Source organism: Pseudomonas reidholzensis, from assembly GCF_900536025.1.
In the GTDB taxonomy this organism is placed as follows: domain Bacteria; phylum Pseudomonadota; class Gammaproteobacteria; order Pseudomonadales; family Pseudomonadaceae; genus Aquipseudomonas; species Aquipseudomonas reidholzensis.
In genome coordinates this window covers 1-57,671 of sequence record NZ_UNOZ01000033.1, presented here as the reverse complement: position 1 = coordinate 57,671, position 57,671 = coordinate 1, and the positions used below count along the sequence as shown (strand labels likewise).

Here is a 57,671-nt window from a genome sequence, read left to right as displayed (position 1 = left end):
GCAACATCGGCCGCGAAGACCGCGTGCGCGCGGTGGTCGATGCCGCCCGTGATCGGGGTATCCCGATCCGCATCGGGGTCAACGCCGGCTCGTTGGAAAAAGACCTGCAGAAGAAGTACGGCGAACCGACCCCAGCCGCGCTGGTCGAGTCGGCGATGCGCCATGTCGAGCACCTCGACCGCCTGGATTTCCAGGACTTCAAGGTCAGCGTCAAGGCCTCCGACGTGTTCATGGCCGTCGAAGCCTACCGCCTGCTGGCCAAGCAGATCGTCCAGCCGCTGCACCTGGGCATCACCGAAGCCGGTGGCCTGCGTTCAGGGACAGTGAAATCCGCCGTCGGCATCGGTATGCTGCTGGCCGAAGGGATTGGCGACACGATTCGTATTTCCCTGGCCGCTGACCCGGTCGAAGAAGTGCGCGTCGGTTACGACATCCTCAAGTCGCTGCGCCTGCGCTCGCGTGGGATCAACTTCATCGCCTGCCCGAGCTGCTCGCGGCAGAACTTCGATGTGGTCAAGACCATGAACGAGCTCGAAGGGCGCCTCGAAGACCTGCTGGTGCCGCTCGATGTCGCGGTCATCGGCTGTGTGGTCAACGGCCCCGGCGAGGCCAAGGAGGCGCATGTCGGCCTCACGGGCGGTACGCCGAACCTGATCTACATCGACGGCAAGCCGGCGCAGAAACTGAACAATGACAACCTGGTCGACGAGCTGGAACGGCTCATCCGCCAGAAAGCGGCCGAAAAGGTCGAGGCCGACGCGGCGCTCATCGCCCGCGGCTGAAACACAGATTCGTAAGGACTTTTCGTGAGCAAATCGCTGCAAGCCATCCGTGGCATGAACGACATCCTGCCTGAGCAGTCGCCGCTGTGGCGCTACTTCGAGGGCACCGTGGCCGGCCTGCTGGACGGCTATGGCTACAGCCAGATCCGCACGCCGATCGTCGAGTTCACCGAGCTGTTCAAGCGCTCGATCGGTGAAGTGACCGACATCGTCGAAAAAGAGATGTACACCTTCGAGGACCGCAACGGTGATTCGCTCACCCTGCGCCCCGAGGGCACTGCCGCCTGCGTGCGTGCCGTGCTCGAGCATGGCATCACCGGCAACGGCCAGGTGCAGAAGCTCTGGTACACCGGCCAGATGTTCCGCCACGAACGCCCGCAGAAAGGCCGCTACCGCCAGTTCCACCAGATCGGCGTCGAGGTGTTCAACCTCGATGGTCCGGACATCGACGCCGAGCTGATCATGCTCACCTGGCGCCTGTGGGGCCAGCTGGGCATCCAGGACGCGGTTAAGCTCGAGCTCAACAGCCTGGGCACCAGCGAAGCCCGTGCCCGCTACCGTGACGCGCTGGTCGAGTTTCTCTCGGCGCGCCTCGAGCAGCTCGACGAAGACAGCCAGCGTCGCCTCAAGAGCAACCCGCTGCGCATCCTCGACAGCAAGGACGCCGGTACCCAGGCGGTACTGGTCGGCGCACCGAAGCTGGAAGACTACCTCGACGAAGCATCGCGCGTGCACTTCGAAGGGCTCAAGGCCCGCCTCGATGCCGCCGGCATTCCGTTCGTGCTCAACACCAAGCTGGTGCGTGGCCTGGACTACTACAGCAAGACCGTCTTCGAATGGGTCACCGACAAGCTCGGCGCCCAGGGCACGGTCTGCGCCGGCGGTCGTTATGACGGCCTGGTCGAACAGATGGGCGGCAAGCCGACCCCGGGCGTGGGCTTTGCCATGGGCATCGAGCGCCTGATCCTGCTGCTGGAGACCCTGGGCAAGGTGCCAGAGTCGATCAGCCGGCAGATCGACGTCTACCTGTGCGCCTTTGGCGAGCAGGCCGAGCTGGCCGCACTGACCCTCTCCGAGCGCCTGCGTGACCAGTTGCCGGGCCTGCGCCTGGCGGTCAACGCCGGTGCTGGCAGCTTCAAGAGCCAGTTCAAGAAGGCCGACAAGAGCGGGGCGCTGTTCGCCCTGATCATGGGGGACGACGAACTGGCGCAACAAGTGGTAGGTTTCAAGCCCCTGCGTGGCCAGGGCGAACAACAGAACATTGCCTGGGATGCTCTGGCAGAGCATCTGCAAGCCGCTCTCGCACAGGCGTGAAGCGGTCAACCAGCCGAAATTGCTGAAATAGGAGTATTGGGGTGTCGAGTACCGATGATGATGGCCTGGTTGCGGCCAAGGACTGGTGGGACCGCAACGGCAAGCCGCTGCTGACCGGCGCCCTGCTGGCTGCGGCCCTGGTAATGGGCTGGCAGACTTGGCACAAGTACCAGAGCAACCAGTCGCAAGGCGCTTCTGTGCTGTACCAGAACCTGCTGGAAACGACCCTGACGCCGACCGGCGAGCCTGACGCAGGCAAGGTCGCGGAGTTGTCCGGCAAGCTCAAGAGCGAGTTCGGTGGCACCGCCTACGCCCAGTACGGCAGCCTGTTCGTGGCCAAGGTCGCGGTCGACAGCGGCAAGCTGGACGATGCCGCCGCCGAGCTCAAGAGCGTCATGGACAAGCCGGCCGATGTGACCCTGGGCGAAATCTCGCGCCAGCGTCTGGCCCGTGTCCTGGCTGCCCAGGACAAGGCCGACGAGGCCCTCAAGCTGCTTGCAGGCGACGCTGACAAGGCGTTCCAGGCCAGCCGTGAAGAGCTCAAGGGCGACCTGCTGGTACAGCTGGGTCGCGCCGCTGATGCACAGAGTGCATACGAAAAAGCCAAGGCCGCGCTGTCTGATGAAGCCGCGGTCGGTGGCCTGCAACTGAAGCTCGATGACCTGGCCAAAGGGGACGCTTGACGTGATCGGTTGGAAACAAGCAGCAGTGCTGACCCTGGCCGTACTGGCCGCGGGTTGCAGCAGCAACAGCAAGAAGGAACTGCCTCCGGCCGAGCTGACCAAGTTCACCGAAGAAGTGGTCTTGAAAAAGCAGTGGAGCCGTTCGATCGGTGACGGCCAGGGTGATTCGTACAATACCCTGGTACCGGCCATCGAAAACGACCGTATCTACGCCTCCGACGTCAATGGCGAAGTCTTTGCCCTGGACCGCATCACCGGTGACGTGGTGTGGAAGAAGGACCTCGACCTGCCGGTTTCCGGCGCGGTCGGCGTAGGCTATGGCCTGGTCATGCTCGGCACCCTCAAAGGTGAAGTGATCGCCCTGGACAGCAGCACCGGTGAGGAGCGCTGGCGCTCCCGCGTTACCAGTGAAGTGCTGGCGCCGCCTGCCAACAACGGTGACGTTGTGGTGGTGCAGACCCAGGACGACCGCCTGATCGGTCTCGATTCGGCGACGGGCGACCGTCGCTGGATCTACGAGAACACCCCGGCAGTACTGACCCTGCGTGGCACCGGTGCGCCGATCGTGACCAACCGCCTGGCCATTGCTGGCCTGTCGACTGGCAAGGTCATCGCCGTTGACATCCAGAACGGTATCCCGGTGTGGGAAAGCCGCGTGGCCATCCCGCAGGGCCGTTCGGAACTCGACCGCGTAGTGGATATCGACGGCGGCTTGCTGCTGTCTGGTGGTACCCTGTACGTCAGCACCTACCAGGGCCGCGTTGCGGGCCTGGACCTGGAAAGCGGCCGCGTGCTGTGGCAGCGTGATGCTTCCAGCTACGTGGGTGTCGCCCAAGGCTTTGGCAACGTCTACGTCAGCGAGGCCTCGGGTACCGTCGAGGGCGTCGACGAGCGTTCGTCCAGCGCCCTGTGGAGCAACGATTCCATGGCTCGCCGTCAGTTGTCGGCCCCGGAAGTGTTCTCCAGCTACGTGGCGGTCGGTGACTTCGAGGGTTACCTGCACCTGTTGAGCCAGGTCGATGGTCGCTTCGTCGGCCGTGAGCGTATCGACAGTGATGGCCTGCGCGCCCGCCCCCTGGTGGTCGGCGACACCATCTATGTCTTCGGCAACAGCGGCAAGCTCGAGGCACTGACCATCCGCTGAAGCTATGCTTGAGGCCTGCAGGCCTCGAGCTGCGGCGCACGATGCGCCGCGCGAACTCCGGCCGCTGCCCTGCAGCGGCCTTTGCATTTTCGAGAATTCAAGAGTGGAGAGCCGTATGGTTCCCGTAATCGCCCTGGTGGGGCGGCCGAACGTCGGCAAGTCCACCATGTTCAACCGTTTGACCAAAACCCGTGACGCCATCGTTGGCGACCTGTCGGGCCTGACCCGTGATCGCCAGTACGGCGATGCCACCTGGCAGGGGCGTTCGTTCATCCTGGTCGACACCGGTGGTATCACCGGTGACGAAGTCGGCATGGACGAGAAGATGGCCGAGCAGTCGCTGATGGCCATCGAGGAAGCCGACTACGTGTTGTTCCTGGTCGACGCCCGCGCCGGCATGACCGCCGCTGACCAGATGATCGCCGATCACCTGCGCAAGCGGAACAAGTCGGCCATCCTGGTCGCCAACAAGATCGACCACATCGACCCTGACCTGGCACGCGCCGAGTTCTCGCCGCTGGGCATGGGCAACGCGATTCCGGTGGCCGGCTCGCAGGGCCGTGGCATCAATGCGCTGATGGAAGAAGTGCTCGGTCACATCCCGCGCGACCAGGAAGAAGAAGCCCTGGACCAGGAAGTGGCCGAAGGCCAGGAAGCCTTACGGATTCCAGGCCCGAGCGAAAAAGATGGCATCAAGATCGCCATCATCGGTCGCCCCAACGTCGGCAAGTCGACCCTGGTCAACCGCATGCTCGGCGAAGAGCGCGTGGTGGTCTACGACGAGCCGGGCACCACCCGCGACAGTATCTACATCCCGTTCGAGCGTGATGGTGACAAGTACACCTTCATCGACACCGCCGGGGTGCGCAAGCGCGGCAAGATCCACGAGGAAGTCGAGAAGTTCTCGGTGGTCAAGACGCTGCAGGCGATCAAGGACGCCAACGTGGTGATCTTCGTCATGGACGCCCGCGAAGGCGTGGTCGACCATGACCTCAACCTGCTGGGCTTTGCCCTGGAAGCCGGCCGCGCCATCGTCATCGCCCTGAACAAGTGGGATGGCATGGAGTCGGGCGAGCGTGACTACGTCAAGACCGAGCTGGAGCGCCGGCTGTTCTTCGTCGACTTCGCCGACATCCACTTCATTTCCGCGCTGCATGGCACGGGCGTGGGCAACCTGTACAAGTCGGTGCAGGCCGCGTTCATGTCGGCGGTCACCCGCTGGCCGACCAGCCGCCTGACGCAGATCCTCGAAGACGCCATCAGCGAGCACCAGCCGCCGTTGGTCAACGGTCGCCGGATCAAGCTGCGCTATGCCCACCTGGGTGGCGCCAACCCGCCGCTGATCGTGATCCACGGCAACCAGACCGACAAGATCCCGCGGTCGTACTCGCGTTACCTCGAGAATACCTATCGCCGGGTACTGAAGCTGGTCGGTACGCCGATCCGCATCGAGTACAAGGGTGGCGAGAACCCTTACGAGGGTAACAAGAACACCCTGACCGACCGCCAGGTCAACAAGAAGCGCCGCTTGATGTCGCACCACAAGAAGGCCGAGAAGAAGCGCAAAGACAAGCGCTGATTCACTCAGGTGTTCACACAGGGGCCGCTTTGCGGCCCCTGTGCATTGGGCGATTGTTTCAACCTTTTTCCTGACTGCTCGATCCGCTATGCTCGGACACCATCCCGCGCCGGATACACCCCAGGAAAGAGGGCTCCATGATCCGCAGCAAACTGCCGAATGTCGGCACGACCATCTTTACCACCATGTCGCAGCTGGCTGTGCAGACCGGCGCGCTGAACCTTTCCCAAGGCTTCCCTGACTTCAACGGCCCGCAGGCACTGCTCGATGCGGTCGGCCGGCATGTGGCCGCCGGGCACAACCAATATGCGCCAATGACCGGCCTGCCAGCCCTGCGCCAGCAGGTCGCGGCCAAGGTTGCCCGCCTGTATGGCGTGCAGGTCGATGCCGATCACGAAGTGACCATTACCCCTGGCGCCACCGAGGCGATCTTCTGCGCGATCCAGGCGGTGATCCAGGCCGGGGACGAGGTCATCGTCTTCGACCCTTGCTACGACAGCTACGAACCTGCGGTGGAGCTGGCCGGCGGGCGCTGTGTGCATGTGCAGCTCAGCGACGGCGACTTTCGCATCGACTGGCAGGCGTTCAGCGACGCCCTCAGCCCGCGCACGCGCATGGTCATCCTCAACTCGCCGCACAACCCCAGCGGCGCGCTGATCACCCGCGAAGACCTCGACCAACTGGCCCAGCTGATCGCCGAGCGTGATATCTACCTGGTCAGCGACGAAGTCTACGAGCACCTGATCTATGACGGCGTGCGCCACGCCAGCGTGCTCGCCCACGAGCAGTTAGCTGCGCGGGCGTTCGTCATCAGCTCGTTTGGCAAGACCTACCACGTCACCGGCTGGAAAACCGGCTATGTGATCGCGCCCCCGGCGCTCAGCGCCGAGCTGCGCAAGGTCCATCAATACGTCAACTTCTGTGGGGTGACGCCGTTGCAGTGTGCGCTGGCCGACTTCATGGCCGAGCACCCCGAGCATGTCGAGCAGCTGCCGGGCTTCTACCAGGCCAAGCGCGACCTGTTCTGCGACTTGCTGCAGGGCTCGCGGTTCACCTTTACCCGCACCCCCGGCACGTATTTCCAGCTGGTCGATTACTCGCAGATCCGTACCGACCTGAACGACGTCGACATGGCCCTGTGGCTGACCCGCGAACACGGCGTGGCGAGCATTCCGGTGTCGGTGTTCTACCAGCGACCCATCCCCGAGCAACGCCTGCTGCGCCTGTGCTTTGCCAAACGTGAGGAGACGCTGCGACACGCAGCGGAAAAACTATGCGCGATCTGAGCCAACTGCCCAACCTGAGAATCGCCCTGGTGCAAAGCACCCTGGCCTGGCACGACCGCGAGGCCAACTATGCGCACTTCGAGGAGTTGCTCAAGCCGCTGGCCGAGCTCGACCTGGTGATCCTCCCGGAGATGTTCACCACCGGCTTCTCGATGGACTCCGAGGCCTTGGCCGAGCCGGAAAACGGCCCGACCTACAAATGGCTCAAGGCCCAGGCGAAAAAGCTCGATGCGGTGATCACCGGCAGCGTGATCGTCCAGGCCGCGGACGGCAGCCACCGCAACCGCCTGTTGTGGGCGCGGCCGGACGGCGAGGTGCTGTACTACGACAAGCGCCACCTGTTCCGCATGGCCGGTGAGCACAAGCACTACACGCCGGGTGAGCGGCGGGTGCAGTTCGAGCTCAAGGGCTGGCGGGTCCGCCCGCTGATCTGCTACGACCTGCGCTTCCCGGTGTGGAGCCGCGATGCCCAGGACACCGACCTGCTGCTGTACACCGCCAACTGGCCTGCGGCGCGGCGCCTGCACTGGAACCGGCTGCTGCCGGCGCGGGCGATCGAGAACCTGTGCTTCGTGGCGGCGGTGAACCGGGTCGGTACCGATGGCAAGGGCTTTGCCTATTCAGGCGACAGCCAGGTGCTGGACTTCCAGGGTGAGAGCCTGTTGAGCGCGGGTGAGGCGGACGGGGTGTTTACCGTGGTCCTGCGCGCGGCTGAGCTGGCGGCGTACCGCACCCGGTTCCCGGCCAACCTGGATGCCGATACCTTCGATCTGCACTGAAGTCGGTGCAGTCAGTGCTGGCCCCATCGCGGGCAAGCCCGCTCCTACAAGGCCCGCAAACCGGGCTGAGCCCCAATGGTGGACGGGTATCCAACATTGGGGCGCAGCTCAAATATCTGTAGGAGCGGGCTTGCCCGCGATGGGGCCGCAGTCAATCAGTACACATCCCGCCGATAACGCCCATCCTCGACCAGTTGCTGCACGGTCTCCTCGCCGAGAATACCCTTGAGCGCCGCATCCACCCCAGCCGCCATCCCCAGCAGGCTGCCGCAGACATACACGCAAGCCCCCTCAGCCACCCAGCGACGGACTTCTTCGCGCTGCTCCAGCAACACATCCTGCACATACACCTTCTCGACCTGATCCCGCGAAAACGCCAGGTCCAGCCGCTGGAGGTCGCCACTGCCCAGCCAACCCTGCAACTCGGCGCCACACAACAGGTCATGCGCGCGGTTACGCTCGCCGAACAGCAGCCAGTTACGCTGCTCGCCCTGGCTGATCCGTGCCTTGAGCAAGCTACGCAGCCCGGCCAGCCCTGTCCCGTTGCCAATCAGGATCACCGGCGCTGGCGCCTCAGGCAGGTGGAAGCCGCTGTTACGGCGCAGGCGCAGACTGACGCTGCCCTGTACCGGCAGGTATTCGGTCAGCCACCCCGAACCCAGGCCGAGGTGGCCGTCAGGGTGACGTTCCTGACGCACGATCAATTGCAGCTCGCCATCGCTGGCAATCGAGGCGATCGAATATTCACGGCTGCCGATCGGCACCAGGGCGTCCACCAGCGCCTGCGCGTGCAGGCCTATCAGGTGCTCGCGGCTGCTCGGCAGCTGGCGGGCCGCCAGGGCTTGGCCGAGCGTTTCGGTCAAACCGTCACGTTGCACCGGGGTGTTGCTGTCCAGGCCCAGGCCAGCGAGCAAGGCGTCTACCCGCGGCTGGCCATTGCGCGGCAGGACCTCCACCAGGTCACCGGCCGCCCAACGCGCAGGGGCTTCGGCGTGCAGCCCGAGCAGGTACACCGGCAAGCCCTGGCTCCCGGGGTTGAGCCGCTCGCGGCGGGTCAGCGTCCAGTTGCCGAAGCTCGCGGGCTGCCAGGCGGCAACCGGCTGCGTCCCGGTAAGCTGTGCCAGCGCCTGTTGCCATTGCTGCAGGGCCGCCGAGTCGGCGTTGTCCACTTCAACCGGGCTGAAGGCGCTGCTCGCACCGCGCTCGCCCAGCCACGCCTGCAGGCGTCGGGCAAAGCCGCAGAAGTGCGGGTACTGGCGGTCGCCTAGGGCGAGCAGGGCGTAATCGAGGTGGTCCAGCGGCCAGGCCTGGCCGAGCACCTTGCGCTCGAAGGCGCGCGCGCTGTCGGGCGCTTCGCCATCGCCGAAGGTGCTGACCACGAACAGCGCCCGACGTGCCTGGCGCAGGTCGTCTTCACCCAGCTCACCCAGCGCGCGGACCTGCACCGGCAGCCCCGCCGCCTGCAATTGCCCGGCGCTTTGCCAGGCCAGTTGCTCGGCGAAGCCGCTCTGGCTGGCAAAGCCGATCAGCCAGCTGTCAGCGGAGCTCGAGGCGCTGCCCACCGCACCGCGCGCAGCACGCACCTGGCGCTTCTTGCGCCGGCGATCGAGGTACAGCAACCAGCCGGTGACGAAGAACAGCGGCATGGTCAGGCTGGCCACGGTGACGATGATCCGCCCCGGCAGGCCGAAGTAGCTGCCGACGTGCAAGGCATACACGCTTTGCAGCAGTTGCGCCTTGAACGACTTGTCGGCGTAGCGCTCGACGCGCTTGAACTGGCCGCTGGCCGGGTCGAGGGTGACGGTGTTGAAGGCGCGTTCATGCGCGGCGTCGTCGAGCAGGTAGAACAGCGTCGCAGGCTGGCCACCGGCGGGCGGCAAGCGCAGGTTGTAGGCCGCAAGGGTGGGGCCTGCGGTGTGCTTGAGGTTGTTCCAGATGGCGTCGTAGTCGACCACCAGCGGCGGCGCGTTCTTGTCGACTTTTTGCGGACCATGGCGGCCGCGGCCTTCACCGCGTTTTTGCTGTTGGCCGGCGGCCGGCGCATCCGCCAGCAGCTTGTTCAGGCCTTCGCGGTACCACTCATAGGACCAGAACAGGCCGGTCAGGGCGAACAGGAGGTAGAACAGCAGGCACCAGGTGCCGGCCACGGCATGCAGGTCCCAATTGAACGCGCGGCCCTTCTTGGCCCAGTCGAAGGTCAGCCAGGCGCGCCAGTTCAAGGGCTTGCGCGGCCAGCGCAGATACAGCCCGGACAGGCAGAAGAACACCAGCATCAAGGTGCACGCGCCGGTGATCTGCCGGCCGGTGTCGCCACTGGCAAGGAAGCGGTGCAGTTGCAGCATCAGGTCGAAGAAGCCTTGCCCGGCGACTGCGCCCTTGAGCTCGCCGCGGCGTTCACCGGGCGCGGGGGTGAAGAAGATGCGTGCGGCGTTGCCCTCGCGGGTATCGACCCAGAGCATGGCGACTTTGTCGGCTTGCGCGGCCTCGACCCGGCGCACCAGTTCGGCCGGCGGCAACACGCCTTCGTCGCGCACCTGCACCTTGAGCACGTCGGCATTGAACAGGCGCAGCAGTTCTTCCTGGAACGACCAGATCGCCCCGGTGGTGCCCATCAACGCCAGCACCAGGCCAGCGGTGATGCCAAAGAACCAGTGCAATTGGAACAGCGACTTCTTCACCACATCGATCACCTTGTCTTGCCGCTCTGAACCGGGCGGTGGGCATTATGCCTTGGTACGCAAAAGCCCCGCTCACTGGAATGAACGGGGCTTGGGGTGACGCCTTTAGAAGTGGACGCTGGTGGTCAGCAAGGCCGTGCGTCCCGCCGCCTGGTTGGCGAAGTGGGTGGAGAAGGCCTTGTCGTAGTACACCTCGTCGGTGAGGTTCTGCACGTTCAACTGCAGGTCGACGTTCTTGGTCAGCTTGTAGGCGGCCATGGCGTCGTAGCGCACGTAGCTGTCGACCATGGTGGTGTTGGCGACGCTGCCGAACACATCATCCACGTAGAACGCACCGCCACCGATGGTCAGCTTTGGCGTGATGGCGTAGGTGGTCCACAGGCTGGCGCTGTTGTTCGGGGTGTTGGGCAGCTGGTTGCCGTCGTTGGCCTTGCCCAGGGCGCCGCCGTCGATCTGGCGAGCCTGCAGGTAGGTGTAGCCGGCGAACACTTGCCATTTGTTGGTCAGCTTGCCGCTGGCCGACAGCTCGATGCCCTGCACGCGGGTTTCGCCGACGTTTTCGTAGGTGGTGGTGCCGACCTGGACGCGGGCATTTTCCTTTTCAGTACGGAACAGCGCAGCGGTCAGCGACAGGCGCTCGTCGAGCAGGTCCCACTTGGTGCCGATCTCGTAGTTGGTGGTTTCTTCGGGCTCCATGTCAGTGCTCAACAGGTTGCCTTGGCGGTCGGTGGTGTTACCCAGCGGGTTGCCTTCCATGCCTTCGCCGAGCGAGGCGCCCGGAGGGGTAGCGGAGGTGGCGTAGGAGACATAGATGCTGCCGTTGTCGGCCGGTTTCCACACCAGGCCCAGTTGGCCGGTGACGAACTCGCTGGTGTCGCTGCCCTTGGACACGACCCCTTTGCTGTTCACCGCCGTGCTGCCATCGGCGTTGTAGCCGCGGTACTGGGTGTCGAAGTGGTCGTAGCGCAGGCCCATGTTCAACAGCCACTGTGGGCTCAGCTCGAGGGTGTCGAACACGTAGATGGCGCGGGTATTACTCTTGGTATCGGTGCCGGCATAGTTGCGCGAAATGGCGCCGTTCCACGGATCATCCGGGTTCGGGTTGCTCAGCGAGGTGCAGTTGTAGCCGCTGTTGGCGCCGATCAGGCCCGGGTTGCAGGTGCTTGTCGTTGCACCGCCAGTGTTGGTGTCGACGTTGTAGGTAGAGCGCTTGCTCTCCTCACGGCTCAGCTCGATACCGGTAGAGAAGCTGTTCTTCAGCCCGCCCAGGTAGAACTCGCCAAACAGGTCGGTCTGGTTGGTGGTGGTGGAAGTGTTGCCGACACGGGTGTTGGCCCGACGCCAGACGCTGCCATTGTTGACGTTGGCCTTGCTGTCATCGGGCTGGGTGAGGATGTAGTCCTGCATGCTGTTGCCGTGACGCAAGGTGTTCTTGACGGTCAGCGAGTCGCTCAGGTCGTGCTCGATGGCGAACGTGGCAATATCCACGCGGCTCTTGCGGAAGTCACGCCCGGTCAGGCCATAGAAGTTGTCGGAATCGCCGCCGGCGTATGGCTTGCTCGGATCAGCCGAGGTGCGGTTGCCGGTGCCGCCGGTGGGCACGGTGTACGGAATGCCCGAATCCGGCAGATCGTCGCTTTCCAGGTGGTAGTAGTCAAGGTTGACGCGGGTCGGCGTACCGAGGCCGAAGGCCAGCGACGGGGCGATACCCCAACGGTCGTAGTTGACCTTGTCGCGGCCGGCGACGTTGCTCTCGTGGGTCATCAGGTTCAGGCGGCCGGCAACGGTATCGCTGAACTGGTAGTTGCCGTCGAAGGTGTAGCGTTGGGTCTGGTCGCTGCCCCAGGTCCAGGCGCCATCCAGGGAGTTGCCCAGGTGTGCACGTTTGCTTACCAGGTTGATCGTGCCGCCCGCCGCGCCACGGCCGCCGATCGCCGAGTTCGGGCCTTTGGCCACTTCCACGGACTCCACGGCGAAGATCTCGCGGGTCTGCGCGCCGGTGTCGCGCACGCCGTCCAGGTAGGTGTCGCCCTGGGCGTCAAAGCCACGGATGAACGGACGGTCACCTTGCGGGTTGCCACCTTCACCGGCACCAAAGGTAATCCCCGGCACGGTGCGCAGGGCATCCTGCAGGCTCAGGGCGTTGGTGTCCTTGATCACCTGCTGGGGGATCACGGTGACCGAGCGCGGCGTGTCCACCAGCGGCGCGGTGTACTTCTGCGACGCGGCTTTCTCGACCTTGTAATCGGTGCTCGCCTGCTCGGCCTTGCCGTCGATGCTGGTGGCATCGAGGGTGACGGCAGGCTCGGCGGCATACACCGAAGTGGCACTGATGGCCACGCCGATGGCGGACGCGAGCAGACGTGGTGAACTCACAGCAGATGGCACGTGGCGCATTTTTATTAGCCTTCCCCAAGGTATGAAGGCGGCGGATAGTAATGTAAGGAAATGTAAGGAACAATTGAGAAGCGTTACCATTCATGCTGAATTTACAATCTTTACAATTTATCCTTACGGTTTTTCCGGTCTCATCCGTCGTATTTGGCGAGCGGGGGCTTGTGCGGCGTAAAAGGGAATCAATATCATTGGTGCACCTCCCTCCCACTCGGTGCCGCCAGCATGCTGCTTCACATTCCCGGACTGTTCGACGCAGAAGAACTCGCCCGTATTCGCGAGGCGCTGGCGCAGGCGGACTGGGCGGACGGCAAGATCACCGCGGGCCATCAGTCGGCCAAGGCCAAGCACAATCTGCAGTTGCCCGAGGCGCACCCCTTGGCCAAGGAGATCGGCAGCGCGCTGATCGAGCGGCTCTGGCGCAACCCGCTGTTCATGTCGGCGGCCCTGCCGCACAAGGTGTTCCCGCCGCTGGTCAACTGCTACCGCGAGGGTGATAACTTCGGCTTTCACATCGACAACGCCCTGCGCCAGCCCCAGGGCAGCAGCGAGCGGGTGCGCACCGACCTGTCCTCGACGCTGTTCCTCAGTGAGCCGGACGCCTACGACGGCGGCGAACTGGTGATCCAGGACACCTACGGAGTCCAGCAGATCAAGCTGGCGGCCGGTGACATGGTGCTGTACCCCGGCACCAGCCTGCACAAGGTCAACCCGGTCACCCGCGGCGAGCGCCTGGCAGTGTTCTTCTGGACCCAGAGCCTGGTCCGGGAAGACAGCCAGCGGTCGCTGCTGTTCGAGATGGACAACGCCATCCGCCAGCTGAGCGCCGATGTGCCGGAGCATCCGTCGTTGCTGCAACTGACCGGGACCTACCACAACCTGCTGCGTCGCTGGGCCGAGGTCTGAGCATGTCGTATCAATTGCGCCGTGAAGAAGTGGTCGATGTCGCCGGGCTGCAGGCCATGCTCGCCGACAGCCCCGGCAAGGCCGCCCAGGCGATCCTGGCAGCGGCGGGGCAGGGCGTGGTCGAGGCGCAGTCGCTGCTCGGCCAGATCCTCCTCGATGGGCGCGGGATCGAGCGTGATCCGCGGGTCGCCCGGCAGTGGTTCGCGATTGCTGCCGAGGGCGGCAGTGCGATGGCCCACAACATGCTCGGGCGCTGTCACGAGCATGCCTGGGGCGGCGATGCGGACTTGCCGCAGGCCGCCTTGCATTACCAGGCGGCTGCACGCGCGGGGTTGGATTGGGGCTTGTACAACCTTGGCAACCTGCTCGCGACCGGGCGTGGGGTCGAGGTCGACCACGGCGTTGCCTTGGCCTGCTACGAGAAGGCCGCGCACCTGGGGCATGCCAAGGCGATGAACCTGTATGGCCGCTATCACGAGCAGGGTATCGCCACGCCGGCGAGCCCGGCACGGGCGTTGCGCTGGTATCGGCGTTCGGCCGAGGCGGGGGATTTTCGCGGGATGTTCAGCTTGGCCATGGTGTTGGCCGAGCGCGGTGAGATGGCCGAGGCCGGGCCTTGGCTGGCGCGTGCGCGGGTCGAGGGGAATGTGAACTTCCTGCGCAGTGCAGTGGTGACCTTGCAGGGCGCTGGCGCGGTGCTCGCCGACGAGGCCGTTGCCTATGGAGAAGCGCTGCGGCAGCGGGAGCTGGCTTAGCGGTGACTGCTTCGCGGGTAAACCCGCTCCTACAGGTTTCTCGCCGACCTTGAAGGGTGCGCGGTCCCTGTGGGAGCGGGTTCACCCGCGAAACAGGCGCTGCGGATAGCACTGACAAGAACGGGGCCTCGCGGCCCCGTTTGTCGTTACAGGTAGTAAGCCTTCAGCGGCGGGAAGCCGTTGAACTCCACTGCGCTGTAGCTGGTGGTGTAGGCACCGGTCGACAGCCAGTACATACGGTCACCGATCGCCAGGTTCAGTGGCAGGCCGTACTTGTAGTGCTCGTACATGATGTCGGCGCTGTCGCAGGTCGGGCCGGCGATCACCACCTCTTCCATCTCGCCTTTCTTCTCGGTCCAGATCGGGAACTTGATCGACTCGTCCATGGTTTCGATCAGGCCGGAGAACTTGCCCACGTCGGTGTACACCCAACGCTCGACGGCGGTGCGCGACTTGCGTGCGACCAGCACCACTTCGCTGACCAGGATGCCGGCGTTGGCGATCAGCGAACGGCCTGGCTCGAGGATGATTTCCGGCAGGTCGTCACCGAAGTCTTCCTTGAGGAAGCGGATGATCTCTTCGGCGTAGGTTTCCAGGCTGTTGGTACGGGTGATGTAGTTGGCCGGGAAGCCGCCACCCATGTTGATCAGCTTGAGGACGATGCCGTCTTCTTCCTTGAGGCGCTCGAAGATCACCTTGACCTTGGCGATGGCCGCGTCCCAGACGCTGATGTCGCGCTGCTGCGAGCCAACGTGGAAGGAGATGCCGTACGGCACCAGGCCCAGGTCACGGGCCAGGATCAGCAGGTCCATGGCCATGTCGGTCTGGCAGCCGAACTTGCGCGACAGGGGCCAGTCGGCCGTGGTCGAGCCTTCGGTGAGGATACGTACGTAAACCTTGGAGCCCGGCGCGGCCTTGGCGATGTTGCGCAGGTCGGCTTCGGAGTCGGTGGCGAACAGGCGCACGCCCTTCTCGAAGAAGTAGCGGATGTCCTTGGACTTCTTGATGGTGTTGCCGTAGCTGATGCGGTCGGCGCTGACGCCCTCGTTCATCACCTTGTCGAGCTCGTAGATCGAGGCGATGTCGAAGCTCGAACCCTTGTCCTTGAGCAGGTTGATGATCTCCACGGCAGGGTTGGCCTTGACCGCGTAGTAGACCTTGGCGAACTCGAAACCGGCGCGCAGGTCGTCATAGGCCTGGCTGATCATCTGGGTATCGATCAGGACGAACGGGGTTTCTTGCTTGTCGGCGAACGCCTTCATCTTCTGGAAGGTGTCGCGTGCGAAATAGTCTTCTACCTGGATCGACATGCTCAGGGACTCCATGGGCAAACTGAAAAAGAAAGTGGCTGCAAACTGAACGCCCTCCGTATCCCCACTTTGGTTCGCCTACTTCCCAAGGCATGTCGCCGAAAGCAAAAAGGTCAACCGTGCCCGTGGAGCGGAGCGGCGGGTGACCTTGCTGTCTCGTCGTCAGTACTTGAGCCGGATGGATCGTTTCCAGCATGGACGTTCGGCGCGCACTTTAGGACGTGAACCAAGCAAGATCAACAGGCAATCCCGACCTGTTCGTCGTGGATCGACGACCAGGCACTTGAATAACCGACTCATGTGACCGGCAGATGTTCCTGCGCAGGCCGCTAACGTAAAAAATTGTGGAATAGGCGGGGATCTGGCTGCGATCCACTGAGAGCTTCGTTCTTTGCACAAAGGGCGAATTTCCCTTGTGAAAGTCCCGTAGATGGTGCGAGCGACCGTTTGTCGGTGGTTTTGCGCAGCCGGCAGATTGGCCCCGGGTGTTCATATTTATGGCCACGTCCGCGCGCTGAAATCAGCGATGAAATTCGCCATAAATTTTTTGTTACGGCTACCCGGATGGGGCGATTGGTCGGCTGGGGAATATGCCGATTGCTCGTCTCGATGAGAAGCATTACCATTCGCGACCTTCTCTTGCCTCCCTGACGACCTCGATCGTGTCCGGACCCAAAGGCTTTCTCGACCACTACCATGAGCTGATCGGCACCTGGACGCGCAAACTGCGCAATCGCCAGCAGGCCGAGGACCTCACCCATGATGCCTTCGTGCGGGTCCTGGAAAACCCGCCCGAGGCGGTCGAGCAGCCGCGTGCCTACCTCCACCAGACCGCGCGCAATATCGCTGTCGACGGTTTCCGTCGCGAAGACCGTCGCCAGGCCCTGCAGCACGAGATGTTCGACAGCGGCGAGGCGGCGGGTGACGACCCGGAAGCCTATGTGCAGGCGCTGGAGCTGGCCGACAGGGTCGAGCGTGCGTTGGCCGAGCTGCCGCTGAACTGCCGGCGGGTGTTCATCTGGCAGAAGATCGAAGGCCTGACCCAGGCGGAAATCGCCGAACGCATGGGTTTGACCAAGAACATGGTCGAAAAGTATATGATCCGCACGCTCCGACATCTGCGTGAGCACCTGGATGCGTCGACCCGATGAGTCACGAGAACCTATGCATGAAACAGCACGGCGCTGATCCCGTCGCCGAGCAGGCGGCCGAATGGTTCGCCCGGGTGCAGGACGCCCCTGGCGATGGCGCGTTGCAGGCGCAACTCGCCCAGTGGCTGGATGCGCACCCGCGCCACCGGGCCGAGTATCAGTTGCTCGCACAGCTGTGGCAGGCCGCCGACCTCGTCCCACGGCAGCGCCTCGAAGCCCTCTGCCAGGCCGATCCGGTCCGCCAGTTGCCACGCCGCAGTGCCTGGCGCCACGCCCTGGCCGCCGGCATAGCGGTGGTCGCCCTCGGCCTGGGTTGGAGTGGCTGGCAGTATCAGCGGCTGAATGTCCATGAGGCTTACCAGACGGCGCCGGGTGAGCGTCGCCAGGTCGAGCTGAGCGATGGTTCGCGCCTCGACCTCAATGGCGGCACGCGTTTGAACGTCACGTTCAGCGCCGGCCAGCGCCAGCTGGAACTGACGGCGGGTGAAGTGATGTTCACCGTGGCCCACGACCGCGACCGGCCGTTCGTGGTGCACACCGAGCAGGGCAGCGTCACCGTCACCGGCACGCGCTTCGACGTGCGCCTGGAGCCACAGCGCACCCGTGTCGCGGTCGAGCAGGGTTCGGTGCGCGTGCAGGGCGCAGGCGATGCGCTGGCGCAACTGACGGCGGGCCAAGGCTCGCACATCGACAGCCAAGGCCAGGTGGCGCCAGCGTACCCGGTCAACGCTGCGGCCCTTACTGCCTGGCGCCAGGGCAAGCTGGTGTTCGACAACGCCACGCTGGCCGAGGTGGTCGCTGAAGTGTCGCGCTACCGCGCCCAGCCGCTGCGCGTGGCGCCGGGCAAGGTCGGCGCGCTGCGCCTTTCGAGCACCTTCAGTGTCGATGATCCGGATGCACTGCTACGGGCCCTGCCGAGCATCCTGCCGGTCGCGATCAGGGCCCTTGAAGATGGCTCCAGTGAAATAATCGCTAAATAGATTCAGGTTTTTTTTCGCTCGTTCGTCTTCCCCGCCAGCTGCAACTGCCAAGCATTTCCATTTGCGTGCGGTTGGCGTTCGTTCCGACATCCAGGATCTTTCGACGACGTGAAAAACAATAAACCTCAGCGCGCCCTGCGCTCCCTGGCGCTGGCCCTGGCGGTCGCTGCCGTGGCCACCCACACGCATGCCGAGCAGGCGCCCGCGGCGCTTCAGATCCCGGCCCAGCCGCTGTCTTCGGCACTGGCCCAGCTCGGCCAGCAGACTCACCTGCAGCTGTTCTTCAGCCCCGAGCTGGTGGCCGGCAAACAGGCCCCGGCGGTGTCCGGCACGCTGCCGCCGGAGCCGGCCCTGCAACAATTGCTGCAAGGCAGCGGGCTGACCTACGAGATGTCCCAGGACACGGTCGTGGTCAAGCCGCTGCCGGCCGCTGGCACGCTGACCACCGGCAGCCTCGAGCTGGCGCCCACCGACGTCAAGGTGGTCGGCGACTGGCTTGGCGATGCCGACCAGAGCGTTGTCCACAATCACCCCGGCGCGCGTACGGTGGTGCGCCGTGAAGCGATGGTCGAGCACGGCGCGATGAACGTGCGCGACGTGCTGCGCGGCATCCCTGGGGTGCAGGTGCAGGATTCAAACGGCACCGGCGGCAGCGACCTGTCGCTGAACGTCGGCGTGCGCGGCCTGACTTCGCGGCTGTCGCCGCGCTCGACCGTGCTGATCGACGGCGTCCCCGCGGCATTTGCGCCGTATGGCCAGCCGCAGCTGTCGATGGCGCCGATCTCCTCGGGCAACCTCGACAGCATCGACGTGGTGCGCGGTGCCGGCTCGGTGCGCTATGGCCCGCAGAACGTCGGCGGGGTGATCAACTTCGTCACCCGGGCGATCCCCGAGCAGGCCAGCGCCGAGCTCGCCACCACCCTCGAGACCTCGCGCCACGGCGGCTGGAAGCACACCGAGTCGGCCTTCGTCGGCGGCACCGCCGACAACGGCATGGGCGTCGCCTTGCTCTACACCGGGGTCAATGGCAATGGCTATCGCAGCAGCAACAACGGCAACGACATCGATGACGTCATCCTCAAGACCCATTGGGCACCGACCGACAGCGACGAGTTCTGGCTGAATTTTCATTACTACGATGGCCGTGCCGACATGCCCGGTGGCCTGACCCAGGCGCAGTTCGACCAGGATCCGTATCAGTCGGTGCGTGACCACGACTACTTCGCCGGCCGGCGCAAGGACGTCTCCTTCAAGTGGCAGCGCCAGCTCGACGACGCCACCCAGTTCGAAGTGCTGACCTATTACACCGACAGCTTTCGCGGCAGCGCGATCGCCGCACGCGACCTTGGCACACTGTCCTCGTACCCACGCAACTACCACACCTTCGCCATCGAGCCGCGGCTGTCACGGATCTTCTTCGCCGGGCCGACCACCCAGGAAGTCAGCGTTGGCTACCGCTACCTGAAAGAAGCCATGCGCGAGCAGTCGACGCGCCTGGGCCTGGTCGACAACGTACCGACGCCGATCGCCGGCTCCGACGGCCATGTGTTCCAGGACCGCAGTGGCGGCACCGAGGCCAGCGCCTACTACATCGACGACAAGATCGATGTGGGCAACTGGACCATCACCCCGGGCATTCGCTTCGAGCACATCAATACCGACTGGCGTGATCGCCCGGTGCTCGGTGCCAATGGCCGGCCGGTGCCGGAGAAGAACCGCAGCATCACCAGCAACGAGCCGCTGCCGGCGCTGAGCGTGATGTATCACCTGTCCGATGCGTGGAAGCTGTTCGCCAACTACGAGACCTCGTTCGGCAGCCTGCAGTACTTCCAGCTCGGCCAGGGCGGCAGCGGCGACAGCACTGCCAATGGCCTGGAGCCGGAAAAGGCCAAGACCTACGAGATCGGCACGCGCTATGACAATGGCGATTGGGCGGCTGAGCTGACGGCGTTCTACATCGACTTCGACGATGAGCTGCAGTACATCAGCAACGATGTCGGCTGGACCAACCTCGGGGCGACCCAGCACCAGGGGATAGAGGCGTCGCTGCGGTATGACCTGGCCGCGCTGGACCCGCGCCTGCAAGGCCTGTCGGCGAATGCCGGGTTCACCTATACCCGCGCGACGTACGAAGGCGAGATCCCAGGGTTCAAGGGCCGTGACCTGCCGTTCTACTCACGTCAGGTGGTGACTGCCGGGCTGCGTTACCAGATCGATCGCTGGACCTGGAACCTGGATGCCTATGCCCAATCGAAGCAGCGTGCGCCGGGTACCGGGATCAATACCGATGGCAGCTTCAACGGTGAGTACATCACCGAACCGAGCGCCGATGGGCAGTATGGGGATATTCCGGGATATGTGACCTGGCATGCCCGTGGCGGGTATGAGTTCGGGCCGCAGATGTCCAACCTGAAGCTGGCGGCGGGGGTCAAGAACCTGTTCGACAAGCAGTACTACACCCGCTCCAGCGACAACAATTCGGGCTTGTACCTGGGGGAGCCGCGGACCTTCTATGTTCAGGCCAGTGTAGGGTTCTGACAGCGGCGGTGCCCTTTTCGCGGGTAAACCCGCTCCCACCGGGTGGTCCCCTGTAGGAGCGGGTTTACCCGCGAAGGGGCGCAAAGCGCCCCCCGGCGATCAGGAAGCCACAGCCTCGGCCGGCGACACGATGCTGGTCTTCGCCCCACGCGAGCGACCCGAGCTGAGGTACGCCGCAATCGACTCCTGGGTCACCTCGCCGAGGAACACCTGCTCGGCATCCAGCACCGGCAACCACGCCCGGTTGAACTCGTACATCCGCGACAACAGAATGCGCAGGTGCTCATCGTGCGAGGCGGTGGCGTTGAACTGCCGCAGGAAGTCCGCGCAGGTCCCTTGCTGACGATGCATGTCACGCCGGCGCACATAGCCCAGCGCCTTGTTCGCCGCGTCGGTGACCACCACATAACGCCGGTCATGCTCATCGAGCAGCTCCAGCGCATCGCTCACCGGCGTCTCGGGGCTGACCGACGGGGCGTTGTCCGCGGCATCCTCGGCACGCACCAGCAGCAACCGCTTGAGGGTGCTGTCCTGGCCGACGAAGTTGCTCACGAAGTCGTCCACCGGGTGCGCCAGCAGGGTATCCGGATGGTCCAGCTGGAGCAGCTTGCCGGCGCGGAAGATGGCGATCTTGTCGCCCAGCTTGATCGCTTCGTCGATGTCGTGGCTGACCATGATCACGGTCTTGTTCAAGGCCCGCTGCATCTCGAAGAATTCGTTCTGGATCATCTCCCGGTTGATCGGGTCGACCGCACCGAACGGCTCGTCCATCAGCAGCACCGGTGCATCGGCAGCCAGCGCCCGGATTACCCCGATACGCTGCTGCTGGCCACCCGACAGCTCGCGCGGATAGCGCTGCAGGTACTGCTTGGGCTCGAGCTTGATCATGCTCATCAGCTCGCGGGCGCGGTCGTGGCACTTCTGCTTGTCCCAGCCGAGCAAGCGCGGCACCACGGTGATGTTCTCTTCGATGGTCATGTTGGGGAACAGGCCGATCTGCTGGATGACATAACCGATGCGCCGGCGCAGGGTCACTTCATCCAGGCCGCTGGTGTCTTCGCCATTGATCAGGACCTTGCCGGAGGTCGGCGTGATCAGCCGGTTGATCATCTTCAGGGTGGTGCTCTTGCCGCAGCCCGACGGGCCGAGGAACACGCAGATTTCGCCTTCGTTGACGGTCAGGCTCACCGAGTCGACGGCTTTGACGTCCTTGCCGTTGGCATTGAAGGTCTTGCTGAGGTTGTTCAATTCGATCATGGGCGAAGTCCTTCTGGAGTCAGGGCACGTTGCAGGGATTGCAGCAGCAGGTCGGCGACGATCGCCAGCAGGCTGACCAGCACGGCGCCGACCAGCAGCATCGACATGTCGCTGCGGCTGATCGAGGTCAGGATCAGCACGCCGAGGCCGCCGGCACCGATGGTCGCGGCAATGGTCATGACGCCGATGTTCATCACCACGGCGGTGCGCACGCCGGCGAGGATCACCGGCACCGCAATCGGCAGCTCGACCATGCGCAGGCGCTGGCCGAAGGTCATGCCGATGCCGCGTGCGGCTTCACGGATGCCCGGCTCGACGTTGGTCAGGGCCAGGTAGGTGTTGCGCAGGATCGGCAACAGCGAATAGAGGAACACCGCGGTGATCGCCGGCAGCGGGCCGAGGCCCTGGCCGAACTTCGAGTAGAACGGCAGCAGCAGGCCGAACAGGGCAATCGAGGGGATGGTCAGCAGCACCGTGGCACTGGCCTGCAACGGCCCGGCGAGTGTCGGGAAGCGGGTCATCAGGATGCCCAGCGGCACGCCGAAGAGGATCGCCAGGCTGACGGCGATGCCGACCAGGGTGATGTGCTGCCAGGTCAGTTGCAGCACTTGCGCCCAGTCGAGGTGGGCAAAGGTGTCGAACAGGCTCATGGCTGGGCCTCCGGCAAAGGATGCTGCAACGGATGCTCACGCAGGAACGCGGCAGCGACGGCGGTGGGGTTCTGGTGGTCGACGTCGACCTTGGCGTTGAGCTGGCGCATGGTCTCGTCGTCGAGCGTTTGCGCCAGCGGCTCGAGCAGCGCCGCCAGGTTGGGGTTGGCATCGAGCACGGCCTTGCGCACCACCGGTGCCGCCGTGTAGTCGGGGAAGTAGTGCAGGTCGTCTTCCAGCAGGGTCAGGTTGAACGCGTTGAGGCGCCCGTCGGTGGTGTACACCAGGCCGGCGAACACCTGGTTGTTGCGCATCGCGGTATACACCAGGCCGGCGTCCATCTGGCGAATGTTGGCGCGGCCCACCTGCAGGTCGTACAGCGCCTTGAGGCCGACAAGGCCATCGGGGCGGTTGGCGAACTCGGTGTCCAGGGCGACCAGGTGGTTGCGCTGCTGCTCGTCCCGCAGGACCTGGTTGAGCTGGCTGATGGTGCGCATCTGCGGGTACTGCTCAGCGACCTTGGGCGGCAAGCCGAGGGCATAGGTGTTGCTGAATTTCGACGGGGTCAGCCAGATCAGGTCCTTTTTTGCGTCCAGTTGCTTGACCTTGGCGTAGGTGGCTTCAGCGCTGGGCATGCGTTCGTCGACATGGTTGTAGGACACCAGCGAGACGCCGGTGTATTCCCACATCAGGTCGAGCTGGCCGGTTTCCTGGGCCTGGCGCGCGATGCTGCTGCCAAGGCCGCTGGTCACCCGCACCTCATAGCCGTTGGCACGCAGGTATTGCGCGGTGATTTCGGCGAGCACGGTCTGTTCGGTGAACACCCGCGCGCCGATGCGAATCAGCGGTTTTTCCGCCGCCTGGGCAAATCCTGCGAACAGCAGGGCCGCGCCCAGCAGCAAGGCGATTCTCTTGTTCATACGTTCCCTCTTTTATTGGGCCAGGCCACGTTCCAGCCAGCGCTTGCTGGAGAAGCTCACCAGGCCATCGAGCAGCAGCGCCAACAGCGCCGTGCAGGCCGCGCCGAGCATCAGCTGTGGCTGGTTGTTCAGGGCGATGCCAGGGAAGATCAGGCTGCCCAGGCTGTTGGCGCCGATCAGGAACGCCAGTGGCGCGGTGCCGACATTGAGCGCCAGCGCTACACGCACACCGCCGACGATGATCGGCACGGCGTTGGGCAGTTCGACCTGCCAGAGTTGCTGGCGCGGGGTCATGCCGATGCCGGTGGCGGCTTCCTTGAGCGAGACAGGGACGTTTTTCAGGCCCTCGTAGGTGTTGCGCACGATGGGCAGGAGGGAGGCGAGAAACAGCGCGAAGATCGCAGGACCGGCGCCGATGCCCAGGACACTCAGGGCGATGGCCAGTACGGCCAGGGGAGGGATGGTGTTGCCAACGTTGAAGAACTGCATGAAGCGTTCGGCTTTGTCGACCCGGTGCGGTCGACTCAGGGCAATGCCGGCCGGGATGCCCACGGCCAACGCCGCCACCATCGAAGCCAGCACCAGCACCAGGTGCGCTTGCAGGTAAAACCACAGATCGTCGCGATAGCGCGCGATCGTATCGATGCCGATCCAGTGGATCAGCAGGGCCAGGATGACGAGCACGGTGGCGCATCCCATCAGCCCTTTTCCGTAGCGTTCGGCCACAGGTGGACTCCTTTTTTGTAGTCGGCGAGCACACTCCCGTGGCGGCGGCCATTCCTGGCGTCAGGCAGTGTGTTCGCGAGTAGCAGCGTGGCGCCCAGCAGGGCTGCGCAGACACGCCATGAGCCAAGCCCCGTCGGGCTCGAAAAGCAGGTGTTACCAGCCCCGAACCGCAGCGGGTTGCAGGGGAGTGGACGTCTCCGGGGTCGCAAAGGTTCCCATCTGAAGCGGCATTTGGCCAGTGTTAATCACTGGGTGAGGTAAAACTTCGCACGAAAAAGCAGCGTAGTTATTACGTCTAGACGTTGAATTACCTGCTATCGAGCGGTTTGCACGAAAGGCAGTATTTCCCTTGAGAATTTCTCGATATTCGCTTGAGGGAATATTCCCTTGGAGGTATTTTTACCGTGTGGCCTATAGGGATGTGCTTGGAATTTGAACGTGCCGGTGAGTGATTGGATTGGCATCTGTCCAGAGGTAAAACATGTACAAGACACTTGATGATGTTATGAGCGAGCTTTCACCTGAGCGCAGGGCGAGGGTCGAAGAACATGGCCGTGAGCTGATACGCGAGGAGGCGACGCTGCAAGCGCTGCGCAGGCAGCTTGAGATTACTCAGGAGGGGATGGCAGAGCGTCTCGACATTCGCCAGGGCAACGTTTCGAAAGTCGAACACCGCAGTGACATGTTGATCTCGACGCTGCGAAATTATTTGGAAGCTATGGGCGGCAGGCTCGAATTGGTGGTTCATCTGCCGGGTCGTGCCCCGGTCACGATCGAGGGATTTACAGAGGATCCGGTTTCACGCGCCTGAATTTTTCGGGGCCGAAAAGAGGGAATCACTCCCGGTCGGTGCGCACTTTGGTCTCGCCTGCGACTTCAGGTATGATATCGCCCCTTTTTTCAATCCCCAGTCAGGCGATTTCCCATGACCAAACAGGCCGCCGAAGTCGCGAAGCGCCGCACTTTCGCAATTATTTCCCACCCCGACGCCGGTAAGACCACCATCACCGAGAAGCTCCTGCTGATGGGCAAGGCCATTTCTGTCGCCGGTACCGTGAAGTCGCGCAAGTCCGACCGCCACGCCACCTCCGACTGGATGGAAATGGAGAAGCAACGCGGCATCTCCATCACCACTTCGGTGATGCAGTTCCCGTACCGCGAGCACATGATCAACCTGCTCGACACCCCCGGTCACGAAGACTTCTCGGAAGACACCTACCGCACCCTGACCGCGGTCGACTCGGCCCTGATGGTGCTCGACGGCGGTAAAGGCGTCGAGCCACGGACCATCGCCCTGATGGACGTCTGCCGCCTGCGTGATACGCCGATCGTCAGCTTCATCAACAAACTCGACCGCGATATCCGCGACCCGATCGAGCTGCTCGACGAGATCGAAGCGGTGCTCAAGATCAAGGCCGCACCCATCACCTGGCCGATCGGTTGCTACCGCGACTTCAAGGGTGTGTACCACCTGGCCGGCGACTACATCATCGTCTACACCCCGGGCCACGGCCACGAGCGCACCGATGTGAAGATCATCGAGAAGCTCGACTCGGACGAAGCCCGTGCGCACCTGGGCGACGAGTACGAGCGTTTCCTCGAGCAGCTCGAGCTGGTCCAGGGCGCGTGCCATGAGTTCAACCAGGAAGAGTTCATCAACGGTCAGCTGACCCCGGTGTTCTTCGGGACCGCCCTGGGCAACTTCGGGGTCGACCATGTGCTCGACGCTGTCGTCGACTGGGCACCGCGCCCGCTGGCCCGGGTCGCCAATGAGCGCACCGTGGAACCGGTGGAAGAGAAGTTCAGCGGCTTCGTGTTCAAGATCCAGGCGAACATGGACCCCAAGCACCGCGACCGTATCGCCTTCATGCGTATCTGCTCGGGCAAGTACGAGAAGGGCATGAAGATGCGCCATGTGCGCACCGGCAAGGACGTGCGCATCGGCGACGCGTTGACCTTCTTCTCCTCCGAGCGTGAGCAGCTGGAAGAAGCCTTTGCCGGCGACATCATCGGCCTGCACAACCACGGCACGATCCAGATCGGTGACACCTTCACCGAGGGCGAGAGCCTGGGCTTCACCGGTATCCCGCACTTCGCCCCGGAGCTGTTCCGCCGAGTACGCCTGAAGGACCCGCTCAAGTCCAAGCAGCTGCGTCAGGGTCTGCAGCAGCTGGCCGAAGAGGGCGCGACGCAGGTGTTCTTCCCGCTGCGCAGCAACGACATCATCCTCGGCGCCGTCGGTGTGCTGCAGTTCGATGTGGTCGCCAGCCGTTTGAAGGAAGAGTACAAGGTCGAGTGCGGCTATGAGCCGATCACCGTCTGGTCGGCGCGCTGGATCAGCTGCGACGACAAGAAGAAGTTCGAGGAATTCGAGAACAAGGCGGTGGAAAACCTGGCGGTCGACGGCGGCGGTCACCTGACCTACCTGGCCCCGACCCGGGTCAACCTGGCGCTGATGGAAGAGCGCTGGCCGGACGTGAAGTTCCGCGCGACCCGCGAACACCACTGATTCAGCGTCAAGCTGCAAGCCTCGAGCGACAAGAAAGAGCAGACCGAGTACGGACCGGCTTTTCTTGCAGCTTGAGGCTTGCAGCTTAGAGCTGACCGCAGGTCTTCAATTACCCGCTTTGATGCTGGTCCAGATCCTCGTGCGAATCCGGTCGATCTTCGCCGGCATCGCCTCGAGCGCATACAGCTTGCCCATCACGTCCTCGCTCGGATAAATCATCGTGTTGCCTTTCATGGCCGGGTCGACCAGCGCGTCCGCCTTGAGGTTGGCGTTGGCGTACTGCACGTGGTTGCTGATGTTGGCCATCACCTCGGGCTGCAGCAGGTAGTTCATGTAGGCATAGCCGGCCTTCTCGTCAGGCGCATCGGCGGGCATGGCCACCATGTCGAACCACATCGGCGCGCCTTCCTTGGGGATCGAATACCCCACCTTCACGCCATTCTTCGCCTCTTCGGCGCGGTTCTTCGCCTGCAGCACATCGCCCGAAAAGCCCACCACTACGCAGACATCGCCATTGGCCAGGTCACCGGTGTACTTCGACGAGTGGAAGTAGCTGATGTACGGCCGTACCTTCATCAGCAGCTCCTTGGCCTTGTCGTAGTCCTTGGGGTCCTGGCTGTGGTGCGGCAAGCCCAGGTAGTGCAGGGCGATCGGTAGCAGCTCCGGGCCGTTGTCGAGCACCGCCACGCCGCAGCTCTTGAGCTTGGCCATGTACTCGGGCTTGAAGATCAGGTCCCACGAGTCGACCGGGGCGTCGTCGCCGAGCACCGCCTTGACCTTGTCGATGTTGTAGCCGATGCCGGTACTGCCCCACAGGTACGGGAAGCCGTACTGGTTGCCCGGGTCGTTGACCTCCAGGGCCTTGAGCAGCACCGGGTTGAGGTTGTGCCAGTTGGGCAACTGGGTCTTGTCGAGCTGCTTCAGGGCCTTGCCCTGGATCTGCCGGGCCATGAAGTGGTTGGAGGGGAACACCACGTCGTAGCCGGAGTTGCCGGTCATCAGCTTGCCGTCGAGGGTCTCGTTGCTGTCGAACACGTCGTAGGTCGGGACGATGCCCGACGCCTGCTGGAACTGCTTGAGGGTGTCTGGGGCGATGTAGCTGGACCAGTTGTAGATCTTCACCGACTCGGCGGCGTTGGCCACGCAGGCGGCCAGCATCAGGGGGGCGATAAGTAGCGTGCGCATGTCCGGTATACCTTGCTTGGTCTGTTGTTCTTGAAGGGGCGGCAGCGGCGATCAGCGGATCAGAAAATCAACACGTAGGTCTTGCGCACGGTCTCCTGGATGTCCCAGATGCCAGTGCTGTTGGCCGGTAGCATCAGTGCGTCTCCGGCTTCTATGAGCAGGGGCTCGCCACCGTCGGGGGTGAAGGTGCAGCGGCCCTTGATGAAGTGGCAGAACTCCTGCTGCACGATCTGCCGGCGCCAGCGCCCGGGGGTGCACTCCCAGATGCCGGTTTCGACCCCGTCACTGCGCTCGACGCAGGTGACCGAGGTCACCGCGACGGGGTCGCCGAGGGGCACGGCGACCGGGTTGGACTGCTCGAGGATGGCGCTGTCGGTGTGCTTGAACTGGGTGATGCTCATGAGCGGTGGGTCCTGTCTGGAGAAAAGGGCAGGTCAGTGCATGAAGCCTTCCATGACGTCCGCCAGGCCAGTGGCCAGGCGCCGTCGCCAGGGCGCGCTGGCGGGGTTGGCGAGGGTCCGGTCCTCGTGCACGAAACTCTGGATGATCGCGTTGTAGCCTAGCCAGCGGCAGGGCTCGGGCGGCCAACTGGCCAGGCTCGACAACGGGCGGTTGTCGTGCACCCAGGGCTGCCCGGTGAGGGCGTTGTGCTGGTCGAGGATCAGTGCGGCCAAGGTGCGCCCGCCGAGGTTGGTCGCGCCGACGCCCTCGCCGCCGTAGCCACCGGCCAGGGCGATGCCACGCTGGCGGTCGCAGAGCATGTGCGGGCGAAAGCGCCGGGCCATGCCCAGGTTGCCGCCCCACGAGTGAGTGATGCGCACGTGCTTGAGCTGCGGGAACAGTTCGCCGAACAGATAGCGGCGCAGCTCGATTTCGCTGTCGTTGAGGTTGAAGTCTTGCCGCAGGCGGCCACCGAAGCGGTAGCCGCCGCGCGCACCGAACACCAGGCGGTTGTCGGCGCTGCGTTGACCATAGGTGACCTGCCGGCTGCTTTCGCTGAACGCCTGGCCCTGGGACAAGCCGATCTGCTCCCAGGTCGACTCGGGCAGCGGCTCGGTGGCGACCAGCAGGCTCTGCACCGGTAACTGGTAGCGGCCCAGCGGCGGCAAGCTGGCGGCGTAGCCTTCGACGGCCGGCACGATCCAGTGGGCGCGCACCTTGCCCTGCGGGGTCTGCACCGCACCCGGCTGCATATCGGTGGCTGCGGTGTTTTCGTAGATCGTCACGCCCAGGCTTTCGACCACCCGGGCCAGGCCGCGCACCAGCTTGGCCGGCTGGATGGTCGCGGTGTGCGGGCTGAAGATCGCGCCATAGGCGTTGCTGATGCGCAGCTGGCCGTCCAGTTGCTCCGGGCGTAGCCAGCGGTAGTCGTCCTCGGTCATGCCCTGGCGGTAGAGGTCGTCGAGGTAGGCGCGCAGGCTGCGCTCCTGCTCCGGATAGCGCGCCGCGCAGTACAGCACGCCGCCCTTGCGGTAGTCGCAGTCGATGCCTTCGCGTTGCAGCACCTGCTGCACCTCGTCGGGGATGCCGTGCAGCAGGTCGATGCTGGCGCGTCGCTGCTGCGGTGAGAGCGCCGCGAGCATGCGCTGTTCACCGAGCATGTTGCCCATCAGCCAGCCACCGTTGCGCCCCGAGGCGCCGAAGCCGGCGGTGTTGGCCTCGACGATGGCGATGTTCAGCTGCGGCGCCTGGCGCTTGAGGTAGTAGGCGGTCCACAGGCCGGTGTAGCCGGCGCCAATGATGCACACGTCGAGGTCGAGGTCGTTGCGCAGGGCAGGGCGCGCGTCGAGCGGCTCGTCGAGCTGGTCCATCCAGAGGCTGAGGGTGCGCCAGGCTTGCATCGGGTGCGGCTCCAGGTCGGTAAAGGTCTGGGGCCGATCCTAGAGTCCGGGCGAGTGGGCTGTCTTACGTGCGTGCACGCAGGGAAATTTGCTTCACATAGGCCTTGGGTGACAGGCCGGTGTGTTCGCGGAAGGCTTTGTAGAACGCCGACAGCGAATTGAACCCGGCACCGAACGCCAGCTCGTCCATGGTCGACTCGACGCTGTCGTCATCCAGGCTGGCCAGCAGGTGCTGCAGGCGTGCCTGGTTGACGTAGCGGTAGAAGCTCTGGCCGAGCACCTGGTTGAGCAGGTAGGAGATCTGGTTGCGGCTGTAGCCACTGTCCTTGGCGACCTGCTGCAGGTCCAGCTCGGGGTCGAGGTAGGGGCGCTGGCGCTGGAAGTAGTGCTCGAGGTCCTGGGCCATGGTGCTCACCTGGCGCGGTGACAGGCCCAGGCGGCTGGTGGCCGGGCGCGCGCCGCTGCGTCCCGCCGCCGGGCTGCTCTGGCGCACCAGGGTGGCGTATTCGTTGACCCGCCAGATCAGGCCGTCCTTGACCGTGATGGCTTCGCTCGACTGGAACGCCGCCAGGCCATCGCCGCCCTGCACCGTGACCTGGTACTGGATGAACGCGGTGCAGCCGTCGACGCGGATACGGTCGCTGTGGACGATGTCTTCGCCGGCTTCGTGGGGCAGGCAGGCGCGTACGTAGTCGCGCAGGTCGCGGTAGCCGAGCACGCGGTTCTGGAAGAAGTCGTGATACTCGACCTCCGGGTGGTACAGCGCCATGACGCCGTCGAGGTCGCGGTGCTTCCAGCACAGGTGGTAGCGCAGCACCGTTTCGGCGGTGATCGGGGTCTGTTCGGGGCCGTCGGGGAGTTGGGTCGGGGTCATGGGTAGATAGTGCCGGGCGGCCTGGTCTGGGGCAACTGTCTGTGCGCATTGCATAAAACCCTGAGCCACAAGCGGGGTTCCGGGTGTTTTGCACGACTCTGCGGCAAGGCCTGAGGCTAACCCATTGATTTGCCTGCATGTCATTTTTTGACACAGTTGGCACAGCGTCTGCACCGGTTAGAGAGCAAAGCAAAAGGACCTGTTGCCCACAACAAAAGGCGCTGAACCATGATAACCACTGCCGATCTGTCCTCCACCGTCGCCGAGGCCCCGAACCGTTCGGGGGTGTCCTGGGCGGCGATATTCGCCGGTGCCGCTGCGGCGGCCGCCTTGTCATTGATCCTGATGATCCTGGGCGCAGGCCTGGGGTTTGCATCATCGTCGCCTTGGGCACACGAGGGTGCCAGCGCCAAGGCCTTGGGTATCTCAGCGATTGTCTGGCTGCTGCTCACGCAGATTCTCGCCTCAGGGCTGGGCGGTTATATCGCCGGGCGCCTGCGGGTGAAGTGGGCCAACCTGCACGGTGACGAGGTGTACTTCCGCGACACGGCGCATGGCTTTCTGGCCTGGGCCGTGGCGACGTTGGTGACTGCGGTGTTGATCGTGTCCACGGCGGGCACCCTGGCCAGTGCCGGTGCCCAGGCGGGTGCTGCGGCAGTGGCGGGTGCGACCACTGCAGCGGCTGCAACGGTCGGCAGCCAGGCGGACGGGCGCGGTGCTGATCCCATGGGTTACTACGTGGATGGCCTGTTTCGCAGCGAAGGGCCAGCGGCTGTCAGTGAGGATGCCGCCAATGCGGTTGCCGGGCGCATCTTTGCCCGTGCCCTGACCAACGAGGGCGCGCTCGACGCCAGTGACCGTGCCTACCTGGCGCAGCTGGTTGCACAGCGTACCCGGTTGACCCAGGCAGAAGCCGAAGCGCGGGTCGACCAGGTCTATACCCAGGTTCAGCAGGATGCACAAAAGGTCAAACTGGCGGCCCAGCAAGCGGCTGACACGGCTGCCAAAGTGGCTGCATGGACGGCGCTGTGGATGTTCGTGGCGTTGCTCTGCGGGGCGTTCTTCGCAAGCTTTGCGGCGCTGTTCGGCGGTCGTCAACGCGACCAGGCACGCTGGATCGACGAAGACGTGGGCTATGGCGAGCGTCGTACCGTGCATGCCAGCACTGCGCCGATCCGCTAACGGGTTAACTGACTAGGAGAATTATCATGCGCTCAATCTTGCTCTGGATGATCGGCGTACCGATCCCGGTCATCATCCTTATCGCGATCTTCATGCATTGATGGATTTTGGGGCCGCTCTGCGGCCCTTCGCGGGTAAACCCGCTCCCACAGGTTCTGCAAAGGTCCCTGTAGGAGCTGGCTTGCCTGCGATGGGGCGCAGCGCGGCCCCACGGTCTACAAGAACTGCTCCGCATAATGGCAAGCCACCTGCCGCGTCCCCACCTGTCGAAACGCCGGCACTTCCTTGCCACAACGCTCCGTGGCATACGGGCAGCGCTTGTGAAATGCACACCCATCCGGCGGGTTCAGTGGGTTGGGCAACTCCCCGGTAATGCGAATCTTCGGCTTCAACGGGTCCGGGTGGATCGCCGGCGTCGCCGACAGCAAGGCCTGGGTATACGGGTGCAGCGGCCTGTCGTAGATATCCTGCTTGGGCCCCATCTCCGCCGGTCGGCCGAGGTACATCACCAGTACCTGATCGGCCACATGGCGCACCACCGCCAGGTTGTGCGAGATGAACACGTAGGCGGTGTTGAACTCCTTCTGCAGGTCCATGAACAGGTTCAATACCTGCGCCTGGATCGACACGTCCAGCGCCGAGGTCGGCTCGTCCGCTACCAGCACCTTGGGCTGCAGCATCATTGCCCGCGCCAGGGCAATCCGCTGGCGCTGGCCACCGGAGAACATGTGCGGATAACGCTGGTAATGCTCAGGCCGCAAGCCGACCTGCTGCATCATCGCCTGGACCTTCTCGCGCCGCTCGGCCTTGCTCAGCGAGGTGTTGATCAGCAGCGGCTCGGCCAACTGGTCGCCGATCTTCTGCCGCGGGTTGAGCGAGGCATACGGGCTCTGGAAGACCATCTGCACGTCACGCCGCAGCTGCTTGCGCTCGGCCTTGCTGGCGCCGTTGACTTCGGTGCCGGCGATCTGCAACGAACCGGCGGTGGGCTCCTCGATAAGGGTCAGGGCGCGGGCCAGGGTCGACTTGCCGCAGCCCGATTCGCCGACCACGGCGAGGGTCTTGCCGGCCTCCAGTTCGAACGACACGCCGTTCAGCGCGCGGACCAGGGCGTGGCCCTTGAACAGGCCGCGGGACACTTGGTAGTGACGGGTCAGGTCACGGGCAGTCAGCACGGCGGTCATCACGCCACCTCCTGGTTCAGCGGGTAGAAGCAGCGCGCCAGGCTGTGCGCCTGGGCCTCCAGGGGCGGGCGTTGGCGTCGGCAGTTGTCCTGCACATACGGGCAGCGCGGCGACAGCAGGCAGCCCTGCGGCCGGTCGTAGCGGCCGGGGACGATGCCCGGCAGCGTGGCCAGGCGTTCGGCGCCGATGCTGTGCTCGGGGATGGCCGCCAGCAACGCCTCGCTGTAGGGGTGGGCGGGGATGTCGAACAGCTCCGGCACCTGGCCGACTTCGACGGCCTGGCCGGCGTACATCACGCACACCCGTTTGGCTGTCTCGGCGACCACGGCGAGGTCATGGGTGATCAGGATCAGGGCCATGTTGCGCTCCTGCTGCAGGTTGACCAGCAGCTCCATGATCTGCGCCTGGATGGTCACGTCGAGGGCGGTGGTCGGCTCGTCGGCGATCAGCAGCCGCGGTTCGCCGGCAATCGCCATGGCGATCGCCACGCGCTGGCTCATGCCGCCCGAGAGTTGGTGCGGGTAGGCGTCGAGGCGGCTTTCGGCCGCCGGGATCTCGACCTTCTTGAGCAGCTCCAGGGCCCGCTGGCGCGCCGCCTTGCCTTTCAGGCCGAGGTGCTGGCGCAGCACCTCCTCGATCTGGAAGCCCACGGTGTAGCTGGGGTTGAGCGCGGTCATCGGGTCCTGGAAGACCATCGCGATGTCCTTGCCGACCACCTTGCGGCGCTGGCGGGCGCTGAGCGTGAGCATGTCGGTGCCGGCGAAGCGCAGGGCGTCGGCGGTGATCCGCCCGGGGGCATCGATCAGGCCCATCAGGGCCATCATGGTGACCGACTTGCCGGAGCCCGACTCGCCGACGATGGCGACGATCTCACCTGCGTCCACGCTGAGGTCCAGCCCGTCGACCACCGGCACGGCATCGGCGCCGCCGAAGCGCACGTTCAGGTTGTCTATCTGCAACAGGGTCATGGCGGTCTCCTCAGGCGGCATTCTTGAGTTTCGGGTCGAGCGCATCGCGCAGCCCGTCGCCCATCAGGTTGATTGCCAGGACCGTCAGCAAAATGGTCAGGCCGGGCAGGCTCACCACCCACCAGGCGCGTTCGATGTAGTCGCGTGCCGAGGCCAGCATGGTGCCCCACTCGGGGGTCGGCGGTTGCACACCGAGGCCGAGAAAGCCCAGTGCGGCGGCGTCGAGGATGGCCGAGGAGAAGCTCAGCGTCGCCTGCACGATCAGCGGCGCCATGCAGTTGGGCAGCACTGTGACGAACATCAGCCGTGGCAGGCTGGCACCGGCCAGGCGCGCGGCGGTGACGTAGTCGCGGTTGAGCTCGCCCATCACCGCAGCGCGGGTCAGGCGTACGTACGAGGGCAGCGAGACGATGGCGATGGCGATCACCGTGTTGATCAGGCCAGGGCCGAGGATGGCGACGATCGCCACCGCCAGCAGCAGCGACGGCAGGGCCAGCATGACGTCCATCAGGCGCATGATCGAGGGCCCGAGGATGCGCGGGAAGAAGCCCGCCAACAGGCCGAAGAAGACCCCGGGGATCAGCGAGATCAGCACCGACGACAGGCCGATCAGCAGCGACAGCCGCGCGCCCTGGATCAGCCGCGAGAGCAGGTCGCGGCCGACCTCGTCGGTGCCGAGGATGAACTGCCACTGGCCGCCTTCGAGCCACACCGGCGGGGTCAGCAGGAAGTCGCGGTATTGCTCGCTTGGATCGTGCGGGGCGACCCACGGCGCGAACAGCGCACAGAACACCACCAGGCACATGAACAGCAGGCCCGCCACTGCGCCTTTGTTGCGCGAGAAGGCCTGCCAGAATTCTTTGTAGGGCGATGGGTAGAGCAGGCTCTGGTCGAGCGGGCTGGGTGGGGTTGCCGAGGTTGTAATCGGGCTAGTCATGACGGGGCCTCAGCGCTGATGACGGATACGTGGGTTGGCCAGGCCGTAGAGGATATCCACGACGAAGTTGACCAGGATGACCAGGCAGGCGATCAACAGGATGCCGTTCTGGACCACGGGGTAGTCACGGGCACCGATGGCCTCGATCAGCCATTTGCCGATGCCCGGCCAGGAAAAGATGGTTTCGGTCAGCACGGCGCCGGCGAGCAACGCCCCGACCTGCAGGCCGAACACCGTCAGCACTGGGATCAGCGCGTTGCGCAAGCCATGCACGAAGACTACCCGCGCCGGCGACAGGCCCTTGGCGCGGGCGGTACGGATGTAGTCCTCGCGCAGCACCTCGAGCATCGACGAGCGGGTCATCCGGGCGATCACCGCCAGTGGGATGGTGCCGAGCACGATGGCCGGCAGGATCAGGTGCATGACGGCGTCCTTGAAGGCGCCTTCTTCGTCGCTGAGCAAGGTGTCGATGAGCATGAAACCGGTCCGCGGCTCGATGTCGTAGAGCGAGCCGATGCGTCCCGACACCGGCGTCCAGCCGAGGCTCACCGAGAACAGCATGATCAGGATCAGCCCCCACCAGAAGATCGGCATCGAATAGCCGGCCAGGGAGATGCCCATCACCCCGTGGTCGAACAGCGAGCCACGCTTGAGCGCGGCAATCACCCCGGCCAGCAGCCCGGCAATACCCGCGAACAGCAGCGCCGCGAAGGCCAGCTCGAGGGTCGCCGGGAACAACGTGGTGAACTCGCTCCAGACACTTTCGCGCGAGCGCAGCGATTCACCCAGGTCGCCCTCGGCGAGCTTGCCGATGTAGTCCAGGTACTGCGCCGGCAGCGGTTTGTTCAGGCCCAGGCGCTCCATGGCCTGGGCGTGCATCTCGGGGTCGACCCGGCGTTCGCCCATCATCACTTCCACCGGGTCGCCGGGGATCAACCGAATCAGCGCGAAGGTCAGCAAGGTGATACCGAAAAAAGTCGGGATCAGCAGGCCTAGGCGCCGTGCAATAAAACTCAACATGGTCGGGTGTACCTCATCAGCCGGTCAGGCCGCCAGTCGGGCGCGCTGTCCGGATTGCGCCGCCGGCTCCCGTGCAGGCTGCCGGCGGTCATTGTTGTTGTGCTACTTCACCAGGGTGGTGGCGAAGTTGTTAGTGGTCAGAGGGCTGATGTGGTAACCCTCCACGTTCTCGCGCATGGCCGTAAACATTTTCGGATGGGCCATGCTGATCCACGGCTGGTCCTCATCGTACACCGCCAGGGCCTTGAAATAGAGGCTTGCACGTTCATCGTGATCACTCACTGCGCGGGCCCGGGTGATCAACTGCTGAAACTTAGGGTTGCACCAGCGCGCATAGTTCTCGCCGTTTTTCGCTGCCTCGCAGCTGAGCAACGGCCCGAGGAAGTTGTCCGGGTCGCCGTTGTCGCCGCCCCAGCCGGTGGAAACCAGGTCGGCCTCGCCGTTCCTGGCCCGGCGCAGCATCTCGGCCCACTCCATGACCCGGATGTCGAGCCTGATGCCGATCCTGGCCAGGTCGGCCTGGAGCATTTCGGCGGACAGCCGCGGGTTGGGGTTGGTCTGCCCGCCGCCGTTACGGGTGAACAGGGTCAGCGCCGCGCCTTCGGGTACGCCGGCCTCCTTGAGCAGTGCGCGGGCCTTGTCGAGGTCGCGCGGCGGGTTTTTGTTGTCGGTGTTGAAGCCCATCATGGTCGATGGATACGGGTTGACGGCAACCTGTGCGTTGCCCTCGCCGAACAGCTGGTCGACATGGGTCTGGCGGTCGAAGGCGATGTTGATGGCCTTGCGCACGCGGACATCACTGAGGTACTCGCGCTCGGTGTTCATGGCGATGTAGCCGGTCACCAGGGCTTCCATTTCCGCCACCTTGAGGCGTGGGTCCTGCCGGATCAGCGACACGTCACCAGGCTTGGGGTACAGCGCGACCTGGCATTCGTTGGCCCGCAGTTTCTGCAGGCGCACGTTGTTGTCGGTGGCGATGGAGAACACCAGCGTCTCGGCCGGCGGTGCGCCCCGGAAGTACGCCGGGTTGGCCTTGTAGCGCACCTGGGCATCCTTGTTGTAGCGCTGGAAAATGAACGGGCCGGTGCCGATCGGGCGGCTGTTGAGCAGGCCGGGCTTGCCCGCCGCCAGCAACTGATCGCCGTACTCGGCGGAGTAGATCGAGGTGAAGGCCATGGCCAGGTCGTGCAGGAACGGCGCTTCCGGGCGGGTCAGGGTAAATACGACGGTGTGCTGGTCGGTCTTCTCCACCGACTTGAGCAGGGTCTTGAAGGCCATGCTTTCGAAGTAGGGGTAACCGACGCTGGTCTTGGTGTGCCAAGGGTGGTTGGGGTCGAGCTGGCGGCGGAAGCTCCAGAGCACGTCATCGGCATCGAAATCGCGGCTGGGCGTGAAGTAATCGGTGCTATGAAACTTCACTCCCTGGCGCAGATGAAAGGTGTAACGCAAGCCGTCGTCGCTGATCTCCCAGCGTTCGGCCAGGGCCGGCTGCAGCACGGTGGTCCCCGGCTTGAAGTCGACCAGGCGGTTGAACACGGTTTCGGCGGCCGCATCGAAAGTCACTGCGGTGGTGTACTGGACGATGTCGAAGCCTTCCGGGCTGGCTTCGGTGCACACCACCAGGGGGTTCGCCGCGAGGCTGCCGGCGGCGCCGAAGAGCAGCGCGGTGAGGGCTGTGCGTAGGGCTATCGATGTCATGGAACCTCCCTGCAATTAATGATTCCAGCGTAGCCGCCACGGCTCGCCGGGGGCGAGCCGTGGCGTCAACGGTCAGAGGATGTTGAAAGGAATGGTGGTGACCACGCGGAACTCGTTCAGGCTACCGTCGGCCTGGGCCTTGCTGGCCCGGTGCGCGGTGTAGGTGGCGCGCACGCTGGTGTCTTTCAGCGCGCCACTCTGTACCGCATAGCTGGTGCCGATACCCCACTCGTAGTGGGTCTCGCCGTCCATGCCGCGCACATCGTAGGCCGTGCCACGGTAGTGGGTGCCGTCGATGCCCCAGCCGCGCGCGTTGTACAGGTTGAACTTGAGGCCGGGCACACCGTAGGGCGCCATGTTCAGCACGTACGACAGCTGCAGGGATTTCTCGTTGGGGCCGTTGAAGTCGGACATCAACGAGTTGGCCAGGTAGATGCCGTTGGTTTCGTGCAAATAGTCGAAGTACTCGTTGCCGTTGACCTGTTGCCAGGCGGCGCTGAGGGTGTGTGCCTGGTGGGTCAGGGCGACCGACAGGCTGAAGGTGTCGTTGTCGATCTCACCGAGCTTCTTGCGGCCTTCGTCGACCGTCTTGTAGTAGTTCAGGCCAGTGCTCAGGCTGAGCGTCGCGCTGTCACCGAGCACATGGTTGGCGCCGAAGTAGTACTGGTTCCAGAAGTCATCGACCTTGGCGGCGAACAGGCTGGTGCTCAGGCTCCTGAACGGCTGGTAGCTGACCCCGGCGGTGCTCGCCCGGTCGGTTTCGGCGCCGGCGGCACCGTATTCGCTGCGGAACTTGCTCAGGCTCTGCTCGGTACGCGGCGAGACGCGGTCGAAGCTGCCCAGGTCGAACGACAGGTTGTCGAACTCGGCGCTGTGCAGGCTGAAGCCCTGGAAGCTGGAGGGCAGGGCACGGTTGCCGATGGCGGCGAGCATGGGCGTGTCGATCGCTTGGCGGCCGGCGGTCAGTGTGGTGTTGGAGATCCGCGCCTTGATATTGGCCAGGCCGGCTTTGCTCCATTGGTCGAGCGCCTCGCCGTCGCTGTGGGTGAGGGTGCGGTTGTTCGGCCCGGCGATGGCGGCGCGGCCGCGTTCGAGGGCGATGGCGTTGTAGGCGGCGACCTCGGCGGCAAAGCCGACCGTGCCTTGGGTAAAGCCCGAGCTGTAATTGAGGATACTGCCTTGCAGCCAGTTGTCGCGGCTGTGGCTGTCGTGGCGGCTGCCGTCGCTTTTGCGGTACTTCCACAGCGGTCCGCGGGCGGCGCGTTCGCGGGCGTACCAGTTGCGGGTGGTGCCGGACAGGCTCTGGCCTTCGATGAAGCCACTGGCCTCGGCTTGGTCACTGGTGGATTTGAGGGTGAGCGGGATCCGTTCCTGGCTCGCGGGTTCGGCCTGGGCGAGGGCGCAGAATGCGCCAACGGCAATGGCCAGTGCGGTTTTTCGAGTACGTCTCAAGGTTGAAGCTCCCTTTCTTTCTTCTAGTTATCGCCCTGCCTTGTGAGCGGGGCGTGGCTGTGTTGCCAGGGTTTGCCACGGGATCGCCGGGCGAAAATCGGAGGCAGATAGCCAAGGGGCACTGACGGTGCGAATCAGTCGACGCTCACGCCGGAAAAGACGTTGCGGCCGAACGGGCTGACTGCGAAGCCCTTGACCCTGACGCTGAGTGGCTGGTGGACCGTCGAATGCGCCACCGGGGTGATCGGCACCTGCTGCTTGAGGCGCTGCTGGGCCTGTTGATACAGCGCCGTACGCTGGGCGCGGTCGGTGACTTGCTTGGCCTGCTGGACCAGCTGGTCGTACTGCGGGTCACACCACAGCGAGTAGTTGTTGCCGCCGATGGCGGCGCAGCTGTACAGCGTGCCCAGCCAGTTGTCCGGGTCACCGTTGTCGCCGGTCCAGCCGATCAGGGCGATGTCGTGCTCGCCGCTTTTCAGGCGTTTGACGTACTCGCCCCATTCGTAGCTGACGATGCGCACCTTGAAGCCGAGCTTGGCCCAGTCGGCCTGGAGCATCTCGGCCATGAGCTTGGCGTTGGGGTTGTACGGGCGTTGCACGGGCATCGCCCAGAGGGTGATCTCGGTGCCCGGCTTGACCCCCGCCTGGTCGAGCAGCTGCTTGGCCTTGGCCGGGTCGTAGGCCGCGTCCTCGAGGGTGTCATCGTAGGACCATTGGGTCGGTGGCATGGCGTTCACCGCCCGTTGCCCGGCGCCCTGGTACACCGCCTGGAGGATCGCCTGCTTGTTCACCGCCATGTCCATGGCCTGGCGCACCTGCAGTTGGTCGAACGGGGCATGCCGGGTGTTGTAGGCGATGTAGCCGAGGTTGAAGCCGGGCGTGGTGAGCACCTGCAACTGCGGGTCGGCCTTGAGTTGCTGCAGGTCGGCCGGACGCGGGTGGAGGGTGACCTGGCATTCGTTGCGGCGAAGCTTCTGGATGCGTACCGAAGGGTCGATGTTGATCGAGAAGATCAGGTTGTCGAGCTTCACCTCATCCGGCGCCCAGTAATCCGGGTTGGCCTTGTAGCGGATCTGCGAATCCTTCTGGTAGCGCTGGAACACGAACGGCCCGGTGCCGATCGGCTTGTGGTTGATGTCGCTGGGCCGGCCCTCGGCGAGCAGGTGATCGGCATATTCGGCCGAGAGGATCGAGGCAAAGCTCATGCCCAGGTTCTGCAGGAACGCCGCATCGACCTTGTTGAGGGTGAACACCACGCGCAGGGGGTCGCTTTTTTCGACCTTGGCGATGTTCTTGTCCAGGCCCATGCTGATGAAATAGGGGAACTCGGTGGGGTAGGCCTTGCGTAACGGATGGTCTCTGTCGAGCATGCGCTGGAAGGTGAACAGCACGTCGTCGGCATTGAAGTCGCGGCTGGGCGTGAAGCCCTTGTTGGCGTGAAACTTGACCCCCGGGCGCAACTGAAAGGTGTAGCGCAAGCCGTCGTCGGAGACGTGCCATTGCTCGGCGAGCGCCGGTTGTACGGCGGTGCCGCCACGCTCGAACTCGACCAGGCGGTTGTAGATCGGCTCGGCGGCGTCGTTGTCGGTCGCGGCGGTGTATTGCGCGGTGTCGAACCCGGCGGGGCTGCCCTCGGAGCAGAACACCAGGTTCTTGGCGTGGGCCAAGGGCGCCTGGGCCAACAGGCCCAGGCCTAGCAGTACGGACACTAGCGGAAGATGGCGCATGGCAAGTCCTTTCCTCATGGTTGAGCCTGAATCACGGCAACAGAATCCCGTTCCAGACCTTACGGGCGTCTGGAAGGGCATGGCAGTTGGCGGATTCGCTTAGCGCTGCGGGAAAAGTCCTATAGCTCCGACGATGCGTCTGAAGAGCTATAGGGAAGTTTCCACATCGTGTTTATTCGCTGTGCGGGGCGTGGCGGAGTGCTACTTGTCCACGCTCACGCCGTAGAAGGAGTTCAACCCGAACGGGCTGATCTTGAAGTCCTTCACCTTGGCGCTCATGGGTTGGTAGACGGTGGAGTGGGCGATCGGGGTGATCGGCACCTGCTCCTTGAGGAGGTGTTGCGCCTGCTGGTACAGCTCGATGCGCTTGGCCTGGTCGGAAGTGGCCTTGGCCTGCTTGATCAGGTCGTCGTAGGGCTTGTAGCACCACTTGGAGAAGTTGTTGCCGTCGACCGCATCGCAGCCGTAGAGCGTGCCCAGCCAGTTGTCCGGGTCACCGTTGTCGCCGCTCCAGCCGATCAGCATGGCGCCTTGCTCGCCGCCCTTGGAGCGTTTGATGTACTCGCCCCACTCGTAGCTGACGATCTTCGCCTTGATGCCGACCTTGGCCCAGTCGGCCTGGAGCATCTCGGCCATCAACTTGGCGTTAGGGTTGTACGGGCGCTGTACCGGCATGGCCCACAAGGTGATCTCGGTCCCTTCCTTGATGCCGGCTTCCTTGAGCAGCTGCTTGGCTTTCTCCGGGTCGTAGGGTGCATCCTTGACGCTGTCGTCGTAGGACCACTGGGTCGGCGGCATGGCATTGCTGGCCAACTGGCCGGCGCCCTGGTAGACCGACTCGATGATCTGCGGTTTGTTCACCGCCATGTCCAGCGCTTCGCGGACCTTGAGCTGGGCCAGCGGGTTGGGCGTGTTGCTGCCCTTGATCTGGTCCATCACGTTGTAGGCGATGTAGCCCAGGTTGAACCCGGCCTGGTGGGGCATCTGCAGCTTGGCGTCCGCACTGAGCGGCTTGATGTCGGCGGGCCGCGGGAACAGGGTGACCTGGCACTCGTTCTTCTTCAGCTTCTGCATGCGCACCGAGGCGTCGGTGGTGATGGCGAAGATCAGGTTGTCGATCTTCACGTCCTCGGGCTGCCAATAGTCCTTGTTGCCCTTGAAGCGGATCAGCGCGTCTTTCTGGTACTTGTTGAACACGAACGGGCCGGTGCCGATCGGTTTCTGGTTGATGTCGGCGGGCTTGCCCTGGGTGAGCAACTGCTCGGCGTATTCGGCGGACTGGATCGAGGCAAAGCTCATGGCCAGGTTCTGGATGAACGCGGCGTCGACCTCGTTGAGGGTGAAACGTACGGTGTGCGCGTCGACTTTTTCGACGCGGGCAATGTTGCGGTCCATGCCCATGTCGGTGAAGTACGGGAACTCGGTGGGGTAGGCCTTACGGAACGGCTGGTTCGGGTCGAGCATGCGGTTGAAGGTGAACAGCACGTCGTCGGCGTTGAATTCGCGGGTCGGCTTGAAATACTCGGTGGTATGGAACTTGACCCCTTCACGCAGGTGGAAGGTGTAGGTCTTGCCGTCCTCGGCGACCTCCCATTTTGTCGCCAGTCCCGGGACCACCGCAGTACCGCCGCGTTCGAACTGGGTCAGGCGGTTGAACACGGTCTCGGCCGAGGCGTCGAAGTCGGTGCCGGTGGTGTATTGGCCTGGGTCGAACCCGGCCGGGCTGCCCTCCGAGCAGAACACCAGGTTGCTCGCGGCAAGGGCGGAAGGGGCGCCAGCGAGTAGACCGGCGCCGAGCAATAGCGGAATGACTGCGTGTTTGAGCATGGTGGCCTCATTGTTGTCATTTTTGGATGTGAGGTGGCCTCGTGAGCCGACCTGCGGATACTTGTGCAGGGGGTAATCCCATTGCAACGGTCCAAGGATAGTCGGCGGCTAAAAAGTGGAACGATCGTACTCCAATGTCGCATCGATGTAATTTTCGGCGAAGTTGATCGTTTGCGTGCGTTAAATGGTGGCATTTTGCCGAATATTTCAAGAGGGGAAGTCAAGCGGGGCGCACATGAGCAGTGCGTAGGAAAGCTCTGAAGTTTGTGTAAGGGGCGCGCAATGCGCCCCCAGTCTCACGCGAACGACAGACAGCCCGGATTGCCCGGGCCGCCTTTATCTTGCCGCTTGAAGCTCGGCGCTCTCAGCTGCCGTCACGGCATCTGCACTTCGATCAGCCCGTCGGCGTTCATGCTGACCTCGCTGGTGCCTGCTTCGATGTCCGGCGTCGCCGCTTCATCCGCAGCGCCCATGGCCTTCATCGCCATCGGCGCGCTGCGCAGGTAAGGCCGCGGATAACCGCTGCTGTTGAGGTTCAGGTTGACCACCTTGTAGCCCTTGCCGCCGAGTGCCTCGGTGGCCAGCTGGGCACGTGCCTTGAAGGCATTGACCGCGTCCTTGAGCAGTTCGTCTTCGCTGGTCTTGCGCGTGTTGGGCGCAATCGAGAAGTCCATCCCGCCCATCTTCAAGTCCTGCAGCAGGTCGCCGGTCAGCTTGGACAGGGCCGGGAAGTCGGCGCTCTCCAGGCGCAGTTCGGCACGCTCGCGCCAGCCGGTGATCTTCTGGCCCTTGCTGTCGTACACCGGGTAGCTGTTGCGGCTGCCCTGGCTGATCTTCACGTCCTTGACCCCGCGCGCCTGCTGCACGGCCTTGTTCATGGTCTCGGTGATTTCCTTGGCGAGCTTGCCGGGGTCGCTGTTCTGCGCTTCGCTGTACAGGGTCACGACCATCAGGTCGCGCGGCACTTCCTTGCTGACTTCGGCGCGCAGCGACACCTGGTTGAAGCGCGGCTCATCGGCCGCCAGCGCAGGCAGGCTGGCCAACAGGCCGCAGGAAAGGATCAGGGCAGTGCCGCGACGAGGGATTTGCATGTGTGACTCCTTGGCAAAATAAAGGCGTGGAGGCTGGACATCCATTCCACGCATGGCCCATCTGACCGGCAACAGTGTAGTGGGTTCACGCCTGCCACCCGGATACTGTGACAAAGTGTGGCGCTTTGCCGCATCGCTGCAGCGAGGGGCCCGGCTTCGGTATACTCCAGCCGTTTTTCCTGGAGCACTCATCAGGAGAGCTCATGCTCGCTGCCGCCCATCCGCTGTCCGCTACTCGCCAGAACCTCTGGCGCCTGACCGTCATTCGGGTCCTGGTCCTGGCCGCCCAGGCCGGCTCCGTAGGCGTCGCCTACTGGACCGAACTGCTGCCGCTGCCCTGGCTGTCGCTGGTGGCGACCCTGGTCCTGTCGTCGCTGCTGTGCGCCTTCACCGCCTTGCGCCTGCGCCTGTCGTTGCCGGTCACCGAACTCGAATACGCCTTCCAGCTGGCCTGCGACCTGCTGATCCACAGCGCCCTGCTGTATTACTCGGGCGGCTCGACCAACCCGTTCGTGTCGTATTACCTGGTGCCCTTGGCGATTGCCGCGGTGACCTTGCCGTGGCTCTACTCGCTGGTGCTCTCGGGCATCGCCCTGGCGGCGTACAGCCTGCTGCTGGTGCAGTTCTACCCGCTCGAGACGCTGCCGATGGCGCGCGACAAGATGCAGGTCTACGGCATGTGGCTAAGTATCGCCCTGGCGGCGGCGGTGATCACCTTCTTTGCCGCACGCATGGCCGAGGAGTTGCGCCGTCAGGAGCAACTGCGCGGTGAGCGCCGCGAAGAAAGCCTGCGCGACGAGCAGTTGCTGGCGGTCGCCACCCAGGCCGCCGGCGCCGCGCACGAGCTGGGCACGCCGCTGTCGACCATGAGCGTGCTGCTCAACGAGATGCGCCAGGACCACCACGACGTACAACTGCAGGAAGACCTGGCAATCCTTCAGGACCAGGTCAAACTGTGCAAGCAGACCCTGCAGCAACTGGTGCGTGCCGCCGAGGCCAACCGGCGCATGGCGATCGTCGAGCAGGACGTCACCGTCTGGCTCGACGAAGCGCTCAACCGCTGGCACCTGATGCGCCCGGAGGCCAGTTATCGCTTCCAGCGCCTGCAGGATGGCCCGGTGCCACAACTGACCCCTCCGCCGGACCTTACCCAGGCCCTGCTGAACCTGCTGAACAACGCCGCCGATGCCTGCCCGGATGATCTGCAAGTGCGCCTGGACTGGGACGCCCAGGACATCATCATCAGTATCCGCGACCATGGCCCGGGGATCCCCCCGGCCATCGCCGAGGCCATCGGCAAACCCTTCTTTACCACCAAGGGCAAAGGCTTCGGCCTGGGCCTGTTCCTGAGCAAGGCCAGCGTGACACGTGCGGGCGGCTCGGTGAAACTCTATAGTCATGAGCAGGGCGGTACGCTGACCGAGCTGCGCCTCCCTCATGGCAAGCGAGGAGATGAACGATGAGCGATGAAATTCAGGTCGAAGGCGAAGAGCTGCCGCACTTGTTGCTGGTGGACGACGACGCCACCTTCACCCGGGTCATGTCCCGTGCCATGAGCCGCCGCGGCTTTCGCGTGAGCACCGCGTCTTCGGCCGAGGAGGGCTTGATCCTGGCCCAGAACGACCTTCCGGACTACGCCGCGCTGGACCTCAAGATGGAAGGCGACTCGGGCCTGGTGCTGCTGCCCAAGCTGCTCGAGATGGACCCGGAAATGCGCGTGGTGATCCTCACCGGTTACTCGAGCATTGCCACGGCGGTCGAGGCGATCAAGCGCGGTGCCTGCAACTACCTGTGCAAGCCGGCGGATGCCGACGATGTGTTGGCGGCGCTGTTGTCCGAGCACGCCGACCTCGATTCGCTGGTGCCGGAGAACCCGATGTCGGTCGACCGCCTGCAGTGGGAGCATATCCAGCGCGTGCTCGGTGAGCACGAGGGCAATATCTCGGCCACCGCACGGGCCCTGGGCATGCACCGGCGGACCTTGCAGCGCAAGCTGCAGAAGCGTCCGGTACGCCGCTGAGGGGTGGCTGGCGCCTGGAGACTTGTGCTGCAGGTGCCGGCCCCTTCGCGGGTAAACCCGCTCCCACAGGGATCGCACCGTACCCTGCGGGTTTACCCGCGAAGAAGCCGTAGCTGACGGCCTAGGGCTTCAAGACCCGACTGCTGCCGTCTCCCGCGCCGCGGTCTTGTGCGCCAGCAGGGTGTAGATACACGGCAACACGAACAGGGTAAACAGCGTGCCGATCGACATCCCGGTGGCAATCACCATACCAATGTCGAAGCGGCTCACCGCCCCGGCCCCCGTGGCCAGAATCAGCGGCACCATGCCAAACACCATCGCCGCCGTGGTCATCAGCACCGGCCGCAGGCGAATCGCCGCCGCTTCCTCGATCGCCTCGCGCACCCCGAGCCCCTTGTCCTCACGCAGCTGGTTGGCGAACTCGACGATCAGGATCCCATGCTTGGTGATCAGCCCGATCAACGTCACCAGCCCCACCTGGGTATAGATGTTCATGCTCGATACCCCGAGGAACAACGGCAGCAACGCCCCGCAAATCGACAACGGCACGGTCACCAGGATCACCAGCGGATCACGGAAGCTCTCGAACTGCGCCGCCAGCACCAGAAAGATGATCGCCAGCGCCAGGCCAAAGGTCACCCACAGTGCGCTGCCCTCCTGGACGAACTGCCGCGCCACGCCGGCATAGTCGAACGAGAAGCCCTCTGGCGCTTCCTCGCGGGTAATCTGCGTGACCGTCTCCAGCGCCTCGCCCATGCTGACGATCGGCACACCCTGGATGATCGCCGAGTTGAGCTGCTGGAACTGGTTGAGCTGGCGCGGCCGGGCGCGGTCGCTGAGGGTGATCAGGGTCGACAACGGCAGCAGCTGGCCCTGGTCGTTCTTCACGTAATAGTTGTTCAGCCAGCCCGGGTTGTCCCGGTACTTGCGCTCGACCTGGGCGATCACCTTGTAGCTGCGCCCTTCGAGGGTGAAGCGGTTGATCTCGGCCTCGCCCAGCAGCGTCGCCAGGGTGCCGCCGAGCACGTCCATCGATACGCCCATCTGCGCCGCTTTGGCGCGGTCGATGTCGACCACCACTTCCGGCTTGTCGAAGGCCAGGTCGATGTCCAGGAAGGCGAACTTGCCCGAGGCCTGGGCGCGCGCCTTGACCCGTTGGGCGACGTCGAGCAGGGCCGGGTAGTCGCCGGCGGTGTTGATCACGAACTGGAACGGCAGGCCTTCGCCCGTGCCGGGCAGCGAGGGCAGGTTGAAGCCGAAGATCTGCAGCCCGCCGATCTCTTCGAGCTTGGCCTGGACCAGCGGCAGCAGCTCCATCTGGCTGCGCTCGCGCTCGTTCCAGGGCTTGAGCAGGAAGCCGCCGATGCCGCTCTGCACGCCATTGAAACCGTTGATCTGGAACGACGAGTAGTACTCGGGGAAGCCCTTGAAGATCGTCGTGAATTCGTCGGTGTAGCGGTTCAGGTAATCGAGGTTGGTCGGCTGCGGCGCGCTGCTGATCATGAAGATCACGCCCTGGTCTTCGTTGGGCGCCAGCTCGCTCTGGGTGAACTTGAGCAGCACCGGGATCAGGCACAGGATGATCACCGCGAACACCAGCACCACCGGGCGGCTGTTCAAGGTGCGGTGGAGCACGCGCTGGTAACGCACCTTCAAGCCCTCGAAGATCACGTCCAGCCGGTGCGCCAGCCCCGTGGGGTTTTCTTCGCGGCGCAACAGCAGGGCGCACATCATCGGCGACAGGGTCAGCGCGACGATGCCGGAGATCACCACCGCGCCGGCCAGGGTCAGGGCGAACTCCTTGAACAGCGCGCCGGTCAGCCCCTGCAGGAAACCGATCGGGGCGTACACGGCGGCCAGGGTGATGGTCATCGACACCACCGGCATGGCGATCTCCCGGGCACCCTCCAGCGCGGCGTCGAACGGCGTCTTGCCCTCTTCGATATGGCGGTGGATGTTCTCCACCACGACGATCGCATCGTCCACCACCAGGCCGATCGCCAGCACCATCGCCAGCAGCGTCAGCAGGTTCAGCGAGTAGCCCATCATCTGCATGAAGAACAGCACGCCGATCATCGACAGCGGAATGGTGATCACCGGGATCAGCACCGAGCGCAGCGCGCCGAGGAACAGGAACACCACGACGATGACGATCAGCACCGCTTCGCCGAGGGTCTTGATCACCTCGTCGATCGAGGCCTGGATGAACAGCGTGGCGTCGTACGCGATCGACACCTTGAGGCCGGCCGGTAGCTGGCTTTCCAGCTCGGGCATGATCCGCCGGACTTCCTTGATCACCTCCAGCGGGTTGGCCGCCGGGGTCGCCTTGATGCCGATGTACACCGACGGCGTGCCGTCGAACGAACTGACCGTGTCGTAGTTTTCGGCGCCCATCTCGACCCGCGCCACATCGCCGAGCAGCACTCGGGTATCGCCGGCGGTCTTCAGCGGCAGCGCGGCAAACGCCTCGGGCGATTTCAGCTCGGTGGTGGCGTTGATGCTGGTGACCACGTATTCGCCCTTCACCTCACCGGCCGCGGAGAGGAAGTTGTAGCGCCGCACCGCCGCCGTGACGTCGTTGGCCGAAAGGCCGAAACCGGCCAGTTTGACCGGGTCGAGCCAGATGCGCATGGCGAACACCTGGTTGCCGAGGATCTCCGCTTCGGCCATCCCCGGCAAGGTCGCCAGCTTGGGCTGGATCACCCGCGACAGGTAGTCGGTGATCTGCGGGTTGCTCATCTGTTCGCTGAAGAAGCTGATGTACATCAAGGCCGAGGCATCGGCCGCTTCCTTGCTCAGGACCGGCGCTTCGGACTCCTGCGGCAGCTGGTTGCGCACCTCGTTGGCCTTGGCCAGCAGCTCGGTGAACAGCCGGTCGCTGTTGGCGCCGATGCGCGCATAGATCGAGATGATCGAGAAGTTCTGGCGGCTCACCGAGGTCATGTAGTCGATGCCTTCGGCGCTGGCCAGGCTCTGCTGCAGCGGCTGGGTGATATAGCCCTGGATGGTCTCGGCGTTGGCACCGGGGTAGGCGGTGGTGACCGTGATCAGGGCGTTTTCCATCTGCGGGTACTGGCGGATCTGCAGCTTGCTCCAGGCCTGGAAGCCGAGCAGCAGGATCAGCAGGCTGACCACGCTGGCCAGCACCGGGCGGCGGATGAACGGGTCGGTGAACGCCATGCCAGCCTCCTGATCAGTCGGTGCCAGCGGCGCTGGACGGGGTGTCGCTCGGTTTGGCCGGGGCCTGGCTGATGCGGATCGCCGCGCCGGGGGTGAGCTTCAGTTGCCCGGCACTGACCACCTGATCACCGGCCGCGAGGCCTTGGCTGACCACCACCAGGCCATCGCGGCGCTCGCCGGTGAGCACCGTGCGCTGTTCGGCGATCAGCTGCGGCTGGCCGTCGGCGGTTTTTTCCGGCTGGCCGTCCTTGTCCTTTTTCGGGCTGACCACGTACACCGAATTGCCATAGAGGGTGTAGGTGATGGCGCTTTCCGGCACCACCACTTGCGGTTGCGGGTCGGGCAGCAGGATCAGCAGGTTGCCGAACATGCCCGGCAGCAGTTTGCGCTCGGGGTTGGCCAGGGTCGCGCGCACCAGCAGGTTGCGCGTGCTTTCCTCGACCTTGGGGTTGATCGCGCTGAGGCTGGCGGTAAAGGTCTGGCCGGGGAACGCCGCCACCTGCACCAGCACCTGCTGGCCGAGGCTCAGCTGCGGCAGGGCCTGCTCCGGCACGTTGAAGTCGACGTACAGGCTGGACAGGTCCTGCAAGGTGGCGATCACCGTGCCGCTGGCGAGAAAGTCGCCGATGTCGACCTGGCGAATGCCCAGGGTGCCGCTGAACGGCGCCTTGAGGCTTTTCTTCTGCAGTGACGCCTTGAGCTGCTCGACCACCGCCTGGTTGCGCCGGTACTGGGCGCTCAAACGGTCGAACTCACCGCGGGAGATGGCCTGGTCGACGACCAGTTGGCTGCCACGGCCGAAGTCGACCTTGGCCAGCCCGAGGTCGGCCTGGGCGGTGCCGAGCAGGGCGGTTTCTTCGCCGCTGTCGAGTTGCAGCAGCAACTGGCCGGCCTTGACCTGCTGGCCGGAGTCGAAGTGCAGCGACTTGACCGTGCCCGCCACCTCCAGGCTCAGCTCGACGCCCTGCAGCGCCTTGAGGCTGCCGACGGCGGGCAGGCGCTGCTGCCACTGGCGTTGTTCGGCCGTGGCGGCGGCGACGCTGATCGGCGGCTTGGGCGCGCTGAATACCTGGATCTGCTGGTAGATCGAGAAGGCCTTGTAGCCCCCGAGCATCACTACGATCAGCAGCACGACGGCCAACATGATCAGCATGCGGCGGCGCAGCATAGGTCCGGTTCCTTGGAAGCGTGGTTGTTATGGGTCTGGCACGACCACGGGCGATCCTGCCCACGTGCGAATGGGAAGAGTATTGCCTGTTTTCAGGAAAACGGGGGAGGACAGGGAGATGTATGGCTGTATTGGCCACTTCGCGGGTAAACCCGCGAAGTGGCCAGCCAGGTCAAGCGAGGTGCAGGTGGTTGTCCCAGAACCCGGAAGGCAGGTCCATAGGCTGGCCGATCAACTCCTGCTTGCGGCAATCATAGAAGCGGCAACGGCCCTGGCCGGAGGTGACGACAAAGCCATCCTTGACCGCCCCGACCCCGGCACAATCGGGCATCGGCGCATCGAGCCGCACCGCCGCGCTGTCCAGGTCCCAGATAAACAGCCGGTTGGCCCGCGGCGCAGTCAGTGCCACCAGGCGCAGGTCGCTGTGGATGGCGACGCTGGCGGTGTACTGGGCCATCGACTGGAGCTGGCGCTCGGGTACCGGAAACGCCTTGAACGGCTCCCCCGGACGCTTGATCGCGAGCAGCTCGGCGGTTTCGTCGGCATCGCCCATGAACTGCTGGCAGGCGACCACGGTGCCGTCGCTGCCGATGCCCAGATGGCGCACGCTGTTCATCTGCTGGCTCAGGGTTTCCTTGGACAACAGGGTGCCGTCACGCTGCATCAGCACCAGGCTCGGCTGCATGGCGTCGAGGTTCATCTCCACCCGGCTTTCGGCCTCGGTGCGGATGCCGCCGTTGGCCACCACCAGGGTTTCGCCGTCCGGCAGCCAGGACACCTGGTGCGGGCCGACGCCGTGGGTCGGGATCTCGCCGCTGTGCACCAGCCGCTCACCCTCGAAGCGGTACACGCCGAGCACGCCACGGCCAGGGTCGGTGGTGTCGTTCTCGGTGGCGTACAGCCACTCGCCGCCCTTGTGGATCACCGCGTGGCCGTAGAAGTGCCGGTTCGGCTGCGAGGTGATGGTCTGCAGCAGACGCCCGTCGCGCAGGTCGACCAGGTAGCTTTCGGTACCCGGGCGACGCGCGACGAACAGCGCGATCGGCAGTTCGGGGTGGTTGATGATGTCGTGGCAACGCTGGGCCACCTCGGTGGCGAACACCTGGCTGCCGTCCAGGCGATAGCCCACGGCATAGTGCTTGCCGTCGCCGTCGTCGCGTGCCGAAAGCAGCAGGGGTTCGCTGCCTTTGTTACGGAACAGGCTCCAGCCGCCCAAGGTCAGGGCGCTGAGCACTACGCTACCGAGTTTGATCGCCTGGCGTCGCAACATGATCAGTCACCGTCGTTGGCATTGAAGCCCAGCTGGATGTTCAACGCCTTGGCCAGTTCGCCTTCGTGCAGGCGGTGGACGACGTTGAGGCTGTCGTAGATCTGGTTGAGCGACTGTTTGCCGGCGTCGTCGGCCAGCAGCTCGCCCAGGGTTTTCGGGTTGTCGGCCAGCAGTTTGATCGAGGTCGCGTAGGCGTCGTCGATCTTTTCCGCCAGGGCGCTCTGGTCTTTGCCGAGCAAGCCACGCAGGCCTTGGTTGTCGACCCCGACCCAGACCGCTTGGGCGGCTTTCAGGCTGGCCTCGAGGCTTTTCATCGAGGAGTGGCTGCGCCACGCTTCGGCCTGCAGCGGCTGGGCGATGCCTTTGCTCTGGCGGCCCATCGGTGCGCCGAGCTTTTTCTTCAGGGTGTCCAGTGCGGTGACCTGGGCGCGCAGCAGGTCGGCGATCGCCTCGTGCGAGTCGGCGTAGCGCTGGTTGGGGAACTTGGTCATCTGCGAGAGCATGCCGTCGGTGCTGTTCCAGCCCTTGAGGATCTCTTCGGCGAGGGCCTTCTGGTGCTCACCGATGGCGACCAGCAGCGGGCAGTAGCGGGCTTTCTGCTCGGCCGTGGCGATGTCTGGCTTGCTGTCGAAGAGGATGTACTCGTAAGCCGACAGGCCACGCACGACCACGCTGGCCTTGCTCAGGCTCTGGGCATCGATCGGCTTGTCGGCGTTGACCAGTTGCTCGACCTGACGGCCGACCAGGTTCTTCTTGTCTGGCCAGAACTGCACTTGCCATGGGCGGTTGCCTTCGGCCAGCGGGCCGACCAGCAGCGGTTGCAGCTCGGCCCAGGCCTTCTGCGCAGTGAGGAAGTCGGCGCGGGCCGCGTCGAGCGAGGTCTTGCCTTCGCAATAGGACAGCGCGCTGGCGGCCAGCTGACGGTCGGCTTCGACCCAACGGCTGTAGGTCGGCAGGATCACCTGCTTGGCGATGGCGGCGGAGGTCACTGCTTGCGGGTCCTGCGGCGAGCAGGCGCCGAGGGCGAGTGCGGCGAGGCTGGTGAACAACAGTTTGGGTCGGAACATGCCCGGCTCCTTGCGCGTTTTAAAGTGAGTTCAGAAACGCCAGCAGCGCGGCGCGCTGCTCGGCATTGAAGGTCAGTACCTGGTCACGCGCCCGCTGCGCTTCGCCGCCGTGCCAGAGCACGGCTTCGAGCAGGTTGCGGGCGCGGCCATCGTGAAGCAGTTGGCTGTGGCCGCTGACCGCCTCGGTGAGGCCCACGCCCCACAGCGGCGGGGTGCGCCAGTCCTGGCCGCTGGCGGCGAATTCGCTGCGCTGGTCGGCCAGCCCCGGGCCCATGTCGTGCAACAGCAGGTCGCTATAAGGGCGGATCAGCTGATCGGCCAACTCAGGCTCGGCCGCATCGGCGGCGGTGGTGAATTGCGGCGTATGGCAGGCCTGGCAGCCGGCCTGGAAAAACAGGTTCTTGCCCGCCAGCACCTGCGGCGCATTGACGTCGCGGCGGGCCGGCACCCCCAGGTTGCGGGTATAGAAGGTGACCAGGCGCAGAATATTGTCGCTGACTTCCTTCTCGCCGTTGGCCCCGTCGCCATTGGCCGCAGCCAGGCAGTCGGTCTGCGCCGGCGTGCAGTCATCCTTCGGCAGCAGGGTGGTGGTCAGGCCCATGTCGCCGGCAAAGGCGTGCACGTTCTGCTGGTTGACGTTGGGCTGGCCGGCCTTCCAGCCGAAGCGGCCGAGCACGGTCTTGCCCTGGGCGTCATCCCAGACCTGGTTGGCACGCCCACGAATACCATCGCCGTTGCGGTCGTCCGGATCGGCATTGGCCAGGATCGCCGCCTCGGGGATGGCCTCGAGCAGGCCCAGGCCGATCATCGGCGGCGCCACCCGCGCCGAGAAGCGCGTATCGGGGTGCATCGGCCCGTAGCCGAGCTGGCTGATCTGCAGGCTCGGCCGGCGCAGCTCGACGGTATGGCCATCGGCGAAGGCGACCGTCTCGGCCTGGTACGCCACGCGGACCTTGCCCTCGGGCGCGACGCCAGGGATGGCCATGTCCTGCAGCTGGGTGCCATAGACCGGCTCGGGCACAACGCCCAGGCGCTGGATTTCCTTGGCGTACTCAGGTTGGTCAGGAATCGACAGGCGCACCAGCATCGACACCGCGTTGCTGTCATCGAGCTCGGGTGGGTGGCCGCGGCCATCACGCACGTGGCAGTTCTGGCAGGCGTTGGTGTTGAACAGCGGGCCAAGGCCATCGCGCGCGGTGGTGGTCGCGGGGGCGATCACCCAGGGGTTGCGAAAGAAGCTGTTACCGACGGCAAAGTCCAGCCGGCGTTCCGGCGAGAGGTTGGCCGAGGGCAGCGAAAAGGCGTTGCGGTCTGCGCGCAAGACGGTCGCCTTGCCACCGGACAGGGCCTCGCCCGGCTCGGCCTGGGTGAAACGCGGCGCGTCGTCACAGGCGGCGAGGGCAGTGGCCAGCAGCAGGGGGCTTAGGCGGAGCAAGGACATCAACGATCCTGGACTTGGGCGAAAAACCGGCGTGCAAGCTTAGCAGGCTCAGTATTTTTGAATAAGAGCAATTTGCAATTACTGGATGAAATCGCTGTCAGGTGGGGGGAGGGGCAGCGCGCGTTATGGCGTCTGGGTGCCCACCCTGCAGGCATGAAAAAAGCGGCCACGAAGGCCGCTTCTCTTCACATCGGATTACCGATCAGAACTCGTGATCAGCGGTATCCGGGTTCAGGTTGGAAATCCCCAACTTGCCTGCAGCCTGCTCGATCGCGCCAGTCTGCTTGACCAGCGAAGCAATCGCGTCACGCACGATCTGGTTGCCCGCAGCATTGTCCGCCGCGATCAGCTGGTCGTAATGCTCGCCCTTGAGCGCATGGTCGACGATCACTTGGATCTTGGCCTCGGTGGCCTCCAGGTCAGCCTTCAGGGTCGCATCGGCTGCCGGATCAACCTTGGCCACCAGCGAGGACAGGCTCGGGCCGGTCAGCTTGCTGCCGTCGGCGCGGGTGTACTCGCCCAGGTAGACGTTACGGATGCCCTTGGCATCGTAGAAGTGCGAGTAGTGGGTGTTGTCGCTGAAGCAGTCATGCTCGTCTTCCGGCGAGTTGGCTTCCAGGGACACCTTCATGCGCTCGCCCGCCAGTTCACCCAGCGACAGGCTGCCCATGCCGAACAGCATCTTGCGCACGCCGTCGTTGACAGGCTCTGCCTCGAGGGTGGCGCGGTAGTTGTCGGCGACGTTCGGTGCCCAGTTGCCGACCATCTCTTCGAGGTCCTTGACCAGCAGGTCGGTGACCGCTTTCAGGTAGGCGCGACGACGCTCGTTGTGGCCGCCGGTGGCACCGGTGCCTTCCAGGTAGTCCGACGCCGGACGGTTGCCCGCGCCAGGGCCGGTGCCGTTCAGGTCCTGGCCCCAGAGCAGGAACTCGATGGCGTGGTAGCCGGTGGCGACGTTGGCCTCGGAACCGCCCAGCTCGTTCAGGCTGGCGAGCTTCTCAGGGGTGATGTCCTTGACGTCGATCTTGTCTTCGCCGACCTGGATCTCGGTGTTGGCGATGATGTTGGCGCTGGCCGCCGGGTTGCCCAGGGCGTGCTCGTAGCTCTTGTCGACGTAGTCGATCAGGCCTTCGTCCAGGGGCCAGGCGTTAACCTGACCTTCCCAGTCGTCGATGATGGTGTTGCCGAAGCGGAACGCCTCGCTCTGCAGGTAAGGCACGCGCGAGGCGGCCCAGGCGTCCTTGGCAGCCTTCAGGGTTTCGTCGTTGGGCTTGGCGAGGAATGCGTCGATGGCGCTCTGCAGGGTCTTGGCGGTGCTCAGCGAGTCGCTGTAGACGGCCGAGACGAGCTCTGCGTAGTGCTTGACGACGGCCTTGCCAGCCGCTTCGTCGATCGCCCCGGGCGCTGCTGCGGCGGTGCTGGCGGCGGCAGGTGCCTGGGCTTGCGGTGCGGCAGCCTTGTCGTTCTTGCCTTCGCCGCAACCGGCGAGAGCGATAGCGATGGCCAGCAGACTGGCGGAGGCCAGAGGCATACGAATCATTGTTGGTTTTCCTGCGTCGTGGGGTTGGACGTGTGGGTGACCGTGCGCCGTGGCACGCGAAACCGTACCATCATGCGAAAGATTTGCATTTGCTGTAAAGGGCTGCGCAGCGAATTCATCGAAATGCGCGCGGGGCGGCTGCGCAAGCGGCAGGTCTTACAGCACCGAGGCCTGGTTGCGCTGTGCCTGCTTGAGGAAGGCGGTCAGCTCGCGCGCCGAAAGCGGCTTGCTGTAGTGATAGCCCTGACCCTCATGGCAGCCCTGGGCAATGATGTAGGTCTCTTGCTCGGCGGTTTCCACGCCCTCGGCGATGACTTGCATGCCGAGGCTTTTGCCCAGCTGGATGATGGCGCGGACGATGGTCGCGTCGTCATCGTCGTCGAGCAGGTCCTGGACGAAGCTCTTGTCGATCTTGATCTTGTCCAGCGGCAGCGACTTCAGGTAGCTGAGCGAGGAATAGCCGGTGCCGAAGTCGTCGATGGCGATCAGCGCGCCAGAGCGGCGCAGGCTGAGCAGGTGCTGGGCGGCGGTGCTGATGTCTTCCATCAGGCCGGTTTCGGTGACTTCCAGCTCCAGGCTGCGCGGCGGCAGGCGATAGGCCTGCAGCAGGTTGTTGACCACCCGCGGCAGCTCGTTGTGGTGCAGCTGCACGGTCGACAGGTTGACCGCCATGCGCAGTTCGCTGAAGCCCTGGTCGTGCCACTCGCGCAGTTGCCGGCACGCTTGGTCGAGCACCCATTCGCCAATGCTGATGATGTTGCCGTTCTGCTCCGCCAGCGGGATGAACTGGTCGGGCGGGACCATGCCCAGCTCCGGGTGCTGCCAGCGCAGCAAGGCTTCGACGCCGACCACGCGGTGGTCGCGGTAGCTGATCTGCGGTTGGTAGACCAGGTACAGCTGGTTGCGCGGCAGGGCTTCGCGCAGGTCTTTTTCCAGCTCGCGGCGCCGGCGCATCTCGCTGTCGACGCTGGCGATGTAGAACTGGTAGCGGTTGCGCGAACGGGCCTTGGCCAGGGTCATGGTCTGTTCGGCTTTCTGCAGCAGCTTCTCGGTGCTGTCACCGTCTTCGGGGAACAGGGTGATGCCGATGGTGGCGCGCAGGCGGATCTCGTGCAGGTCGACGCCGAACGGTGCCTCCAGGTCGTCGAGGATGCTCTGCGCCAGCTCGGCCGCCTCGTAGGGCTGCTCGATATCGGCCTGGACCAGCGCGAACTGGTCGCCGCCCAGCCGCGCCAGGGCGCCCAGCCGGCCGCTGTGGGCGCGCAGGCGGTCGGCCAGGGCCAGCAGCAACTGGTCGCCGACCTGGTAGCTGAACTGCTCGTTGATGCTCTTGAAGTCGTCCAGGCCGACGCACAGCACCGCTACCCGGCGTTGCAGGCGGCCGCCGTCGACGAGGATCTTGTCCAGTTGCTGCTGCAGCTGCTGGCGGTTCGGCAGCCCGGTGAGAAAATCGTACTGGGCCATGCGCTGCAGGCTGTTTTCGGCCTCGTGGCCAGGTGGGTGTTGCGCTCGATCGAGGCCAGCAGTTGGTTGGCGGTGTTCACCCACAAGCCCAGCTCGTTACGTTCATGGCCCTTGAGCAGGGGGATCTGGTGCTGGCTGGGGCGGTCCGGGTTGATCTGCGTGAGGTGCTCGATGATCTTCGACAGCGGCTTGGTCAGCAGCCAGTGATAGACCAGGTACAGCACCAGGCCCATGGCCAGCGCGCGCAGCACGCCGGAAATGAAGATGATCACCGCGTTGATCAGGAAGTCTTCGCCATAGGCGGCGGTGTCGAGGGTGATGCTCAGGTCGCCGTAGTATTCGCTGTAGGGCCCGCGGCCCACCAGTTGCGTGGTGTAGGTGCGCTCCTGGCCGAGAAACAGGTCGGTCAGCCAGCGCATGGACATGTCCTGCAGCGGCCGGGACTTTTCCGCCAGCATGGTTTCGTTGGGGTGGCCGATGGAGGCCATGCGCACGGATTCGTCCTGGAACAGCCCTTCCATGACCTGCATGCCCATTTCACGGTCGAGGCTGTACACCGCCTGGGTCGACGGGTCGCGGAACATGTCGAGGATGCGCTGGGCATCGCTGTCTACGGCCTGGCGGGTCTTGTAGGTGTCGTAGACGATCTGCGCGCAGCTGAGCACGACGCCAACCGCCAGCGCCGACAGCAGCACCACCCTGAGCAACTTGACCGATAAGCTGTTCCGAAATTCCAGCTTCAATGGGGTTTCCTTAATCCATGCGCATGCCATTATTTTGCCATCAGTCTTGGCAATACACTATCGACCTGTTGCGTTGCTACTGTATCGGTTGCGCTGGCCTGCGACTTGAGGGCGATGTGGCAACTTTCCCGAGGTTTGATGTTAGCGCGCTCTGCGATGGGAGCAAGAGGCTGGAGGGGGGTGAACGGGGGAAATATTCACCTGGGGGGGGAGGTCATAGCCTGGCTGGGGATAGCATTAGTTTTACTCGGTATAAGCCCTTGGTTTTTTAGTTGACCGTGACTGGGGTGCGCCCTCCGCTTACTGGGCAATCTATAAAAATGGTTCTTCAGGGATTATTGGGATAGTTGCTGGTGGGGGCGCGTTTCGATGGTTGGGCTTATCCGGTTGATGGGGGGCTGCTGCTGGCCCCTTCCGCCCTTACGGCGGGGCACTTTTTTTCCAGAAAAAA

General features: G+C 64.4%; 43 protein-coding genes and 1 pseudogene (1 of these 44 running past the window's edge). 17 read left to right on the top strand and 27 right to left on the bottom strand.

Features of this window, described 5'->3' with window-relative positions; genetic code table 11:
- The 7 genes from ispG to CCOS865_RS24170 all read left to right on the top strand — a co-directional run.
- On the top strand, positions 1–782 hold the 3' portion of the coding sequence (gene ispG, locus CCOS865_RS24200; protein WP_119145626.1) for a flavodoxin-dependent (E)-4-hydroxy-3-methylbut-2-enyl-diphosphate synthase. Its footprint begins 328 nt before the window's first position; 782 of the gene's 1,110 nt are visible here — the last part of the coding sequence; the start codon falls outside the window, past its left edge; it ends in the stop codon at positions 780–782.
- A 24-nt stretch (positions 783–806) separates the two neighbouring features.
- Positions 807–2,096 (top strand): histidine--tRNA ligase, encoded by a 1,290-nt coding sequence (gene hisS, locus CCOS865_RS24195; protein WP_119145624.1) that lies wholly within the window; start codon positions 807–809, stop codon positions 2,094–2,096.
- Between the two features lie 41 nt (positions 2,097–2,137).
- Complete coding sequence (locus CCOS865_RS24190) at positions 2,138–2,779, top strand: tetratricopeptide repeat protein (protein ID WP_119145622.1); 642 nt, start codon at positions 2,138–2,140, stop codon at positions 2,777–2,779.
- A gap of 1 nt (position 2,780) precedes the next feature.
- Positions 2,781–3,923 carry an outer membrane protein assembly factor BamB gene (gene bamB, locus CCOS865_RS24185; RefSeq protein ID WP_167469101.1) on the top strand — a complete coding sequence of 381 codons (1,143 nt, stop codon included), beginning with the start codon at positions 2,781–2,783 and terminating at the stop codon, positions 3,921–3,923.
- A 115-nt stretch (positions 3,924–4,038) separates the two neighbouring features.
- A complete protein-coding gene (gene der / locus CCOS865_RS24180; protein ID WP_119145618.1) occupies positions 4,039–5,502 on the top strand; it encodes a ribosome biogenesis GTPase Der in 1,464 nt (487 codons plus the stop codon).
- A 137-nt stretch (positions 5,503–5,639) separates the two neighbouring features.
- The gene (locus CCOS865_RS24175; RefSeq protein WP_119145616.1) at positions 5,640–6,788 is read left to right on the top strand and encodes a pyridoxal phosphate-dependent aminotransferase; all 1,149 of its coding nucleotides are present in this window, start codon (positions 5,640–5,642) and stop codon (positions 6,786–6,788) included.
- Positions 6,776–7,567 carry an amidohydrolase gene (locus CCOS865_RS24170; RefSeq protein WP_119145614.1) on the top strand — a complete coding sequence of 264 codons (792 nt, stop codon included), beginning with the start codon at positions 6,776–6,778 and terminating at the stop codon, positions 7,565–7,567. Before CCOS865_RS24175 ends, CCOS865_RS24170 begins: the two co-directional genes overlap by 13 nt.
- A 155-nt stretch (positions 7,568–7,722) precedes the next feature.
- Here CCOS865_RS24170 and CCOS865_RS24165 read toward each other — a convergent pair whose 3' ends face one another.
- Positions 7,723–10,248, bottom strand: coding sequence for a sulfite reductase flavoprotein subunit alpha (locus CCOS865_RS24165; RefSeq protein ID WP_119145612.1), 2,526 nt, complete (start codon positions 10,246–10,248; stop codon positions 7,723–7,725).
- 102 nt (positions 10,249–10,350) lie between these two features.
- The gene (locus CCOS865_RS24160) at positions 10,351–12,642 is read right to left on the bottom strand and encodes a TonB-dependent receptor (RefSeq protein WP_119145610.1); all 2,292 of its coding nucleotides are present in this window, start codon (positions 12,640–12,642) and stop codon (positions 10,351–10,353) included.
- A gap of 222 nt (positions 12,643–12,864) precedes the next feature.
- On the opposite strand from CCOS865_RS24160, the gene CCOS865_RS24155 reads away from it, so the two are divergent.
- Both CCOS865_RS24155 and CCOS865_RS24150 read left to right on the top strand, forming a co-directional pair.
- Complete coding sequence (locus tag CCOS865_RS24155; protein ID WP_119145608.1) at positions 12,865–13,545, top strand: Fe2+-dependent dioxygenase; 681 nt, start codon at positions 12,865–12,867, stop codon at positions 13,543–13,545.
- 2 nt (positions 13,546–13,547) lie between these two features.
- On the top strand, positions 13,548–14,300 hold the full coding sequence (locus tag CCOS865_RS24150; protein ID WP_119145607.1) for a tetratricopeptide repeat protein: 753 nt from the start codon (positions 13,548–13,550) through the stop codon (positions 14,298–14,300).
- 146 nt (positions 14,301–14,446) lie between these two features.
- Here CCOS865_RS24150 and CCOS865_RS24145 read toward each other — a convergent pair whose 3' ends face one another.
- On the bottom strand, positions 14,447–15,610 hold the full coding sequence (locus CCOS865_RS24145; protein WP_119145605.1) for a type III PLP-dependent enzyme: 1,164 nt from the start codon (positions 15,608–15,610) through the stop codon (positions 14,447–14,449).
- Between the two features lie 662 nt (positions 15,611–16,272).
- Here CCOS865_RS24145 and CCOS865_RS24140 point away from each other — a divergent pair.
- From CCOS865_RS24140 to CCOS865_RS24130, 3 genes are all read left to right on the top strand, one after another.
- Positions 16,273–16,761 (top strand): RNA polymerase sigma factor, encoded by a 489-nt coding sequence (locus CCOS865_RS24140; protein WP_119145603.1) that lies wholly within the window; start codon positions 16,273–16,275, stop codon positions 16,759–16,761.
- 17 nt (positions 16,762–16,778) lie between these two features.
- Positions 16,779–17,741 (top strand): FecR family protein, encoded by a 963-nt coding sequence (locus CCOS865_RS24135; protein WP_119145601.1) that lies wholly within the window; start codon positions 16,779–16,781, stop codon positions 17,739–17,741.
- A 108-nt stretch (positions 17,742–17,849) separates the two neighbouring features.
- Positions 17,850–20,279, top strand: a complete 2,430-nt coding sequence (locus CCOS865_RS24130; RefSeq protein WP_119145599.1) for a TonB-dependent siderophore receptor — start codon at positions 17,850–17,852, stop codon at positions 20,277–20,279.
- A gap of 99 nt (positions 20,280–20,378) precedes the next feature.
- Here the strand turns inward: CCOS865_RS24130 and CCOS865_RS24125 are convergent, their stop codons facing one another.
- The 4 genes from CCOS865_RS24125 to CCOS865_RS24110 are packed head-to-tail and all read right to left on the bottom strand — an operon-like array spanning position 20,379 to position 23,832.
- Positions 20,379–21,536 (bottom strand): osmoprotectant ABC transporter ATP-binding protein OsmV, encoded by a 1,158-nt coding sequence (locus tag CCOS865_RS24125; RefSeq protein ID WP_119145597.1) that lies wholly within the window; start codon positions 21,534–21,536, stop codon positions 20,379–20,381.
- Complete coding sequence (locus CCOS865_RS24120) at positions 21,533–22,186, bottom strand: ABC transporter permease (protein WP_119145595.1); 654 nt, start codon at positions 22,184–22,186, stop codon at positions 21,533–21,535. The genes CCOS865_RS24125 and CCOS865_RS24120 overlap by 4 nt, the downstream gene beginning before the upstream one ends.
- Positions 22,183–23,106: a glycine betaine ABC transporter substrate-binding protein gene (locus CCOS865_RS24115; protein WP_119145593.1), complete on the bottom strand. Its 924-nt coding sequence runs from the start codon at positions 23,104–23,106 to the stop codon at positions 22,183–22,185. The genes CCOS865_RS24120 and CCOS865_RS24115 overlap by 4 nt, the downstream gene beginning before the upstream one ends.
- Positions 23,107–23,118: 12 nt before the next feature.
- Positions 23,119–23,832, bottom strand: a complete 714-nt coding sequence (locus tag CCOS865_RS24110; RefSeq protein ID WP_119145591.1) for an ABC transporter permease — start codon at positions 23,830–23,832, stop codon at positions 23,119–23,121.
- Positions 23,833–24,313: 481 nt separating this feature from the next.
- Here CCOS865_RS24110 and CCOS865_RS24105 point away from each other — a divergent pair, with 481 nt between their 5' ends.
- Together CCOS865_RS24105 and CCOS865_RS24100 are read left to right on the top strand one after the other, a co-directional pair.
- Positions 24,314–24,643 carry an XRE family transcriptional regulator gene (locus CCOS865_RS24105; protein WP_119145589.1) on the top strand — a complete coding sequence of 110 codons (330 nt, stop codon included), beginning with the start codon at positions 24,314–24,316 and terminating at the stop codon, positions 24,641–24,643.
- A 114-nt stretch (positions 24,644–24,757) separates the two neighbouring features.
- The gene (locus CCOS865_RS24100; protein ID WP_119145587.1) at positions 24,758–26,341 is read left to right on the top strand and encodes a peptide chain release factor 3; all 1,584 of its coding nucleotides are present in this window, start codon (positions 24,758–24,760) and stop codon (positions 26,339–26,341) included.
- A 105-nt stretch (positions 26,342–26,446) separates the two neighbouring features.
- Here the strand turns inward: CCOS865_RS24100 and CCOS865_RS24095 are convergent, their stop codons facing one another.
- The 4 genes from CCOS865_RS24095 to CCOS865_RS24080 form a co-directional block, all read right to left on the bottom strand.
- On the bottom strand, positions 26,447–27,526 hold the full coding sequence (locus CCOS865_RS24095) for a polyamine ABC transporter substrate-binding protein (RefSeq protein WP_119145585.1): 1,080 nt from the start codon (positions 27,524–27,526) through the stop codon (positions 26,447–26,449).
- Between the two features lie 59 nt (positions 27,527–27,585).
- Positions 27,586–27,927, bottom strand: a complete 342-nt coding sequence (locus CCOS865_RS24090) for a cupin domain-containing protein (protein ID WP_119145583.1) — start codon at positions 27,925–27,927, stop codon at positions 27,586–27,588.
- A 33-nt stretch (positions 27,928–27,960) separates the two neighbouring features.
- Positions 27,961–29,367: an NAD(P)/FAD-dependent oxidoreductase gene (locus CCOS865_RS24085; RefSeq protein WP_119145581.1), complete on the bottom strand. Its 1,407-nt coding sequence runs from the start codon at positions 29,365–29,367 to the stop codon at positions 27,961–27,963.
- 64 nt (positions 29,368–29,431) lie between these two features.
- Positions 29,432–30,241 carry an AraC family transcriptional regulator gene (locus CCOS865_RS24080; protein WP_119145579.1) on the bottom strand — a complete coding sequence of 270 codons (810 nt, stop codon included), beginning with the start codon at positions 30,239–30,241 and terminating at the stop codon, positions 29,432–29,434.
- Positions 30,242–30,469: 228 nt separating this feature from the next.
- On the opposite strand from CCOS865_RS24080, the gene CCOS865_RS24075 reads away from it, so the two are divergent.
- A complete protein-coding gene (locus CCOS865_RS24075; RefSeq protein WP_119145577.1) occupies positions 30,470–31,423 on the top strand; it encodes a hypothetical protein in 954 nt (317 codons plus the stop codon).
- A 215-nt stretch (positions 31,424–31,638) separates the two neighbouring features.
- Here the strand turns inward: CCOS865_RS24075 and CCOS865_RS24070 are convergent, their stop codons facing one another.
- The 9 genes from CCOS865_RS24070 to CCOS865_RS24030 form a co-directional block, all read right to left on the bottom strand.
- Positions 31,639–32,607, bottom strand: a complete 969-nt coding sequence (locus CCOS865_RS24070; protein ID WP_119145576.1) for a peptide ABC transporter ATP-binding protein — start codon at positions 32,605–32,607, stop codon at positions 31,639–31,641.
- On the bottom strand, positions 32,607–33,575 hold the full coding sequence (locus CCOS865_RS24065) for an ABC transporter ATP-binding protein (protein ID WP_119145574.1): 969 nt from the start codon (positions 33,573–33,575) through the stop codon (positions 32,607–32,609). Before CCOS865_RS24065 ends, CCOS865_RS24070 begins: the two co-directional genes overlap by 1 nt.
- A gap of 10 nt (positions 33,576–33,585) precedes the next feature.
- A complete protein-coding gene (locus CCOS865_RS24060; protein ID WP_119145572.1) occupies positions 33,586–34,512 on the bottom strand; it encodes an ABC transporter permease subunit in 927 nt (308 codons plus the stop codon).
- 9 nt (positions 34,513–34,521) lie between these two features.
- A complete protein-coding gene (locus CCOS865_RS24055) occupies positions 34,522–35,532 on the bottom strand; it encodes an ABC transporter permease subunit (protein ID WP_119145570.1) in 1,011 nt (336 codons plus the stop codon).
- 102 nt (positions 35,533–35,634) lie between these two features.
- Positions 35,635–37,230 (bottom strand): ABC transporter substrate-binding protein, encoded by a 1,596-nt coding sequence (locus tag CCOS865_RS24050; protein ID WP_119145568.1) that lies wholly within the window; start codon positions 37,228–37,230, stop codon positions 35,635–35,637.
- Positions 37,231–37,302: 72 nt separating this feature from the next.
- Positions 37,303–38,682 carry an OprD family porin gene (locus CCOS865_RS24045; protein ID WP_119145566.1) on the bottom strand — a complete coding sequence of 460 codons (1,380 nt, stop codon included), beginning with the start codon at positions 38,680–38,682 and terminating at the stop codon, positions 37,303–37,305.
- A gap of 134 nt (positions 38,683–38,816) precedes the next feature.
- Complete coding sequence (locus CCOS865_RS24040) at positions 38,817–40,409, bottom strand: ABC transporter substrate-binding protein (RefSeq protein WP_119145564.1); 1,593 nt, start codon at positions 40,407–40,409, stop codon at positions 38,817–38,819.
- A gap of 201 nt (positions 40,410–40,610) precedes the next feature.
- Positions 40,611–42,236, bottom strand: coding sequence for an ABC transporter substrate-binding protein (locus tag CCOS865_RS24035; RefSeq protein ID WP_119145562.1), 1,626 nt, complete (start codon positions 42,234–42,236; stop codon positions 40,611–40,613).
- A gap of 374 nt (positions 42,237–42,610) precedes the next feature.
- Positions 42,611–43,327: an SIMPL domain-containing protein gene (locus CCOS865_RS24030; RefSeq protein WP_119145560.1), complete on the bottom strand. Its 717-nt coding sequence runs from the start codon at positions 43,325–43,327 to the stop codon at positions 42,611–42,613.
- Between the two features lie 203 nt (positions 43,328–43,530).
- On the opposite strand from CCOS865_RS24030, the gene CCOS865_RS24025 reads away from it, so the two are divergent.
- Positions 43,531–44,790 carry an ATP-binding protein gene (locus CCOS865_RS24025; protein ID WP_119145558.1) on the top strand — a complete coding sequence of 420 codons (1,260 nt, stop codon included), beginning with the start codon at positions 43,531–43,533 and terminating at the stop codon, positions 44,788–44,790.
- Positions 44,787–45,347, top strand: coding sequence for a response regulator transcription factor (locus tag CCOS865_RS24020; RefSeq protein ID WP_119145556.1), 561 nt, complete (start codon positions 44,787–44,789; stop codon positions 45,345–45,347). Before CCOS865_RS24025 ends, CCOS865_RS24020 begins: the two co-directional genes overlap by 4 nt.
- 129 nt (positions 45,348–45,476) lie before the next feature.
- On the opposite strand, the gene CCOS865_RS24015 is transcribed toward CCOS865_RS24020, so the two are convergent.
- The 7 genes and pseudogenes from CCOS865_RS24015 to CCOS865_RS23985 form a co-directional block, all read right to left on the bottom strand.
- Complete coding sequence (locus CCOS865_RS24015; RefSeq protein ID WP_119145554.1) at positions 45,477–48,527, bottom strand: multidrug efflux RND transporter permease subunit; 3,051 nt, start codon at positions 48,525–48,527, stop codon at positions 45,477–45,479.
- 13 nt (positions 48,528–48,540) lie between these two features.
- Positions 48,541–49,695, bottom strand: coding sequence for an efflux RND transporter periplasmic adaptor subunit (locus CCOS865_RS24010; RefSeq protein WP_119145552.1), 1,155 nt, complete (start codon positions 49,693–49,695; stop codon positions 48,541–48,543).
- A 172-nt stretch (positions 49,696–49,867) separates the two neighbouring features.
- Positions 49,868–50,965 (bottom strand): DUF1513 domain-containing protein, encoded by a 1,098-nt coding sequence (locus CCOS865_RS24005; RefSeq protein ID WP_119145550.1) that lies wholly within the window; start codon positions 50,963–50,965, stop codon positions 49,868–49,870.
- A 2-nt stretch (positions 50,966–50,967) separates the two neighbouring features.
- Complete coding sequence (locus CCOS865_RS24000; RefSeq protein WP_119145548.1) at positions 50,968–52,032, bottom strand: imelysin family protein; 1,065 nt, start codon at positions 52,030–52,032, stop codon at positions 50,968–50,970.
- A gap of 19 nt (positions 52,033–52,051) precedes the next feature.
- Positions 52,052–53,473 (bottom strand): di-heme oxidoreductase family protein, encoded by a 1,422-nt coding sequence (locus tag CCOS865_RS23995; protein ID WP_119145546.1) that lies wholly within the window; start codon positions 53,471–53,473, stop codon positions 52,052–52,054.
- 202 nt (positions 53,474–53,675) lie between these two features.
- A complete protein-coding gene (locus CCOS865_RS23990) occupies positions 53,676–55,013 on the bottom strand; it encodes an imelysin family protein (protein WP_119145544.1) in 1,338 nt (445 codons plus the stop codon).
- Between the two features lie 156 nt (positions 55,014–55,169).
- A pseudogene (locus tag CCOS865_RS23985) lies at positions 55,170–57,220 on the bottom strand (putative bifunctional diguanylate cyclase/phosphodiesterase).
- Positions 57,221–57,671: the final 451 nt, after the last annotated feature.

Coding starts and splice junctions, on each gene's coding strand:
- CCOS865_RS24080 (WP_119145579.1), bottom strand. CDS start 30,241: ATGACCCCGACCCAACTCCCCGACGGCCCCGAACAGACCCCGATCACC.
- CCOS865_RS24030 (WP_119145560.1), bottom strand. CDS start 43,327: ATGCAAATCCCTCGTCGCGGCACTGCCCTGATCCTTTCCTGCGGCCTG.
- CCOS865_RS24145 (WP_119145605.1), bottom strand. CDS start 15,610: ATGTCGATCCAGGTAGAAGACTATTTCGCACGCGACACCTTCCAGAAG.
- CCOS865_RS24020 (WP_119145556.1), top strand. CDS start 44,787: ATGAGCGATGAAATTCAGGTCGAAGGCGAAGAGCTGCCGCACTTGTTG.
- CCOS865_RS24040 (WP_119145564.1), bottom strand. CDS start 40,409: ATGCGCCATCTTCCGCTAGTGTCCGTACTGCTAGGCCTGGGCCTGTTG.
- CCOS865_RS24035 (WP_119145562.1), bottom strand. CDS start 42,236: ATGCTCAAACACGCAGTCATTCCGCTATTGCTCGGCGCCGGTCTACTC.
- CCOS865_RS24005 (WP_119145550.1), bottom strand. CDS start 50,965: ATGTTGCGACGCCAGGCGATCAAACTCGGTAGCGTAGTGCTCAGCGCC.
- CCOS865_RS24025 (WP_119145558.1), top strand. CDS start 43,531: ATGCTCGCTGCCGCCCATCCGCTGTCCGCTACTCGCCAGAACCTCTGG.
- CCOS865_RS24115 (WP_119145593.1), bottom strand. CDS start 23,106: ATGAACAAGAGAATCGCCTTGCTGCTGGGCGCGGCCCTGCTGTTCGCA.
- CCOS865_RS24125 (WP_119145597.1), bottom strand. CDS start 21,536: ATGATCGAATTGAACAACCTCAGCAAGACCTTCAATGCCAACGGCAAG.
- der (WP_119145618.1), top strand. CDS start 4,039: ATGGTTCCCGTAATCGCCCTGGTGGGGCGGCCGAACGTCGGCAAGTCC.
- CCOS865_RS24155 (WP_119145608.1), top strand. CDS start 12,865: ATGCTGCTTCACATTCCCGGACTGTTCGACGCAGAAGAACTCGCCCGT.
- CCOS865_RS24065 (WP_119145574.1), bottom strand. CDS start 33,575: ATGACCCTGTTGCAGATAGACAACCTGAACGTGCGCTTCGGCGGCGCC.
- CCOS865_RS24170 (WP_119145614.1), top strand. CDS start 6,776: ATGCGCGATCTGAGCCAACTGCCCAACCTGAGAATCGCCCTGGTGCAA.
- CCOS865_RS24175 (WP_119145616.1), top strand. CDS start 5,640: ATGATCCGCAGCAAACTGCCGAATGTCGGCACGACCATCTTTACCACC.
- CCOS865_RS24150 (WP_119145607.1), top strand. CDS start 13,548: ATGTCGTATCAATTGCGCCGTGAAGAAGTGGTCGATGTCGCCGGGCTG.
- CCOS865_RS24090 (WP_119145583.1), bottom strand. CDS start 27,927: ATGAGCATCACCCAGTTCAAGCACACCGACAGCGCCATCCTCGAGCAG.
- CCOS865_RS24055 (WP_119145570.1), bottom strand. CDS start 35,532: ATGTTGAGTTTTATTGCACGGCGCCTAGGCCTGCTGATCCCGACTTTT.
- CCOS865_RS24060 (WP_119145572.1), bottom strand. CDS start 34,512: ATGACTAGCCCGATTACAACCTCGGCAACCCCACCCAGCCCGCTCGAC.
- CCOS865_RS24010 (WP_119145552.1), bottom strand. CDS start 49,695: ATGCTGCGCCGCCGCATGCTGATCATGTTGGCCGTCGTGCTGCTGATC.
- CCOS865_RS24095 (WP_119145585.1), bottom strand. CDS start 27,526: ATGCGCACGCTACTTATCGCCCCCCTGATGCTGGCCGCCTGCGTGGCC.
- CCOS865_RS24085 (WP_119145581.1), bottom strand. CDS start 29,367: ATGCAAGCCTGGCGCACCCTCAGCCTCTGGATGGACCAGCTCGACGAG.
- CCOS865_RS24070 (WP_119145576.1), bottom strand. CDS start 32,607: ATGACCGCCGTGCTGACTGCCCGTGACCTGACCCGTCACTACCAAGTG.
- CCOS865_RS23990 (WP_119145544.1), bottom strand. CDS start 55,013: ATGATTCGTATGCCTCTGGCCTCCGCCAGTCTGCTGGCCATCGCTATC.
- CCOS865_RS24135 (WP_119145601.1), top strand. CDS start 16,779: ATGAAACAGCACGGCGCTGATCCCGTCGCCGAGCAGGCGGCCGAATGG.
- CCOS865_RS24100 (WP_119145587.1), top strand. CDS start 24,758: ATGACCAAACAGGCCGCCGAAGTCGCGAAGCGCCGCACTTTCGCAATT.
- CCOS865_RS24075 (WP_119145577.1), top strand. CDS start 30,470: ATGATAACCACTGCCGATCTGTCCTCCACCGTCGCCGAGGCCCCGAAC.
- CCOS865_RS23995 (WP_119145546.1), bottom strand. CDS start 53,473: ATGTCCTTGCTCCGCCTAAGCCCCCTGCTGCTGGCCACTGCCCTCGCC.
- CCOS865_RS24000 (WP_119145548.1), bottom strand. CDS start 52,032: ATGTTCCGACCCAAACTGTTGTTCACCAGCCTCGCCGCACTCGCCCTC.
- CCOS865_RS24160 (WP_119145610.1), bottom strand. CDS start 12,642: ATGCGCCACGTGCCATCTGCTGTGAGTTCACCACGTCTGCTCGCGTCC.
- CCOS865_RS24015 (WP_119145554.1), bottom strand. CDS start 48,527: ATGGCGTTCACCGACCCGTTCATCCGCCGCCCGGTGCTGGCCAGCGTG.
- CCOS865_RS24105 (WP_119145589.1), top strand. CDS start 24,314: ATGTACAAGACACTTGATGATGTTATGAGCGAGCTTTCACCTGAGCGC.
- CCOS865_RS24050 (WP_119145568.1), bottom strand. CDS start 37,230: ATGACATCGATAGCCCTACGCACAGCCCTCACCGCGCTGCTCTTCGGC.
- CCOS865_RS24120 (WP_119145595.1), bottom strand. CDS start 22,186: ATGAGCCTGTTCGACACCTTTGCCCACCTCGACTGGGCGCAAGTGCTG.